The following is a 52,676-nucleotide window of genomic DNA, read 5'->3' on the forward strand; positions in this document are numbered from 1 at the left end:
TCAGTTCACCCACCCTCACGGGATCCTTCCGCCCGACCGTGTAGGTCGTTTCGGCCGTCTCCATCGACAGGCCGGCGAAAACCTCGCGTACCTCCGGTCTGTCGTTGATCGACAGCAGGAAACTGCCCCTCAACGTCCGTAGGCGATCGGCCAAGAGAGCGAACTGATCGCGGCCGAAAGCGTCCTTCCCGTAGTCCCCTTCTGAGCCGTAGTACGGCGGGTCGAGGTAGAAGAGCATGCCCGGCCTGTCGTACCGACGCAGGAACTCTGACCAGTCCAGCCGCTCGATGACGACGCCGGCAAGGCGCTCGTGGATCGCCTCCAGGATGGGAGCCAGCTTCGTGACGTTGAACCGCGCGCCTTGTGCCGGATCCACGCCGAAGGTGCGGCCGGCGACCTTCCCGCCGAAGGCAAGGCGCTGGAGGTAGAGGAAGCGCGCGGCGCGCTCCAGGTCTGTGAGCGTGTCCGGATCGGTCGCGGTCAGACGGTCGAACTCCCGACGGCTGGAGATTTGGAAGCGCAGCATCTCCATGAAGTGGGTGTAGTGGCGCTGGAGGATGCGGAAGAAGGTTGCGACGTCCCCGGAGCGGTCGTTGATCGCTTCGAAGCGAGGCTGACGCGAGCGGCGCAAGAAGACGCCCCCCATTCCGACGAAGGCCTCCGCATAGCCGTCATGAGGAATACGATCGATGCGCTCGATCAGGCGGCGGGACAGGTTGCGCTTGCCGCCGATGTAGCCGGCAGCTGGGGCGGCCGGGGCAACTGGCCGATGGTCCTGGTTCATCAATGAAGCCTTCAGACGTTTGGGCCACCTTCGTCCGGCTGCGAGAGCGGCAGCGGCGGGGCGGCGACATCTGTGGTGCGCGTCGTGCGGGGTCTGCCTGCAAGCTTAGGCCCCGTAGTCGGTTCATTCCGGCCCCCGCCACACTACGGCGGAGGTGCAGTTTGAAGGGCGAGAGCCGCCTACAGCAGCGCCCATGCGACCGCGGCCCAGAACGGCGCGACGATCAGGAGTCCGATGAGGATGCCGCGCGCGAGCGCGATCGGGCATTCGGGGTCACGCATGAGAGCCTCGTGCTTCTGGAGGGAAAGGGCGCTACTGGAGGCGCGGCCCGGCGGCTTTGAAAAGATGCTCGTTCGGGAGGCGATCGGCCGTGCCGCCTGTGTGCGCCAGGAAGCCAACGGCCCACCGGAAGTCGTCATCCGAAACGACCGCATCGACCGCGAGGGATCATCGAACGCGCAAGATGGTCAGCGCTGTCGCCATGACCGTCAGATCCATGTCGGTGTAGCCGAACATGCGGATACGCGCGCCGGCTGTCACAGACATGTGGACCACGTTCATGATGCCGTTTCGGCTCGGATTGGTCCCTGTCTCAGTCCCCTTCCAGAAGAACGAAGGGGAGTCCTCATTGACGATGTCGATGCCAATCCCGTGCGATGTGCTGGGCGAGCCATCGAACACACGATATTTCCCGATGCACTGGTAAAGCCCGTCCTCGGGCACAACGTAGTGCCCGTCCCCTGCGCTCCAGGCATTTCGGTTGTCGGCAACCACGGACATGGGGAGAGTGGCGAACTGACCGGTGGGCAGCAGCTGCGGCATCGCGCCAAAGAGCGGCCATGCGCCAATGAAGGCCGGCCAGTTCGCCACGCTCTGCGCGTCGAGCTGAGATTTGGTCGCCGGCTCATGTGGCAACGTCGCGCTGGGAAGGCGGAGTATCCGGGTGACCCCGCCGTAATCCTGATCCGAGAGAACGTCCATCAGGCCGTAACCGTCACTTCAAAGCTGTTGGTCGCCGGGGCCTGCGCGAAGATCAGCCGCACCGTGTTCGTGTCGATCGCCCGGCTCTCGACATGCACCTGGTCGTAGTTGCCGGACGTGCGTCGCACCGAGACCTGGACGCGTCGCGTCGCGAAGTTGTGCACGACGTCGTACTGCGTCGCAGCCCCGTCCCCGATGATGCCGGCTGCCGCCTTGCGGGCGTAGGTTGAGCCTTTGAGCGTGGCGGGAGTGACAGCAAGGTTGGTCGCGGTGCCTGCATCAACCTCGGCCTGGGTGGCGATCTCGATCAGGCCAGCCGTCGCATCCGTTGCCAGCGGGGCGGCCGTGCCGAAGGCGGCGAAGTTGACCGCGCCCGATCCGATCGTGAAGTTGACCGCCGTCTGGCGAAAGGTCGAGTTGGCGCTGGTGCCCTCTTCCACAGAGACCGTGGCCTGCTCCAGCTCGTCCGCCGTCGAGGCGTCGGCGGAACGCGTCAGGGGCGTCGCCGCGCCGTTCCAGACGTAGATGCCGTTCTCCGACGCGGTGGTCTGCGCCCGGACGAGCACGCGGTCGCCGACGGCGAGGCTGATGCCGTCGATCGAGGCGCCAGGGCTGGCGATCGAGATGTTGCCCTGGGTGGCGACGCGGACGGAATCCTTCCACGACAGGCCCTCCACCGCTGCGTCGAGCTGCGCCTTGGTGATCGGCTCCTGCGGGTCGATCGCGTTCGGCAGGTTCTGGATGCGGGCAACGCCCTTATGGTCGAGATGGGATAGCACGTCCATGGCGGACTCCTTCAGACGAGATGCGCCGAGCCGGCGGTTGGGAGGAGGAAGACGACAGTCAGCACGTCGTCCGACAGATGCCGGACGTCGGCGCGCATCTCGGCGCCCCCCGTCGACAGGATCGTGACGGACGGGCGAAAGCCGAGGTTGTGGGCGATGGTCCACACCGTTGTGGGGGTGGCCTGGACGTGATCGTAGAAGGTGACGCCGTCGCCCGTCGCGCCGGGACCACGCGGCCCTGGAACGCCCGCCACAAGCTGAACTGGAATTGGCGTGGCGCCGTTCGGGCTGATCGTGATGGACTTCGAGGTTGCCGGTGAGATGGAGATGGCGCTCATTGGCGCGGCCTCGTCGGCAACAGGACAACGGGCACCGTCACGATGACACCGACCGGATATTCCTCTCCGCCGCGCTCGATGACGAAGTTCGTGATGGCGGTTGACTGCGCTAGCCGGATCATCGCGTTCGTTTGTTCGGCCGTGAGCTGGAGATACAGCCGGTCTCTGTCGATCGTCGCCTCGGCAGTGGCCAAGGGCACCGGATCGCTGGCGAGCAACCGAAACTCGGCATGAACGAGGTCGCCCGGCTTGAGGTAACCTGGCGGGAAATCGAACGCCTGGGACCAAGGAAATCCGACCGCGATTGGATTGTTCGTCATGCGGCGTTCCTAGTCTCGATCGTGGTGAGCCAGCCCGCGCCCTCCGGCTCGATGTCGTGGACGACCGAGACGGCCTCCCAGGTGACGTTGTCGATGTCCGGACCGAACCCCTGCGGGCGAACGGGCGAGCCGGCGACGGCGTAGGGCTGGCCGGCGCTCTGGAAGAGGCCGCTCGCGGTTTCGGCGTCGAGGCGCTGGGCCGCGGCCGAGGACATGGCCTTGGCGAGCTGCTCGGAGCCGACGATGTGCGGCAGGGCGAACCGCGCCGCGCCCCGGCCGAGCGCCTTCAGCGTGTCGAACGGCCGGCCGGCGGCCGGGTCGAACCAGGGCGTCGTCACCTCCGCGAATCCGTATCGGGGCGTCAGGTCGACCTGGAAAAAGGTGTTCGGATCGAACGGGATCACGATGTCCTGGAGGCGCGAGCCGCCCGGCGTCTGGAACGATCCGCGCCGGCGGGCGGTCAGCGCGCCGGCCTGCGGCTTGATGATGGCCCCCAGCTCCTCGGCGATGTCGGTGACGAAGCCGATCGCCGACTGCTTCCACCGCAGAAGGTAGCCGCCGGCGAGCGGGATCTTCGCGATCTCGGGGTCGATCGAAGCATCGAGGCCGACCCGGCCGGCCATCGTGCGCAGAACGTCGCCATAGGTCTTGTGGCCCGTCTCCTCGTCGAAGTGCTCGCTGTCGACTCGTTTCAGGCTGTCGTTGAAGTCGGCCGCCTCGCAGACGAGCTGCGTCTCCTGGCCGGTCTCGGGCGAGCCGGCGTAGAGCACCTGCATGAACTTGTAGGTGCCGGTCATGACCGCGCCGGCCTCGTCCCAGCCGACATGGATCTGGAACACGGTCCCGGCCGGGGGCGCGGCGCGATAGGGTTGGGTGCGGCGCAGGCGGATGATCGCCCGGTCGATCTCCCCCTCCATCAGGTCGGTGATCTGGACGCCGACGAGGTCGCGGCCGAGCCGCTCGCCGATGTTGGTGTCGCCCGGACCGGTGATGCGCAGATAAGGCTTGCGGAAAGCCATGGGTCAGATCCAGGGCCGGACGGTCTCGGCCGCCTCGGCCGTTACGGTTTCGGGAACGATCATGCGGGTGCCGGCCGGGATCTCGGCCGGCATGGCGGCGAAGGATGGATTGGCCTCCAGGAGCGCCTCGACCGTCCCGCCCGTCTCGGCCCCATAGGCCGTGCGCGCGATGCGATCGAGGCGATCGCCTTTCGGTCCGACGACGGCGATGCGGCGGCCCATCAGAAGTCCCCCAGGTGGACGAGGTCGAGCTCCACGCTCACGATCCGGCCGACGCCGTCGAGCGGATGCGCCTTCACTTCCTCGACGAACAGGTTGCGGATCCCGACGCGGCCGATGCGCTTGGCGGCGTAGTTCGCGCCGAGGCGCATGTATTCGACGGGCTCCAGCGCCTCGTGGTGCCGGCGGAGCCAGTCCAGGGCGTCGAGGCCGCCGAAGACGTGCGGGGCCGTGCGCGCCTCGATCAGGTGACGCTTCTCGCCCCGGCCGGTGACCTGATAGTCCATGCCGTCCCAGGTCGGTGCGCCGGGGAAGCGCGCCTCGCTCTCGGTGGACAGGCGCTGCGGGTTGAGGCCGATGACGCGCAGCTGGGCGCGGCCGATCTGGGCGAGGACGTCCATGCTCATGCGGGCTGCACCATCGTATCGTGCATGGCGCCCGATTCCGCGAGACGGATGGCGCGATGCTGCTGCCGCATGGACCGCTCGGCGGCGAGCCGCGCGTCGAAGCCGCCGCGGATGTTCTGCGTCAGGTTGATGGTCGGCGCTCCACGGCCCCGACCGAGCGACGCCGTGGTTGGCATCGGTTCCTCGGTGGCTGTTGCCGGGCGCGGTGTCGGCTTCGGGAGGCGTCCCGCCGGCAGCTCACCGGTCGCAGCCGCGATGGCATCCTGGCCGGGCTTGATGCCGGTCCACTCGAAATGCATCGCGTCCTTAGTGCGCTTCCAGTCTCCGCCCCAAGAGAGCCCGTGCTTGGCGGCGATGTCGGAGACATTGGCCGGCATGTCGGTGACCAACTGCCGACCCATTGGGTTGCGGTTCCAGTTGATGTCGATCGCGTTGCCATAGGCATGCTGCGACAGGCCACCGCCGCCACGCTTGTTGCGATGGTTGTAGCCCCCCGATGTCTTGGGATCGATCGCGTAGCCGCCTGCTTCCAGCTCATTCACGAAGCCCTGGAAGCTCTCGGCAGCCGCGGCGTGAACCTGGAACTTCGCGCCCCCCGGCGCCTGGATGGTGACGAGATTGGATCCGGGCGGACCATGCTGCCCGCGCATGTAATTCGCGGACCCTCGCCGTACCTCACCAGCCACTCCGTCGCCGACGCTCTTGGCGCCAAACTGCTGGGCGAAGCCGCGTGCGTTGGCGAGCCGCGTGCCAGCGGAATCGTCGCCGAAGCGGACGTAATCCTTCAGGGCGCCAGAGGCCTCCTCAATCGTCGTTGCCGAGCGAAACCGGGCGGAGCGCCGGCGCTCGTAAGGATCGGTGCGCATCTCGTGCCCGACAAAGGCGGCCTGGACCTTCCGGTCCTGCCAGTTCATGCCGCGCTCGGCGGCGAAGCGCTTGAGGTTCTCCAGCCGGTTGCCCCGCCACTGAAGAAGCCCGCCGGCCCCTTCCTTGGCGTTCCAGGACGCCGGGTCGAAGCTCGACTCCTGCTGCATGTGGCCGAGAAGGGCCATCGCCTGCGCGTCGTTGAAGTCGGCCGAGAGCACGTCGTAGACCTCGCCCGCCGCGCCGCCGGGATTGCCCGTCACATTGACGCGGCCACGTGGCGAGCCGACGCCCGCAGCGGCACCAGCGCCCGGCGGGAGATTCGCCATGCCGTCCATCATCGGCGCACCGCCGGAATAGGCGCTGCGGAAGCCGCCGCCCGTGCCGCCGACGCCCCCGCCGCGCCCGCCGAGCGAGGCGTTCCAGAGCCGGGGCTGGCCGTCGCCGCTCCGGAACGAGATGGGGTTCAGGCCGCCGGTGCCGGCGTCGCCGAGCTTCTTCTCCAGATCGCGGATCGCTTGGGTCAGCGACTGGATCCGGGTCTCCAGCTCGGCCGTCGACTGGCCAGCCGCCTTGCCGGCCTCGGCCGCGCCGAGGTCGGTGCGAAGGCCCCCCATCAGCTCGTCGTAGCGATTCTGCTTCACCGACAGGCGGCTCTCGGCCATCCAGTTCCGGCTCCGGCCGGACGAGGCGATCGCCGCGCGCTCGCGCGCGATCTCGCCCGCGAGCTGCTCGGCCTCCGCCTTGCGCGCCTCGATGTCCTCGGCGCTTGGCTGGTCGCCGCGGTTGGTCGACTGCCACAGCCAGGCCAAGGGCGACTGCGCCTGGAGGACGCGTTTGATGCCCTCCCAGGCGCCACCCTCGTTGAACCCTTGGGCGATGTGCGCCGCCCCTCGCATGGCATTGGTCGACGCTCGACCGACGGCTGCGGAACCGGGGTTCAAAGCCTCGCCGATTTCGACGCCGGCGGCCTCACGCTCGGCTGCGCGGCGGTCCGCCTGACCGGACGGGGTCGCCTGCATGTACTGATAATCGCGCTCCCCCGTCCCGGCCGACTGTGTCCGTAAGGCGGTGCGCATCTCGTCCAGTTCGCCACGGTTCTGGATCAGAGCGCGAGCGGCGTTCATCGCCTGCTGATCGCCAAACAGCTGCCCCAGCTTAACGGGATCGCCGTTCGTCAGACGGCGCGCCTCATCCACGACTGCGAGAACCGGGTTCTCTCCCTTGCTCTGCGCCTCCTGAAGGATGCGCGGCAGGTTGCTCCGCTTGTCCTTGAAGTTGGAGATCGTCTCTGGACTGGTGATCGACGCGAGGAAGTTCGTGAGGTTGGTCGCGGCTTCGTCTTCCGTGCCCGTGTTCTTGCGCACTATCTGCATCATGGCGCTGGTGTCTGCGACGCCGGACAGCCCTTTGATGCCAAGCGCCTTCATCTGCGCGCCGATCTGCGGAAAGTTCCGAGCCTGGGCTTCGACTTCAAACGCCCCCAGCTTCCCGCCCTTCGCGATGATGTCGTATGCAGCGGCGAGATCGGCTCCCGTGAGGCCCATGCTCTCCATGACCGAGCGGCCGGCCTGGGCGATCACCTCGGGATTGGCTCCCGAGCCCACGGCCGTTCGCAACGTCGACGGCAGCGCCGCTCGCTGCTGCTCCAGCGACATGCCGCCGGCCGTGAAAACCTGCCGAGCCCCTTGGATGCCGGCCTGTTCGACACCGTAGGTTCGCCCGAGGGCCTTGTTCTCGTCGATGAGACCCTGGCGAACCTTCGGATCATATGTCTCCGCCGTCAGCGCAGCCTGCGCCGCTGCGCGGTCGACCGAGCGAAACCCCTGCTCCAGACGCGACAGGCCGGAGATGACCTGGTCGACGCTGGCGAAGGCGGCGATCGCCGTGAAGGCGCGGCCGGCCGTGCCCGCCAGGAGACCCGCCGCGGCGCTGGTCTCCTCCAGCGGGCGCTTCGCGCGTCCCGCCTCGCGGAGCTTGCGCTCCAGCTCTCCCACCTTCGTCGTGGTGGTCGCCAGCTCGCTCCGGAGCTTGTCGAACTTCTCGCGGTCCACCGCCTCGATCGCCCGGCCGACGTCGCGCACGGCGCGCTCGACGCCGTCGATCTTGGTGATGGCGAGGCCGAAGTTCTTGCCGAGGCGCTCGGCGCCGCCGTTGGTGCCGAGGCGATCGGCGGCGCGGGCGAGCTCCTCGATGTCCTTCTCGGTGCGCTCGGCGACCTTGCCGGCCTGCGCGAGGTCGCGGCCCAGCTCGTCGGCGCCGCGCGTCTGACCCAGCTTGTCGGCCGCGCGGCGCAGCTCCTCGACGTCGCGCTGGCCTTCCTGGAAGCCGACGCGCTCGAGGCGCATGCGAAGGGAGACGTCGAGCGGATCGGACACGTCAGGCCTCGGTCAGGAGGCCGGCCACCGCGCACCATTGCAGGAGGTCCGGCCAGGGGCGTTCCAGGAGCCAGGGCATCGGGGTGGACGAGGCCCTGGCGAGGCGCAGGATCAGGGTGCGCCATTCTCCGGGGTGGACGGCGAGCCGGGGTCCGCCGGCTTCAGGTAGCGGGGCAAAAAACCGTAGGCCACGTCGGTGACGCGGTCGCCGTCCTCTCCGGGCAGCGCGCGGACCACCTCGGTCGGCAGGCCCGTCATGGCGCCGTAGAAGACGTAATTGTCGATCCGCCCGCCCAGCGCCGTGATGATCGAGCCGACCTCCGACACGAGCAACGGACGCACGCGGATCTCGCGGACCTCTTCGCCTTCCAGGCGAAAGGGATAGCGGAGCTGGACGGTCTCGCCCGGCGGGCCGTCGAGGAAATCGAGGACGGCCACCATGGGCGGCAAGGCCGGGATCGTGGGCGGGGGCAAAGGCGCCGTCGGCTCGGCGGCCGGCGAATTGATCAGCGCCTCGGCCAGATCGGGCGGCGGCAGGGGGAAGTCGACGCCGGGCGTGACGGTGAGGCCGGGCGAGAGTTCGGGTGCGCTTTCCATGGTGGACCTTTCCAGAAAAAAGGGCGGCCGCCGGGAGAGACGGCCGCCCAGGCGCGGAGCCGGCGGGAGGAGGCCGGCGCCGATCAGCGGGCGAGGATGCGGTTCGCTTCCCCAGTGATGTCCTGGCCGTCGACCACGAGGATGTTGCGGCGGAAGTCGAAGCGGTGAATGACGCGGCCCTCGACCATATCGAGGTAGCGCCAGACCGAGCCGCCGGCGTAGCGCGTGACGCCCGGCCGCTTGCCGACGATGCGCGGGTTGGACACGCCATTCAGAAGGCCGGTGATCATCACCACGCGGCCGAAGTTCTGGTTCCGGTCGATGTCCTTGGTGCGCTCGTAATAAACGAAGTTCGTCCAGTCGCCCGCCTCGCGGCCGAAGCGCGACCGGACGTCCTCGTGGGAGCCGGTCAGCGCGATCTCGAAGGACAGCGCCGCGACCTCGGTCGGCAGGTCGAAGGCGAAGAAGCCGCCGGCGGTCACCAGCTGCTCGGTGTTCATCCGGAGATCCGGCAGGCCGCATTCGGCGATGCGGTGCGCCTGGTTGATCTCCTGGATGTACCAGTTGCCGCCGTGGATGATGCGATCGGTCATGGGGTCCTCGGGGTCGGCGGCGGCGTCAGGCGACGAAGCGCAGGTTGGGCGAGCCGAGGCTCTCGATCGCAGTGCGGATCTGGCCGGTCAGGACGTCGTAGGCCTCCGGCTGCGGCTCGGTGTAGAGGCCGAGGTCGATGAGGTCCGGGGTCTCCTCGAAGCGCAGCTTCAGCTTCAGCGCGCCCTTCCGGAGCGAGCCGTCCTGGTTGAGCTTGCGGTCGAAGATCACCTCCGAGCCCTGGATGATCGCGCCGACCGACTGCGGGGCGGCGAGCGCCTCGTCCAGCGTGCGGAACAGGAGCGTGACGAGGTGCGGCCCGAGATCCTCGGAATTGTAGGCCCGCAGCTGCCGGATGAAGCTCTTCTCGATCGCGCGCCGCGTGCGGATGCGCTTGATCGAGCGGTAGCCGACCGTCGTCGGATCGGTCGCGGTCGTGAAAGGCGCCCAGAGAAGGTTGTTCTCGATGAACGTGCCGACGCCCCGGAAGTTCAGGAAGTTGGCGTCCCCGTCGGTGCGGCCGTCGTGATAGGTCACGCGCTGCGACAGACCGCCGAGCGCGAGGCTCGCCCGGTTCCAGGCGGCCTTGTAGGGGTTGCCCACCGCCTTGTCGCGCTTCACCGTCATGGCGGCGACGATCGGCGAGGCCGGGCGCGTCACGTAGGACCCGTCCAGGAAGACCTGGGCCTTCGGATACATCGCGACGAGGTTGTAGACGGCGGCGAAGTCGGACGCGTAGGCGGCGGCCGCCTCGCGGTTCGTGTCCGGCGTGTCGACGATGCCGAGGCAGTCGATGATGATGTCGGACACGGCCGACATCGCGAGCGCCACCGGGTTCTTGGCGTTGCCGGGGCGCTGCGAGGTGAAGCCGGGCTCGATGATGATGCCCGGCTCGATACCGATGTCAGCCTTGGCGTTCAGAAGGCCCCAGACGCCGGTGCGCAGGGCCGCGTCGCCAGCGACCGCGCCGAGCTGCTCCTCCGGATCGGACTTGGTGGCCGCCCGCACGAAGGCGATGTCGGTGACGATCCCCTCCATGAGCATGGTGCGCACCGTGTCGTAGGCGATGCCGGGGCCGAGCTTGGCGAGCTGGACGGGGTCGTCCATCGACAGGCGGACGCACTGCCCGACCGGAAAGGCCGCCTCGTTGCCGGCGGCGATGTTGGGCAGCGGCAGCGACATGCCGATGGCCGTGGAGTCCCGGACGTCGAGCGCGACCGTCGTGTTGCGCAGGTCGGAGAAGACGCGGACGCCGACGTGGTCGGTGGTGTTGGACATGCAGGAAGGCTCCGCGGGCTGACACGTGTCATCGCCAACCTACGGTCGCGCATGCGGGAAGAGCGGGCTGACAGGTGTCAGCCCCGCGCGGGAAATTTCGAGGGGACGCGCCATCGTGCCCGCTGCGGCCGGGCGGGGCAATCCTTCAAAGGCGGTTGGAAGGCTCTTTGCGCGCCTGCCATTTCCGCTTGAGCCAGCCGTAGGGCTTGCCCAGCACGATCACGCCGGCCGCCATCGCGACGCCCATCAGCGGCCAGACGTGCCCGACGCAGGATCCGAGCGCCAGGTGGCTCGCGAGGTCCAGCGCCGAGGCGTCGTGCGCCGCGCAGCAGGCCGACCAGTCCAGGCCGAACAGGCGGTCCGGCCAGAGGGAGCAGTGGTCTACCGGGCCGGCCACGTCTCGAAGACCTCGTCCGCCTGCGCCTGGGAGATGTGGCCGAGAGCCACCATGGCCCCGATACCCTGCCGGGTCGACGGATGGTCGCGCTGTATCTGGCTGTAGAACCGATCGAGAGCGAACCAGAAGTCGGTCATCTGGGGATCGTCGGAGGCCGCGCGGATCTGCGCGACGGTGGCGCCGGTCGACAGCACCAGGTCGAGGAACTCGCCCTTGCCGAGGACCTCGGGAACGGGAGGGGTTAGGGCCGGCAGCGCAGCGATCTCCTCGGCCGTGAGATCGCGTAGGTTCGGGACGGCCGCGACCGTGCGCGCCTCGGCGTCGAGGGTCAGGGCGTAGCTGCCGTCCTCGATGCGGGCACGCGGATCGAACGCGACCGGCTCGATCGCGACCGGCCAGTACCCCACCCCTGCGAACTGAGCCGGCACCGGATCGAGCGCCTTCGGCAGATCGGCGAGAGCCGTCGTGGTAAGGTTCTCGATCTCAAATGGCAACGGTGCCGGCTGCGACGCCGCGAGGGTCTTCAGGTCGACTCGTGCGAACACTTTTCAGTCTCCTCTCATGTAGGCGAACCCGCTTGTGCCTGAGCCGCCGGAGGTCCCACTACCGGACCCCGTTGGGTCGCCTTGCCCACCGCGCCCATAGCCCTGCGACCGGTTTCCGGTGCCAGGATTCGCAGCACCGTTCCCTGAACCCTGCGGCCCCCCAGGCTGCCCTCCCTGAGCGCCCCCAGCATTGGGGCCGAACCCTCCTGGGAAAGACACGACCGTCCCGGTCACCTGTGCCGCCTGGACTGCCCCGCTCAGGGATCCGCTAGAGGTCTGACCATTCGGAAGAGAGGCAACTCCTCCCTGCCCGCCCGAGACGTTGTTGACGGTGCCGCCGTACCCGCCTCGAGCATCAGCAAGGAGCGTCTCCGCCCCGCTGGCATCGGTCATGAACAGCTTGGTCGTTCCCGCGACCATAATCTGTGGGTTTTGTCCGTAGACTCCCCCAGGAACCGGCTGACCGATCAAGACCCCGATCACACAGGGTCCAGTCACAACTCCAGTGAAGGTCGTGCAGGCTCCACCGCCACCGGGCCCACCGCCAGTGCCATAACCACCGCCGGCGCCCGGCCCTCCGGGGCCGTATAGCTCGGCGTAGAGGTTGATGCTCTGGCCTGCGGCGAGGACGATAAGACTGTCGGTGTTCTCGTTGGCAACGGCGAAGCCTGACTCCGCCTGCTTCACGAACTTCGCAAGAACTCCGCCTCCGCTCTCAGCCTTGGATACGAGGCCTCGGGAGCCGGTCTCTGACATGCCGCGCATGGGGCCTCATTTGAAGGTTATCTTGACTTCGCCACGAGCGCCGAGGCCGGGGCCATACGATGTGCCGACAGGATAGTCGTAGCCACCACCACCACCGCCGCCTGGGACGCTACCGGGACCGCCGCCCTGGCCTCCGTATGGGGGGCCGGGATTCCCCGGATACGATCCAGCACCCTGACCGCCACCACCACCGCCGCGTCCTCGACCGGAGTCGACCGACTGACCACTAGCGTTGAGCTTCGTTGCGTAGCCACCGTTGCCGCCGTAGACAGAGCTCTGGACACTGGAGGCACCACCACCACCCGCTCCTGCGCCGTCGAGTGTATTACCTCCACTCTGACCGGACCCGCCCCCGACGTCAGGGCCCGAGAGCCCACCGGCACCTCCAGACTCAGTGACCTCGTTCGCTGTCGACCAGAGCTGCTCGCCGTTTACCTGAGCTGTGGTGTGGGCGCCATTGGTCTGGCCGACACTGATGGAGATGGTCTTGTGCGAGGCCTTGAGGCGCAGTGTCTTGCGCAGAAGACGACCGCCAACTCCGCCTCGCCCTCCCTGGCTATTCCTCACACCATCGAATCCAGCCTGGACCATGTCCAGCTGGACCTCGCGTGCCCCAGCCGGGATGCGGATGCGACCCGACGCACCAACGAAGATCGTGAACGACTTGAACGACCCACCGCCACTGGCTCGGGGGGATGGGCCGAGGCCCCCGACCTTCGCCATGCCGCGCATCAGAAGTTCTCGAGGTCGCCCGTGAAGGCGATGCCGGCCGCAAGTGCGACGCCGATGCCGACCCAGATCTGCTCGTTCGGCTCGAACCCCAGAGGCTCGGCGAACGTCAGACCGAAGTCGGCCTTCGGGAAGCCCGTCGAGGTCGCGGTCACCGAATAGCTCGCATAGGTAATGGCATCGCAGAGATGGAGTGTGACGCCGTCGCTCGAACGGTAGAGCTGGAGCTGGGTTGCCGAGATGTTGGCGGCGCGTGCAATGGCGGTCAGGCGGCGGAGAAGACCGCCCTCGGAGCCAACAGTTCCCAAGAGGACGGCGTTGGCGTTGTCGGCATAGGTTGTCTTCGCTGCCGTGCAGACTGCCCGGAGGGTCTTCTTGTTCTGGGCGAAGGGCGCCTCGAAGGTCTTGGGCATGTCAGCGGACTCCGGAATAGGCGATGGCGCGGGCGATCAGCCGGGCTCGCGAGGGGAAGGCGGTTTCGATGGCGGTGACGCGGTCCGTGACCGCGCCGAGCGCGGCCGTGGACGCCTTGCCCCCGAGCGCGGTGTTGAGCGACGACACGGCCGCCTCCAGCTCCGCCTTGGTCGCCCGCAGCCCGAGGGCCGCGAGGATCTGGTCGATCACGTCCGGGTTGTCGTTGAAGGCGGCGGCCAGTTCCTGGACGGTGTCCAGCGCCGCCGGCGCCGAGCCGATCAGCGCGGCGAAGCGCGCCGCGATCTGCGTCTCCACCTCGGCGGCGGTGACCGTCGAGGCGAGAAGCCCGTCGATCAGGAGGAACGAGGCGGCGATCCGCTCCAGCTCGATCCGGCCGTTGTTCTGGAAATGCGGCAGGAACAGCCCGCCCGGCGAGCGTCGGTCGTGGCGCACGGAGGCAAGGATTGCCTCCGGCGCCGGCTGGGTCACGACTTCGGTCGCCATCGTCAGAGCTCCGTCGCGCGCTGGCGCAGTTGCCGGACGGCCGGGCGGAAGCGCGGCGTGCCGGTCAGGGTGATGCGGGTCCGCGCCTCGGGTGCGCCGTAGGGGCTTTCGAGGTGCTCGCGCTCGACCCAGCCGTCGCCGAGCGCCCGCGAGGACGCGGCCGCCTGGAGATCCCAAGCACCGGGCCCGCCGATCTCCAACGCCACCGTGGACGTCCCCGGCGTGTTGGTCTCCACCACCGTGCGCAGCTTCACGTTGCCGGCCGTCAGGTCGATCGCGTTCGCCTCCGAGACGTAGCTCGCGCTCGGCTTCAGCCGGCCCCAAATGACCTGGACCTCCGGCATGACGATCGGCGAAAGCGTCGCGGTGCCGGTCAGGATCATGTCGAGCTGGACCGTCTCCGTCAGGTACTCCTCGAAGCTGACGGCCGTGTTCGGCTCGAAGAAGATCGCCTCGCCGTTGGCGCGTGTCAGGCGGATGCGCACGCGGGTCTGGGTGGTCGGCGCGTCAACCAGGAGCGCGACGATCGCGTCCGAGATGCCGTCGGGATGGATCTGCGACAGGTCGTGGCTGCCGAGCGAGACGGTGCGGGTCAGCGACGTGTAGCGTGCCGCCATGATCTCGTGCGTCAGGTCCGTGTCGGGCTGCGCCTTCCACGTCACGCCGTTCGAGCCGTCGGCGAAGTCGCCGAGCGCCGGGTTGGCGCGGATCCACTCCTGCCGGCGGCGGTCGAAGCCGCGCGGGGCGTTCGGGTCGCTCTGGTCGCCGAGCTGCGCCACCGCCACCGAATGCTCGGCGTCGTCGGTCAGAAGCGCGATCCAGCGCCAGGAGTTCGCCGGCACGGTCGTCAGGATGCGGAAGTCGATCTCGGTCCAGTTGCCGGGCTTCACGACGTCCGGGTCGCCCAGCGTGAACGTGCCCGGCGTCGAGCCCTCGGCGTGGGTGATCGAGCCCGGCAGGCCTCCGTCCATGTCGCGCATCTCCAGGACGACATGGTTGGTCGGGTCGCCCCGCTTGGAGAACTCCACCCGCACGCCCGTGATCTGCCGCATCTCGTCGAGCACGAAGCTCTGCGCCACCGGGTCGATCGTCACCGCCACCGTGTGGGTGTGCGAGGACGTGTGGTAGTGGTTGATCGTCAGCGTGCCCTGGCCGACGAAGCTCGTCGCCCCGCGCGAGCCGCCCTTGCCGAAGACCTGGACGAGCTTGGTGCCGGCCGGAACGCTCGCCGGGATCGTGAACGACCCCGTCAGGATGCCCTGATCGTTCGCTTCCTTCGTGCCCGTCATCGACGCGGTCACGTCGATGCCGTCGAACAGGATGCGATCAAGGTCCTCGCCCGGACCCATCAGACGGCCGGTCACCTCCACCGTGATCTGCCGCAGGAACGGCAGATCGGTGGTCGAGCTCGTCACGCTGGTGGACGACGAGGACGAGGACGAGACGCTGGTGGTGCCGTATTCCGGCGTGCCGACGAGATCCGGCCGGTAGGAGAACTCCTGGGCGAAGCTCGACGAGGACGAGGAGCTGCTCGTCTCCTGCGTCTCGTTCCAGCGGTCCACCGCCGGGTTGAGCGACAGCGCCATCGGCAGCGGCGCGAAGTTGAGATAGGCGTTGATCTTCCGCGAGAGCGTGCGGAAGGGCTGCGAGATGACGGCTTCCTTCACGAAGGGCAGCGTGATCGGCGCCCGGCCGACATCGATGCGCCGCGCGAAGCCCTGGACGGGCAGCATCAGGAAGCCGCCGGCGACCGCCGCGTCCTGCGCGATGCCGAGATCTCGCTGGCGATCGTCGCGGAACGGATCGACGAACGAGCCGCGGCGCGACGCCGGATCGCGCTCCTGGATGTCGCGCTCCAGCGAAACGAGGCTGACGAGGTCGGAGAGGCTGCGGAAGTCGCGCAGGAAGGCGCGCACCTCGGCCTCCAGCACGCGGCGCTGGTCGACGTCCTCGACCACGGGCGGGATGCCCCAGAGGTTGCGGATGCGCACGAGCGGCGCCAGCGGCGCCGGGCACGGCGGCGGATAGGGATTGAGCTTGGAGCTGATCCCTTCGATGTAGTTGACCTCGCCGTCGAGGTTGATCGCGAGGATGTCGATCCTCGGCAGCTTGTAGCGGTAGCTGACGATGACCGGCTGCCCCTCGACCGCCGCCTCGAGCTTGATGGCCTGGCGCCTGATCTCCTGCGGCACCACCGTCGCCGTGTGGCGATAGACGACCGTCACGCTCGACCCCGGCGCGGGCTCGGCCCCGGCCGGCGCCCACGAGATGCCGTCGCCCTGCTTCACCCAGGACGTCGTCTCGGCGTAGTTCGTGCCGCCGGTGAAGGTGCGGGTGCCGGGGTTCCAGACGCCGCCGGCGTTCACCGCCATGATCGCGTAGACCGGCGTGTCCGGCAGCGCGTCGGTGCCGCCGGCGAGCTGGTGCGTCAGGGTGCGCACCACCTCCTTCGTCACCGTCACGGTCTGGACGCTGTCGATCGGCCCGTTGTTCAGCGCGACGACGCCGCCGGCCGGGTAGAAGTGGCCCTCGCCGTTGACCTGGACGAGTTCCGGGTTCTCGACGCGGCGGAAACGCTGGTCGGTCGAGCGGGCGACGCGGCGCCCCTCGGCCCGCAGCACGCCGGCCGAGATGATGAAGCTCTGCGCGCCCGTGACCGCGTCGAAGCCGGCGGGCGTGACCTGGAACCCTTCCGCGATATGGCTGCCATGGGTCTCGCGCAGGTGGCGCTCCACCAGCAGCTCGGCGATGTCGTTGGACGGCGGCGTGCGCTCGTTCGGGATCTGCCCGTCGATCAGCGTGTGGATCGGATAGAACGGATCGCCGGACCGGGCCCAGCTCGCCTCGTAGCGCAGGCGCGCCGACAGGACCTCGCCCTGGCTGGCGATGCTCGGCACGATGCCCTTCAGTTCGGGATCCTGCGACGCCTCGATCGTGCGGCCGACGACGGTGATGCCGATCGGCACGGTCCCGACCATCGGCACGCCGGTGAGCGTGGCGGCCGGCACCTCGTGCATGTAGCCGCCGGCCCAGACGCGGGCGGCGCCGACGCGCACGGTCCCGGCGTTCTGGTCGATGACGATCGTGCCGCCCTCGCGCAGCGAGATGGGCCCGAAGGAGTTGTCGCCGACGTCCGCCAGGCGCTCGAAGATGATCTCCTGCGCCTCGTTGTGCTCAGCCGACTCCACGAACTGGCGGCCGAGATAGAGGATCTGGGCGAAGCGCTTCTTGATGTACGCCGCGCCGGACCGGTCGGTGCCGTCCGCGTTCTTCCCGTCGCGCCGGCGGCTGAAGTAGTTCGCGAGCGCCATCAGAGCCTCTCGAAGAAGTTGCGCGCGTAGTGGCCGCCGTCCTGGAGGACATGGCGATCGTCCCAGCGGACGTGGAGAAGGTCGCCGAGCGACAGGACGGCGGCGGGCGGCACGATCACGGCGCCCGGTGCAACGGAAGGGTCGATCACCGGATTGATGAAGAGGCCGACCTCCCGGAGCGGCTCGCCGGCAAAGGCGCCAACCGGCAGCGACAGCCGCGAGCGCACGTAGCGGGTCGGCTCGGCCGAGATCGAGTAGCGCCCGCCGTCGTCGTCGTAGATCGCGCCGTTGAGGTCGGGCACCACGAAATCGACGATCGTCGGCCGGGCGTAGCCGAACGGGTCGAGGACATCCTCGACGTCCAGCAAGGGCGCCGGCGGGTTCGGCTGCGTCCACTGCCCGTCCCAGGCCGGGTTCCCGCGCGACAGGACGAACAGGAACGACGAGGCGCGAGCCAGGGCGGCGAGCGCCCTGCGACCGGAGAGAGGCATCAGATCAGCGCTCATGGAGATTCCTGTGCGGATGAGAAGGCTTGGGGGCCGGCGGCCGCGTCCTGCCAGCTGCCGTTCGCCGGAACCACGTCCGGCCATGTGTCTTCGGTGAAAGCGGCCACCGCGGAGCCGTCGTTGACCCGATAGGGGCCGGAGAAGGAGGTCGGCCCCGTCATCTCGCTCCAGGGCCGGTCGGCGATCTGGTCGGGCCAGGTGTCGGCGTCGAAGGCGCCGGTGAACGTGCCGTCGGTTTCGCCGACCGAGCCGCAGGCGGTGCGGGGGCGCTCGCCGAAGCGGGCCTCGTCGTAGCGCATGCCCTCGTCGTCGCGGCTGACCAGCGAGGCCCCTTCGAAGACGCCGCCGGAAGAGGCGTGCGGATCGAGATCCACCACGGATCCGCCGTCGCGCCCGAAGGACAGGTAGGGACCGCCCTCCCAGCGCGGCGCGCCGGAATAGTCGTCCATCCACCCGCCGTCGTCATAGCGGTGCTCGTCCATCCGGACCGGACGGTGGTCGTAGTCGGGGCTGTAGAGCCGGAACAGCTCGTCCCAGCTCGACTTGGACAGGTTGGTGATGCCGACGAGCTGGCGGATCTGCTGGAGATCCTGCGGCGGATCCGGATAGGCGACCTGGAAGCGATACCAGTGATGGCGCCCGTCGGCCGGCGCGACCGTGCCCGAGCTGTTCACCCAGCCGATGCCGATCTCGATCGCGGTCTCCGTGCCGCGCTTCTTCAGCCAGTACTTCCCCTCGCGCAGGGCCTTCGCCATGTCGCGGACGTAGGGGACGATGGCCTCCAGCCCCTTGTTCTCCAGCACGTAGGGAAGCCAGTCCGCCGGCGTGTCGGTGCGGCCGATCGCCGTGATGCGCTGGAGCTGCGGCGCGAGACGACCGTAGCTGTCGTCGGCCGTCTCCAGGCCCAGCTCGAGCGGGGACGGGTTCTCCAGGAGCGTCACGGCACGCGCCCCGCCGGCTGGATGTCGAGGGCGCCGAGAGCCGGTGCCTCGTTGAAGGCGGTGATGACGTCGGTCCAGCCGACGAGGGTCACCTTCTGGACGCCGGCGACCTGGAGCTTCGATGCGATCCAGCTATCCGTGAGATCGAAGCCGAGGCGCTGCTCGGCCGCGAAGGCCTCGGCGAGCCGAGCGGGCAGCGTCGCGATCTGGGCGTCGATCGCGGTCGGATAGAGCCAGAGGCGCGCGGTCACCGGCGTGACGCGCAGCGCGGCCGCCACGGCCTGGACACGCACGGAGCGCGGCCGGACCTTGGGATCGTCCGTCGCTGCCGTCACCTTCGCCAGCAGTTCCGGCGAGGCGATGCCGCCGTTCTCGCTGGAGAGGATCGCCAGCGTCACGACGCGCGTCGTCGGGTCCTCGGTCGAGGCGGACACGGCGACGTCGCGCACGCGCGCGTCGGCGTTGCGGGCGAGCTTGATGAAGTAGTCGTCGGGCCCGGCGACGGAGATGCCCTTGCGGGCGATGATGATGCGCTCCTGGAGCGCCTCGTCCTGTTCGCCGGGAAAGCGCGTCAGGCCCTCGTCCTCGGCGTGGAGGTCGAGATCGGCGCCGAAGGCGTAGCGCACCAGGACGGCCGCGCGGGCCTTGGCGTTGGCGAGCGCCGTGAAATGGAGATCGCCCCAGGCCGCACGCCCGGCCGCGATGACGATCGGGTCCGACTCGAGCATCTCGACGTCGTAGGGGACGTCCGCCGTGCGCAGCGCGGAGACGATGTCCTCCAGGCGCAGCGCCTTGGCACTGGCGAAGGACAGGGGCTCGGTCAGGAGCGGCGCCGGCAGGCCTTCGGTCAGGAACGAGCGGCTCACGCGACGGCCCTCGACAGGCGCTCGCGGTCGGCCAGCGGATAGATGGTGTTGGCGTTCTCGGCGATCGCGTAGTTCCCGAACCGGCCCTCGGGGTAGTAGGTCCCGCCGTGCGCCAGGCCGAGACCGCCGGTGCGCTTCAGGTGGACGAGCTGGAGATCGGAGATGCGGTATTCCGGCTCCCACTTGTGGGCGCTCGTCACCAGCTCGTCGTAGATCTCCATCACGAGGCTCGGCGTGATGTCCTCGGCCAGGAACCGCCGCAGGCTCGATCCGAAGTCGAGGAGCATCAGCCGCCGGTTGACCTTCGTCGTCCAGATGACCCCGAGCGACTGCCGGACGTGATCGAACCCGACGAGCACCTTGCCCGTCTGGCGGTCGATCCCGGTCCGGTAGCGCACGATGGCGGCCATGCTTCAAAGGGCTTTCAAACGAGGTTTCAGGAGGCGGCTTCGGGCGCGGCCGGCGGCTCGGTGCGGGTGAACATGGCGTGCAGTTCATCGCCCTTCGGCTTGATCGTGCCGGACAGAAGCTCGTCGAGCGCCTCGTGCTCGGTGAGGAACACGGTGCGGCTCTCCGGATCGACGAGGCGGCCGGCGACGCGCGGGCCGGCGAGTGCGGTCACGTCGTACTCGCGGCGCGCGGTCGGATCCGCGACGGGCGCGGCCACGGCCGCAGGCGCGTCGCCGCCGCCGCTGGAGACGACGGGCAGCGTGGTCTCGGTCCGGACCTCGTCGGCCTCGGGGGCCGTGCCGGTGCGTCGGGTGTTGCTCATGCTGGTCTCCTAGCCGGGGGGATCGGTGCGGGCGCCGCCGCGCGCGACGCCGCCATGGGTGTGGGTCGAACCGATGTTCTTCTCGTTGTGGGTGAGCGCCGAGCCGGCGAGCGCGATCGCTTCGGCCGCCTGCTCGATCTTGTCCTCGGTCAGCTCGATCGAGGCGCCGCCGACGGCGAGCTTCAGCGACCCGTCGCGGAAGGTGATGGACGCCTTGCCGCCGAAGGCGATCACGGCCGCCTCGCCGTCCTTCGACGGGGGCGCGTTGTCGTCGTCGAAGGTCGACCAGTCGGCGAGGCTCGCCGTGCCGACCGTGCCGGAGGGCGAGCGCAGGCGCATCTGCTCGCCGTCCTTCGGCTTGGCATGCATCATGAACGTGCCGGCGCCGGGCTGCTGCCAGTTCACCTTGGGGCTCTTGATCACGCGCCCGTCGGCCGAGCGGCCGATGTCGAGGCGCAGCGTGCGCGCCTCCATGTCCTGGCTGCCGGCGATGACCTTGCCCGGCACGTCGGCGAGCGACACCCGGCGGTTGAGCCGCTCGACATGCCGCATCTGCCGGCGGAGGCGCGTGGCGACGGGATCCAGCATCACGGCCCCCCGTCCTGGAAGTTCTTGATCAGCGCCCGGACCTCGGTCGGGATCGGATCGTCGGAGAACTGGATGTCGGCGGCGCCGCCCGAAACCGTGACCGCCGGCGCCTCGCCCCCGAACAGCGGCCGGCCGCGCCGCGGCAGAACCTGCGTCCAGGTCACGGCGTAGTAGGCGACCCCTTCGGCGAAGGACTTGGCGGTGAAGAGCGGCGTCACCGTCGGCGCCGGCTCGCCGAGCGGTCGGTCGAGGCCGGGAACGCCCCAGCTCGAGACGTCCTCGTCCTCCAGGATCTCCAGGATGGCCGAGCCGATCGCGTGCGCCACGGCCTCGCGCGGCGTCGCGCGCTTCGTGTCGAGATCCGCGTAGTCGCCGGCGACGATGTAGGCGGTCCACTCGATCGGCTGGTCGAAGCTGCCGGCGACGCGCCGATCGGCGCGGGCCCGGCTCCAGCCGACCGCGACGCCCGGCGCCTTCACCACGGCCTTGGCGACGACGTCGTTGATGTCGAGCTTGCCGGGATGGCGCACCACCGTGACGCCCTTCAGCAGGCGGCCCAGCTCGGCGACGATCGCCGCGTGGACGGCGTCGAAGGAACTCGCCGCGAGGAGCTGCTCCAGGCTGCGCGCGGCGATCATCGGCCGGCCTCCTCGCGAAGGCTCCGGAGGAAGTCGGTCACGACGTCGCCGAGCTCGGCCAGGTTGTCGGCGGAGAGCCCGACGAAGGGACGCGCCGGCACCGTGACCTTCTGGGCGAAGAACGTCTCGCCGCCGGGTCCGGTGAACCGCAGGGCCTTCGCCGTCGTCGGCTCGATCGTCGCGCCCTCCTGGTGGACATGGGCGTATTCCCAGGAGGCGCCCCATTCGGCCTCGTCGGCCGAGGCGCGATAGGCGACGGAGTCGAGAAGGTTGCGGCCCGTCTGCTGGAGGATCGGCGTGCCGGCGCGGTTCGCCTTCCAGGGCGTGCCGTCGGGCGCGGTCTTCTCGTCCGTGATGCGGCGACGCGTCTGCGACTCCCCGACGGCGCCGACGATGTCCATCAGCTCCGCGCCGTCGAAGTCCAGCACCGGGCCGAGCCGCACCAGGAGGCGGTCGACCTCGGCCGTGTCGATCGTGATCGAGACGCCGGCGTCCATCATAAGCCCCTCATGCGGTCGCGGTTGAAGACGCGCGCCGGCGCGTCGATCAGAACCTCGCCGGGCGAGGCCTCGGACGGCGTGGCCGCACCGCTGCCGGCGTCGCCGCCGGTGAAGCTCAAGGCGCCCTTGCCGGCGGCGATCGCCTCCAGGCGGCGAATGGCGGACTTGTAGCGCTCGGTGATCGCCTCGGAGGTGCGGGTGAAGGCGAGCGAGATCCGGTAGAGCGCGACGTCCATCGCGTAGAGGCGGAGCGTCGCGAAGCTCTCGGGATCGACGCGCTCCAGCTCGGCCGCCGAATAGCGCGCCTTCAGGATGGCGCGGACCTCGGCCGTTGCGTCCTCGATCGCGCGCTCCACGCGCGCGTCGTCGCGCAGGCCCGTTTGCTCGTGGGCCGCGAGCGTGATCAGCTCGGCCGGATGGCGGGCTTCGAGATCGGCAAGGGTGGCGAACTGGATCAAGGGACCGGACCTGTGGCGAAAGGGGCGGCTGGCCGGAGCCTGTAGCGAGCCGATCGCTGGAAAGCCGCCTCACCGCTGCAGCCGCCCGTCTACTTCGCGCCTGTCGGTGAGCGCGCTCGGGGTATTCGATGGCCGGACGCGACGCGGTAAAGCGCACAAACCGCGCCGCGTCCGGCTCGCCGGGACCCAAGTCGGTCCTCAAGAGTGCCCCGGCGATGGGGAACGGGACCGATCGGCCCCGCAGATCTCGTCAGCCGGGCTGGACCTCGTACCCGTCCTCGAAGGCCTCCTCGCGCACGGCCTTGGAGCGCAGCTTCAGGCGGAACTCGGCGCGCGTCAGGGGGATCGGCGCGTCGACCTCGTAGAGCACGCGATTGCGCATGGTGCGCGTCGCTGCGGTGAACAGCCGCTCCTCGCCGTCGTGCTCGGCGCGCAGGTGCGCCGGGATCTCCAGCCCGGAGGCGAGGACGCGGCTCTCGGCCCGGCCGGGGACCTCCACCCCGAACGGGGCGCTGCGGGAGGCGGCGCCGAGCACCGGGCGCCCGAGGACGTCGAGCGGCACGGTGGTCGGCACGATCTCGCCCGAGCGCGGTGCGCCGGTGGCGTCGCGGCTGGTGCGGACTTCCTCGGCCGTGCCGGTCATCGTCGACGTCGTGCCGGTCTCTACCACCGTCTCGGCGGGCGGCGCCGGCTCGCGCGGAGGGATGTTCGGCTCGGTGGTCGGCGGCTTCGGGGTGGTTTCGCTGGTCATCGGGCGGGTCCTGTTGCGGGTCCGGGGGGCCATGGGCGGGCTATTCGGCCACGACGTCCTGGAGGAGGAAGCCGGCGCCCGGAGCGACGATCAGCTCTTTCAGCTTCTCGCCCTCGCGGATCACGCGGCCGCCTTCGAGGCCGACGTTCTCGTCCTCGTAGCGGCCGGCGAACTTCGTGCCGTAGGTGGCGGTGAAGCCGTGCGTCACCGACCCGCGCGCCGGCGCCGGGTTGATGAACTGGAACACCATGTCGTTGCCCCAGATGCGGCGGATGTCCGGCGCCTGGCCGAAGCGCGCCGTGTCGAGATAGGCCTCGCCGATCAGCACCTTCTTCAGGTCGAACAGCGCGGCGAACTGCTCGCGCGTGATCATCCCCTCGTCGGTCAGCCCGCCCTTCACGGCGCGGATGAGCTTCGGATGCGACCGGATCTTGTCCCAGGTCTTGAAGCTCATCGTGACCTGGTTGGGCCGGTGGACAAGGAGCGAGCCCATCGCCGTCTTGATCGTGTCGATCGGATCGGAGCTGGCGAAGTCGGAGAACTGGTCGGAGCCCGCCAGCGCGAGGCGAAGGCCTGCGGGATAGAGCCCTGGGTTCTGCACCAGCGCGGCGACGCGGCGCTCGCGGTTGATCAGATTGTAGTGCGTGAGCAGCGCGACCGCGTCGCCCTCCGGATCCGCGTTGCCGAGGTTCTGCGAGCGCATGCGCTCGGCCTCCTCGATGTCGGAGATCGGGATCGGCGCCTCGAGGCCGAAGTTCTCGACGGCGCTGGTGCGCTCCTCGGACGAGAACTCAACACGGTTGACGCGGCCCGTGCGCCCGACCCGGTTGTCCGGGGCCCGGAAGCCCTCGGCGAGCGGGAACTCGGTCCACTTGAAGCTCTCGCCGTAGACCGGCATGCGCGGCAGGACGTCGTCGGCGATGAACGTGGCGGCGTCGTTGCGATAGCCGATGGCGATCGCGGTCAGGGAGGGAACGACGACGAAGGGGCGGCGAGCCATGGGGTGCGACCTTCAGGAGAGCGGGAGGACGGCGCCGGCGGATCAGGCCGGCGTCGAGAGGAGCGAGAGCGCGACCTGGACGGGCACGATGTCGCCGGCGGCCAAGGCCGGCGCGTGCGCGATGCCGACAATCCGGACGATCTGGCCGGCGACGGGCACGGCCTTCACCGCGCGCCCCTGGGCGTCCGAGGTCAGCGGGTCGAAGGCGGCGAAGGCCCCGCCGGCGCGCACCTCGGTGAGGCCGGCGACGGTGGCGTCGTGGAAGTCACCGGCGTCGGCGCCGACGCGCTCGCCGACGCCGACGATCTTGTCGGTCGCGGCGGCGGCGGTGCGGATCTTGGCGCCGGTGCCGGTGCCGGCGACGATGAGGTAGCCGCCGATCGCAGCGGCTGCCTCGAAGGAACGGATGTCGCGGTTGAGGGCGTAGCTCATGCGGCGGCCTTCTTCTTCGTCGCCATCACCTGGGCGACCGCTGCCTGGATCGTGAGGGTGTTGCCGGCGGCCGCGGCGGCCGAGACCAGCTTCTGCGCGTCGGCCGCCAGCGCGACCGGATCGACGTCCGCATCGCCGCCGCCCGCGCCGGGATCGACCGTGCGATCGTCGAGGCCGGAGTCCTTGAGGCCCTTCGGCGTCGCGTCGAGCAGCGCCTTCACCTGGTCGAGACCGGCGTCGGTCGCGCAAAGGCTCGCGAACTGCTCGCGCTGGGCCGGGACGATCTTCTTGTCCTTCAAAGCCCCTTCCAGGAGCGCGTCCACGGCGCCCTTCCGGATCGACGCCTTGAGGCCGTCCAGCTCGGTCTTCGTGGCGTCGAGGGTGGCGAGCGTCGCGTCGTGAACCGCCTTCTCGACCTTCTCCGACTGGAGAGTGGTAATCGCCGACAGGCAGGCCGCTTCGCTCGCTTCGGCCTGGAGGCCGAGCGCCGTCGCGATGGCTTTCGTCATGGAAGGCTCCGGGGATGCGCCGGACGCATCGGCGAGCGCCGGCATGTTGGAAAGGGCGGGCGCCGTCACCAGCGCCACCGAATGCAGCCAGGTCGCCCGGCCGTTCTCGTGGTGGAAGGTCGGCGAGACGTAGCGGTGCGAGCGGGCCGCGAGCACGGCCTTGCCGGCGTCGAGCCAGTCGACTCGGCCGTAGAGGCCGTCGTCGCGGGCCTGAAGCTCCTCGATCCAGCCGACGGCCGCCACCGTGTGGCCCTGGCTCGCCAGCCGCGCGATGCCGTGGTCGAGGTCGATCGCGAGCTTCACGTCGTCGGCCTGGAACCGAGCGGCCAGCGCCTCGGGATCGAAATCGTAGACGGGGCCCGGCCGGGTCGTGACCTTGCCGCGCGGGGTGAGCTTGACCCAGGCCTCGGCCGGGTCGGCGGCAAGCGCCACCACGACGTCGCCGGCGGCGATGTGATCGGGAAGCTGGGAGGTGGAGGACCGGGTGTTCATTGGGCGAACCTAGCCGCCCCGATCAGGAAAGCGCGGGCTGACACCTGTCAGCCCGGATCACCGAATTGCCCGTGCCGCCACGGTAGCTGCAAATCCGCCCGAAGGAAACGAGACAGGCTCGCCGTCAAAGGGGTTTCCAAGCCCGTGGGCGCGCTTCGGCGCCTTCTCAGTGACACTCGGCCGTTGAGGGCGGCGGCGCGCGTCCTGGGGCGTTTATGGCGATCGTCGCCGAGACGGCTTGAAACCCGGCTCGCTCGGTCGCATTCTATGGGCGACGGCGGCGCGCAACAGGGGCTGGGTCTCAAGACCCCGGAGGTTCTTCCCTTCCTCCCCGCCGTCCCTTCCACCTCTCGATTAGGCGCGCGATCTCCTCCGGCTTGAATCCGGCTTCCAGGAGCATGGCCTCGCCCAGGCCCTCGTCCAGGATCGCGTCCGCCACGCGCTGCGCGTCGCGCTGGTGGAGCGAGCGGATCCGCATCAGCCCCGTCGACGAGCGCACCACGATCGCGCGCCACCAGGTCTTGTCGAACCGGGCGAAGACGGTGCGCACGTTCTCCTCGCGCTTCGGCGAGAGATCCGGCAGCACCGGCGCCTCCGACAGGATCTGCGGCAGCTGGGCGAAGTCGTCGAGCGTCATGCCGTGCTTTGCCATGCGGTCCTGGATGGTGGCCGAGTCGACCGCGACGATCGGCGAGGCCGCCTTCAGGTCCGTTTCGAGTTTCGGCGAGACGCCGGCCGGCAGCCAGACCTTCTCCTCGAGCTTGGGCACGATCGCGGCGAACGGGTCCTTCCAGGCCTCCTCGACGACCGGCCGGGCGTCGGCCGGGTCGGCCTCGTCCAGCCGGGCCGCGAGATTGTCGATCAGCGTGCGGGCGCGCGCCCGGCCGGGGCTCGTGTGCCAGCCCGGATCGATCCCCGCCGGCACCACCGTGATCTCGCCGGTGCGCCGGTTGCGGAAGTCGCGCGGCGGTCCGACGTCGGGCGGCTCGGAGACGTAGCGGATCTCGCCCTCCTTCGGTTCGCGGGCGAGCAGCCGCTCCGCCTCGCGGCCGGAGATCTGTCGGACCGAGCAGAGGCAGCCCCAGCCGTTCGGCGGGAAGTGCGCGCGCCACCACGGATGGTCGACCGGCAGGATGACGCCCACCCAGGCGAGATGCTCCGGGCGCGGGTCGGCCGAGGAGGAGCGGACGTAGAGGAGGAACGGCAGGCCGCGCTTGGCGCGCTCGATCCTCTGCCACTGGCCGGCGGCGCGCGCCGCGCGCATGTTCGACCAGTAGATCGTCTGAAGCCGCCGCGGCGAAGAGAAGTCGACGATCGCATCCGGGTCGATGCCGGCGGGGTCGGCGACGAGGCGCGGCTCCCACCAGCCGATCCGCTTCAGCTCCGGCTCGAGATCCTTCACGAAGTTCTCGAAGGTGCGGCCTTCCGCGATTCCCCGCGAGACGGCGGTGCGCAGCGCGGTGCGCAGCTCCAGGTCGGTCGCCTTCGCCACCGTCCAGGAATAGGCGTGTTCCTCGCCCCAGACGTCGAGCCAGGAGAAGCCCGGCCGGTCGCTCTTGCCGTCGAAGTAGCCGGTGACCTCGGCCGGCGCCGAGAAGCCGCGGCGAACCTCGCTCATGCGTCCTCGACGTCGCCGATGCCGCGCGCCGTCGCCGTCAGCTCGGCCAGGCGCTCGCGCAGGGCGCGCGTGTCGGGGCCTTCGGCGGAGAGCATCTCAAGCACCTGGTCGTAGGTTTTCGCCTTCGCCATGATCGAGCGGAGCGGCGAGAGGATTGGGTCGGTGACGTCCTCCCACTCGGCCAGCGCCTCTGCCGCCAGCGCCTCGACGTCGCGCACGCCGCTGGCGCCGGGTGCGGCCGCGAGCGTCGCAAGGCACCCGCCGCACCGGCATCCCGCAACGTGCCCGGCCGGCGCCGACGCGGCGATCGGCGCCTTGCCCGTGTCGTCGTTCGCCGGATCCGGCGTCTTCTCGCCCGGCTTCGGCGGCTTGGTCCTGTCGTCCTTCGCGGTCGGCGCGCCGAGCAGTTCCTCGTCGTCCTGGGGTTCGCTCAAACCGACGCGCTCGCGCATCTCGCGCTGGGAGACCTTCAGGCCGAGCGGCACCAGGACCGAGACGGCTCCGGTCAGCGCCTTGATGTCCTCCGGCTCGGCGACCGCGTATTCGGCGCGGGGATAGACCTCCTGCGGCCCGAAGTTCATCACCACGAAGGGAATGATCAGATCGCGCGTGACGGTCTGGCCCTGCTGCTTGCCGTCCGCCTTCAGGATGTCCATCCGGACGTCGTCGTGGACCTTGGCCTGGGCGAGAGAGCCGCCGTCGTCCGACGTCATGGTCTGGCCGCAGACGAGCTTGGAGACCTGTTTGTCGACGTAGTCGATCAGCTCGCCGAAGACGGCTGCGCCGTGCTGGCCCTCGACCTTCTGGAACTCCAGCTCCATCCCGATCGGGATGATCGCGGCGGCGTCGTTGGCGATCATGCGCACGGCCTGGAGCAGCGTGCGCTTGTCGCCTTCGCTCGCGGCCGAATGGTATTTGCCGACGCGCAGCGGCACGCCGTAGATCTCGGCGAAGCTCGCCCAGTCCTTCAGCGCGAAGCTCTGGATCAGGAAAGCCCAGGCGGCCGGGCGCGCCATGCCGCGCCGGATCGGAAGGCCCATCTTGGACCGTGGCATGTGGGTGATGAACTTCGCCGCCGGCAGCGCCAGGCCGTTGCGCGGGTCGGCCATGTCGGCGAGCCGGAGCTCCGTCTGGGTTGCCTCGTCGAACTGGAAGAAGCGCTGGTCCCGCCACTTGTATTCGACCGGCTTCAGGACCCGGTTCTGGTACTCCCAGATCATCTCGACGGCCGAATAGCCCTTGCCGATCGCATCGGGCAGCGAGCCTGCCATCTCGTCGAAGGCAGCGCCGTCGACCAGCTCGTTGACCGCGTCGACGATCTTCTTCGGCACCTTGTCGTCGTGCTCGATCGAGACGGGGATCCCCTCGATGGCGAGGCGGCGGGTCTGGAGCTGCGAGGCGTAGTGGAGATACCGCTCCTCCATCTCCTCGGCGAGCGTGAGATAGGCCCGGCTGTAGCCATTCGCGGACTCGCGCAGGATCCCGGCCAGGCGCTCGGGCCCGAGACCGGACGCCACGGCCTCGCCGATCACCCGGCGCGGCCCGCTCGTCTGCGGAAAGGCGAACTCCGACCCGAGCGAGGCGACCTCGGGCGTGCGGCCCCAGCGGTCCTGGAAGCGGATGATCTCGGCCGGCTTCACCATAGCTCGCGCCTCCCGGTGTTCATGACGTCGGCGCCCAGGTCGAAGCCGAGCCCGCCGGCGGGATTGTCGAGCGCCGAGACGGGCGTGTAGCCGTATTCGATCCGGTCCGCCTTGGCGGCCTGATGGGCGAGGCAGAGCGCGACGGCGGCATCGCCGTGCCGCTGCCCGCCGTCCGCGCCTTTGGTCCGGGCGTCGTTCGGCACCATCGCGATGCCGCGCACCATCTGGATCTGGCGAAGATCCGCCTTCACGTCCGCGTCGCGCGGGATCTGCATCGTGCGATCCTCGATCGACGCCTTCATCGGCGGCATGTTCTCGAGATACCACTTCTGCGACAGCATGACGGCCTCGACCGCCAGCGCTCCGTAGCGCTGGACGGCATACTCGGCGAGGAACTGGCCGTTGCCGCGGGCGTCGTGCCGCCCGGCGCCGAAGCGCGGCAGCCGGTCGACGATCCAGAACAGGATGAACTCCTGCTCGCGGAACGGCACGTTGCGCAGCTCCAGGACGAAGGGCGTGCGTAAGGTCAGGTCGCGCCCCTGCGCCAGCGGCCAGAACACGGACAGGTCGCCCGATCGGCCGAAGTCGAAGCCGTAGGAGTGGAAGAGGCCGGGATCGAGCCGGCCGAGGATCGGCAGGACGTGGGCGACCAGCCAGTCGCGCACGTAGGATCGCCGGACCTCGTCCTCCTGGAGCTCGAAGCCCTCGGCGCATTTCAGCCGCAGGACAGGCGCGTCGGGCGTCATGATCGCCTCGATCATCGCCGAGGTGAGATAGACGCCGGAGCCCTGGGCCGGAATGCAGTCCAGCTCCTCGGCCGCGCCGTCGCCGTAGAAGGCACGGATCCGCGTGCGGAACTCGGCTTCCTTCTCCGGGGTCCACGTGTCGCCCTTCACCAGGCAGATGCGCTGGAACAGCCCTTGCTCCAGCGCGTCGTCGAAGGTGACGCGCACCACGAGGCCCGGCCGGCGCCCCTCGCGGATCTCCTTGATCAGGAGGTTGAACGGGTTGTCCTCGCCCTTGTGGGTCGAGATGACGAGCACCTTTCCGCCCCAGATCAGGAGCGCGAAGGCGGCCTTCAGCAGCTCCTCGGCGTCGTCGTGGAAGGCGAACTCGTCCAGGATCACGTAGCCCTGGCGGCCGCGCAGCGAGCGCGGCTTCGACGACAGGGCGACGATCTCGAAGCCGCTGGCGAAGGAGATGCGGAACGCCTGGATGGCCCGGTCGGCGCCCTTGTCTCCCTCCTCGGTGAACAGGAACTCCTGGACGCTGGAGGACGCCGGCGCGAAGGACCGCGCCCACATGGCGCAGGTGTCGATGAACTCACGCGCCATGTCGAGGTTGTAGCCGAGATACAGGACATCCATGCCGCCGGCGTTCTTGCGTGCGCCAGCCGTCAGCACGGCGTCCGCACCGATGCCCCAGGTCGCCCCGACGCGGCGGCTCTTGTCAGTCACCACGAGCTGGCTCGAGGCGGTCGCATCCAGAAGGGCCTGCTGATACGGCAGGAGAACGTGCGGCAGCTTCTCGGCGCCCTGGAGGACGTCCGGCAGCTCCGCCAGCATCAGGCGGCGATGGTTGGCCCACTCGGCCTCGGTGACGGGCGCCGTCATTGCCTGACGCCCAGGATGCCGCCCTTGATCGCCTCGATCGTGTCGGCGGAAAGGCCACGCTCGGCGCCGACCTTCTTGACGGTCTCCTCGACCTTGGCGGCGAGATCCGCCTCGACCTTGCGCCGGCGATCGGTGGAGACGTTCTGCGCCGCGACGGCCGCGCGGATCGCCTCGGCCATTTCCTTGGCCTGCTTCGGCGTGACCGCGTCGGCCTCGCTCTCCTGGAGCATCTCGAAGACGAGCGTCTTGATCATCTCGGCGACGGCAATCGTCAGGTCGTCGGTCTGACCCGGCTCCAGGCGCTCGGTCAAGACGGCCGCGATGTCGCGGGTCGACTCGATGCGCCGCGCGATCGAGGCGAGCTTCATGGAATGGCGGTTGAAGGCGGACGAGGAGATCGGCGCGATGCCGCGATCGGCGAGCCGGCCGTTGAACTGGTCCAGGATCTTGTTCTGCGGCATGGCGCGCTCGCGCAGCGCGCCCATCGCCCAGACGATGTCGGGCTCGGCCTCCTCGGGCAGAAGCTCGATCGAGTTGAGCCGGCCGCGGCCCTCGCGCGACATGACCGGTTACACCGCGGCGCGCGACGGTCGGCGGATGCCGGGGATCGTGACCTCGCGGGCGACGTGACGCGCGCCACGCTCGGTGATCTCCGCGACATAGAACTCGCCCGCCTTGTGCAGCTTCACCGCGCCCAGCTCCGCCATCATGTCCAGCTCGGCGCGCACGAAGTTCCGGTCCTTGCGGTAGCCGAAGGATTTCAGAAACTCGAAGAGCATCGTCTCGTTGAGCATGTCGTCGGGCTGGGCCGACAGGGCGCGGAGCATGACGAGACGGGCGTCCTCGCGCTGGTGCTGAATGAAGTCGTCGCTCATGACCTATTGGCCCGTTCCATCAGGAAATTGTCGATCCGCTCCACGCTTGCGGCCAGTGGGCGGATGCTGACGGCCAGCTCGCGCAGGTCGCCCTTCATGTCGCCCATCGCCAGTTCGATGCCGTGGAACTGCTCCTTGGTCGGCAGATGCCGGATGTCGTCCTCGACCTTCTGGAGCCGGGTCTCCATCTTCGCGAAGGACGCGCTGTCGGAGCGCTCGTCGCTGACCAGCGCATCCTTGATCGTCTTCAGCTCGGCGGTGAGCTTGTCCTGTTCGGACTTCGCAGCGGCGCCCCTGGCGATCTTCAGAGACCAGTAGATCGTCCAGGAGGTCGAGATAAGAAGCAGGATCGCGGCGGCCCAGGTACGAAGCAGTTCATGCCATTCGATCGTCGTCATGCCTGGGATCCTGCTGCAGTGAAGAAGCCGTAACGCCGTTGCTTACGAAATGGGTGCGCGCAGGACGCGGCTGCTGACGACGTTCGTCTCGTCGGCCGGAGCGGCCGGGTCGAAGATGAGCCCCTCGAGGCGGCTCTCGATCATCTCGCCGAGCCGGTGGCTGTCCACGCCGAAATGCTTGAGGGCGCCAGGGACGGACCGTTGCGCATAGCCGGCGGCCGTCGCGATCGCCTCGCTCTTCAGGTCGACCGGTATCCCGCCGCGCGCCCTGTCGCCCACCTTCTCGATCGCGAAGGCGACGGCATGCGCGAGGCCCTGCTCGACCGCCTGGCGCCGATCGGCGTCGATCCGCAGCCCCAGCCAGGACGAAACCCTGTTGAGGACCCAGAGACCGAGCAAGCTGGCGACGCCGAGGATGGTCGGCGCCAGGAAGTCGAGTAGCGGTCCCACCCAGGGCCCGAAGTCGTAGACGGTCACCGGCGCGACCGCACCGGCATCCTGGGCGTGGGCGGCGCCAGCGAGCAGGACCGCGACGAGGAGCAACGCCAGGGCCAGCTGGCCGATGGCGAAGACGGCGATGGTGATGCGCGACCGCGGATCGGCCGCGCGCAGGAAGGCGAACAGGTGCATGGAAGATCAGGCCTCGTTGGTGGAAAGGGGTGCCTGCGCGGCGAGCCGCACGGTTTGGGTGTGACTGGCGTCCGTGAGGGGCCAGCGCGCGCCGAGGCACCGCCCCTTGTCGAGCGGCGACACGATGAGCGCATTGTCCTGGTTCCCGCCCAGGACGCTGAAGGTCGTGGCGTCCTCGCCGACATAGAGGCCGACATGGCCGGCCGTGCCGTGCCGCTTGCCGCGCCAGAAGACGAGCACGGCGCCGAGCCGGGCCGTCGTCGGCTTGCCGAAGTCGAGCCAGTTGCGGGCGAGGTAGGGGTTGGCGACCTGGGGTTCGTCGGGCAGCGTCAGCGCGATCGCCGTCTGCACGGCATCGCCGCACCAGGGCAGCTTGGACGGGTCGCCGAGAGTCTTCCCGTCGGAGCGCAACCATTCCATCAGACGGGACCGGTCGCGGACCTCGTGGAGGCCTTTGCGGCGCTCCAACTCGGCGAGCCAGACGGGGCGCACCGGCGCCCTGACGGGGCCGGTATCGCGACCCGTCTGCGGATCGTGGCGAAGCTCAGTGACGGTCGATGACGTCACGGTGCCCGTGGCCTGGAGCCCGTGCTGGCGCTGGAAGGTGACTAGGGCGGCGCGCGTCTCGGCGCCGAACAGGCCGTCGACGCGCACAGCCAGGCCGTGGGCGTTCAGGCGCTGCTGAAGCCAGCGGTGGAAATCGGCGGACATGGGGGCAACCGGATCGAGGAATGACCCGTTCGGTCTACGTCCATCCGTCCGGAAAATGCGGGCTGACAGGTGTCAGCCCCTCGCGCCTAGAACAGCTCGCCCTGGTCGTCGTCGTGACGGTCGCGAAGACGTGCTTTCATGCGCCACGCCGTCCGCTCGTGCAAGCCGGCGACCCGCGCGGCGTCCCGGGCGCTGGCGCCGGCCTCGATCGCGTCGATCATCTTGCGCCGGGCGCGCCGGATGCTGCCGGCGGGTCCCTGGGGGATCAGGATGCGCAGCCGCCCGACTTCCTTCCCGTCCGCGTTGCTCTGGAGGAAATGCCGGCAGATCGCCTCGGCCGCCTCCAGGCCGACGGCGTCGACCAGCCAGTGACCGGGCGTCGCCGTCTTCGGGATCCAGACCTGCCGGCCGCCTTTCGCGTCGGCGACCGCCAGCGCCGCCGCCTCGCCGGCGACCTCCGCGATCTCGGCCAGGATGCCCGGTAAGTATGTCACGCGGCACCGCCTTGCGGCCCTACAGGAGCCTCGATACGGTCTGCGTTTAGAACGCTCGAGAGGATCCTATGCGCATCGTTGCATTGCACATGGCACTGCTTGGTCTGGTACCCTCTCTTGCGATCGCCGAGGATGTCATCACGATCCACCCATTCGAGCTGACAACGAGGGGCGACGAGCTGGACGGTCGACTGGTGGCGACACACTGTACGCTCGTCGCGTTCAAACAGGGCGCCGGTATCTGCCTCGCTCCAAATGGATACGGCGAAATCAACAACGGCGCCGAAATCGATTTGAACTTTGCAACGCTTCCCAACGCAGTCGGCGGCTTCAACAACGACCTCGAGCGCGCGGCTGCTGAATGCAGCGGCAACGATGTAAGCAAGGCGTGCCGTATCAATCTTCAAGGACATGCGCGGCACGGCCGCACATTCCCAGCGATCGACGTGACGCTGATCAATTTTCCCTCGGTGAACTGAGAAGATCTCGCCCATATCAGGCGAGCCTCTCCAAGAGCGGCGCCGGCGCCATGGGCACGAACCGTCGCACATCGTCCGGTTTCCAGAGCCCGTCGCGCGTGCCCGGCGCGATCCAGCGCCGCTCGGTGTAGCCGTCACCCCACCGCACGCCTTCGCCCGGCAACGTCCAGATGAACCAGGAATAGGCCGTCGCCGTGCTGGCCTCCGGATCCCAGCGCCCTTCCACCATCGGCAGGCGGTCGCAGAAGATCGCCTCGACGGTCGGCGGGTGCGGCCGGAACAGCCGCTCATAGCGACCGCCGCCCTCGGCGAAGTTGGCGCGCAGCAAGAGCGCAACACCGCGCCGGGCACGCTTCAGCGCCAGAAGGGCAAACTGCTCGGCCACCTTGAACGGCGGGTTGGTGATGATCCAGTCCGGCGCCGGCCGGTACGCTCCCCAATCCGGCGACAGGAAGTCCGCGACCTCGTGCTGCCAGCCGTAGTCGAAGACGTCGGAGGGGGCGACGTTGTCGAGCCCGAACTCGTCGGCGAGGACATGCGCCATGTGCCCGCCGCCGCAGGCCGGCTCGCTGATCGTGATCCCCGGCGCGGCACCGTTGGCGCAGCCGTCCAGCGAGCGGATCAGCTCGGCGCCGGCGCGCGTGCCCCAGGGCGGCGTTGGGAAATAGTCGAGCACCTTCGGCGGCGATCGCCGCACGTTCATGACGGCCGTGAAGCCGCGCGCCCTCATGCGAACTCGACGCCTCGGAAGATGGTCGTGACGACGAGGCCGGGCTCGATCGGGTCTTCGTAGACGAAGCGCACCGTCCACGTGCGGTCCTTCCGACGCCACAGGCGGCACTTCGACGTGAGCCGCCGACCGTTCCGGATCTGACCGGGATACATGGGGTCCAGCTCAGCCGCGAGCTGCTCCATCGTCTCCATCGGCAAGGTAGCCGTGACCGTCTTCGCCTTCCTGCGCTTCGCCATCACGCCACCGCCTTCTTCCGCGTGTCGCGGATCCGCTTGCCCAGCGCGTTCATGACCGTCTGCCATTCCTTGTCGGACGGCTTGTTGGTGAGGACCGAGCGGGCGAGGATGCGGCCGACCTCGGTCCAGAATGTTGCCCGGCCGTTGGGGAAGAGGATCGCCCACTGCGCGCAGGCGATGCGGTAGCCGAAGCGGCCGTGCGCCTCGGTGCCGGTTTCACTCCAGTCGACGCCGGCCTCGCGCGCGAGCCAGGCCTTCAGCCCCTCGACCGCCTTCCGCCCGTCGGCGGCGGCCCGCAGGAACTCCGTCCGCTGGATCCCGGTCTGCCGCTCCACGAAGGCGAGGAGCGCGGAATCCTGGCGGTCGAACACGAGGCCGAGGTTCCAGGCCGAGATCCAGAGGGCCTGGAGCTTCTTGGCGTAGGGGCCAGACAGGGCCGCCTTGCCGTCCTTTCGGGGAGCCTTCAAAGCCGGTTTGAAGCCCTGCCGCTGGAACTCGGCGAGCACGAGCTCCTGCTCCCCCTCGGTCATGGCCCCGGCCGAAGCCTTGCCGGTGACGCGCGTCAGCACCGCGCGATAGGTGTCCTCGTCCAGGCCGAGCTGCCTCTTGGCGACGTGGATCTTCTTGAGCGCGGTCATAGGTCCAGCGCCTCCATCTCCGGGTCGAAGCGACCGACCGGAGCCGGCTCGGCTTCGACGTCCGCTGCCCCTTCCACGATCGACTGGACGTTGCCGAGCTGCTGGTCGAGGAGCAGCACCGCAGCCGCCAGCACACGAAGGTTCGCGCTGTCCGTCACCGCTCGTTCATGGCCGGACATGACCATGCGGGCGATCGTCACCGCGTCGCGGGACGTGAAGGAATGGATAGGCGACGCCGTCTGCTGCCCCTCCATCACGGTGAAGACGTGGGCCGTGCCGGTCGGGTCCATGCCGACGAGGCGCTTGCCCGTGCCGGGCTTGGCGAGCCCGATCTCGAAGAGGATGTTGATCTCGCGCTCGGTCACTGGTTCCCCTCCTGAATGGGAGAAGGGCCGACGTTCGCTACGGGAAAGCCATCATGGGTCGCCCCATCCAGGATGCGACCGGCTCCAGCCTTCCCGATGCGGTAGTAGGTCGACCCGTCGCTGTGCTGTTCGTAGCGATGCCCAAGAAAGTCCCCGAGCCACGCGGCGTCGGTAAAGTTCAGGGGACGAGGCGGTGCCCAGCGCTGGCCGTCGCGATAGATCATCACAGCATCGCTCCTGGCGCTTCGGTCGAAGAGCTGATCCGACTCGATCAGCGCGCCCCATTGCTTGAACAGAAAGGCGACGCCGGTCTTGGCGCACTGGTCGCGGATCGAGCGAACCCAACTCGGATGCATCGGCCGAGCCCCGTGTCCGCTTTCGCCGCCGGCGACGATCCAATCCAACCGGTTGCGCACGCCGCCTTGATCGAAGTCGTAGCCGGTCAGTGCATCGACCTCGTAGCGATCGGCCGGCTTGATATCCCGGAAGTCGATCGGCCCGAGCAGGGGCTCGGCGCTGACCCAGCGGATCGCCGTTGGCGTGGCCAGGAGCTGCGGGACGCGCTCGTCGGCGCGGCGCTGGTCCTCGGCCGAGACGCCGAGCCAGACGTTCGGCAAGGGCCAGATTTCGCGGCGCCGATACAGCACGATCGGGCTGTCCGGTGTCGGGCCATGGAGAAGCGAGGAGATCCGGCTCGGATCATACGGCCACGGGGGCGACTTCGTTTCGTCTCCTCCGGTGGCCTCGTCCACGAGCTGCATCGCTGCGTACCCGATCCGCTCGGTCGCATGGCCGTCACCGAACCGGTTGCCGGAAAGGTAGGCGCGCATGCGGTCCGCGCGCTTCGTCAGCACCTGGAAGACATGCTGCGGCGCCAGCGCCATGACGGCGAAGACACGGTCGATCCACTCGTCCGGCACGCCCTCGGCAAAGAGATCTCCGTGCGCGCAGACGAAGATCATGCGCGGTCGGCGCCAGCGGAGCGGCTGGTCGAGCCAGCCTTCGTTGAAGCGAACCTCGCCGGTCCACACGGGACCGCCCTTCGTGTCCCGCGTCAGGCCGATGCGGGACGGATGGTTGGAAAGCCGCGTCCCTGCCAGCAGCATGGCGTAGCAGTTGGTGCATCCGGGCGATACGACCGAGCAGCCGGTGATCGGGTTCCAGGTCGCGTCTGTCCATTCGATCTTGGTGTTGTCGGCCATGATCAGACGAGCCCCTTATCTTCGGCCAGCCTCTGCGGCAGCGTGACGTCGGCATGGGTGGAGGAGCCTCGGCGCATCGCGATCTCGATCGCCGAGAGCGGTAGCCAGACGGCGGCGGCGCGGTTCCCGTCGGCCGAAACGAGGACCGCCTTGTCGGTCTGGTGATGGACGTGCAGTTCCAGGTCGATGAGGTCGGACTTCACGACGCACCGCCCTTCTTGGCGCGTCGATTCAGCCGCTCTAGCTCGGCGATAAGCAGCGCGCACGCACGCACGAGATCGCGATATCGGTCCTTCGGTTTCCAGAAGCTGGGGCTCCACGGCCACCAGAACGGGGGCGCGCGCATACGGTCGCGGACCTCGTCGCTCTCCCCGCCATGGATGGCGTAGGCTGCGCCGGCGCGCGCAATCTCCCCGAGAACATGCTGATCGTCATGCTCGGCCGTGTAGCCTTCCGCCACTCGCTGGCGGATGCGCTCGTCGAGCACGTCCACCATGGCGCGGGACATGACGACGTCGCCGTGCCAGCCCATGACCTTCGACCGGAGATGGAAGCCGATCTGCGCGGCGGCGTTGGAATGCTCGTCGGTCAGGCCGTACGTCGTCAGATGCTCGCCGCCGGCGTCGTCCTCGTCCCCGACGCGGCGGGCGAGGATGATGATTTGGTCATAGCCGTAGGCAACGCAGATCTCCTGGGCGGCCGAGACCGGGATCGGCAGGCGGACGTAAGGGGTACGCTCCATCACGCATCTCCCTTCAGCATCGGCAGCGCGCCGATCTCGCGATAGTGGGTCGGCTCGAAGCTCGCCAGGATGATGCCGAACGAAACCCAACCCGCCTGCGTCTTGCTCCACCACACGACCTCGATGTCGCGCGGATGCGGCTTGTCGTTCTCGTCGACCCGCTCGAAGTTTTCGAGCGCGAGGATCTTGCGACCGTCCCGCGCATCATCATCGAGCGGAAGCCACTGGTCAGCGTGGTCCCGGCCGAGGGCATAGCCTTTGAGCCAGCCGAGATACTCCTCGGGCGTCTCGGACAGAAACTGCTCGCGGTGCCGGGGGTGATACCAGCGATCCTCGTCGGCCTCGTGGTACGCGCCGAGGGCGAGCAACTGCTCTTGGATGGAGGGCTTTGCCATAGCTGCGCTCTCACTGCCGGGTGTGATGATCGGAATGGGTCGGCTCGATGATCGTCGGTGCCGCCGACCCGTCGGCGGCCGGGACCGTCGAGATCGCGTGCACCACGGAGGTGCCGAACGCTCCGATCCGCTGTTCCACGGCCGTTGCAGGGACGTCGCCCCCGAAGAGCCAGACAAGCTCCAGGCCCGTTGCCGTGGCAGCGACCGAGCGCGTGATCTCGGCGGCCGACCGGATGGACATGCCACCGGCGATCGCCGCCTCGATCGTCGCGATCTGTGCGAACTGAAGCTCGGTCAGGCGGGCAAAGAACGCCCGCTGCTCCTCCTGGAGCGGCATGGTGTCCGCCATGCTGGAGAGCCGGCAGGCCATATCCTTCATGCGGCCGACCCACTGGTCGGCCGCCGCCTTCTCCTCGGCCGGGCTCACTGGCGCACCTCGGAGCCCGAGGCGACCAGGAGGCGGACCTTCTGAAGCTCGCCGACCATCTCCTCGAAGCCGCGACCGAGCGAGCCGTCCGGATCGACGTTCGGCTCCCGGTGCTTCTCGATCAGGGTGCGCTGGCGCTCGGCCAGGGACCGGTCGAACTCGCGCAGCCGGTCGCGCAGTTCGTAGATCAGGATCGCGGCCTGGACGGCGCCGGCGTTGGTGATGAAGGTCTCCGCCTCCGGCCGCTCCTCAAGCGCCTGCGCCTCGGCGACCATATCCCGGACCTGATCCGCGATGCGGGTCAGATCGCCCTGGCTGTTGATCACGACCACGCCTTCGGCGACGCCCTGGAACTGCTTTTGCATCTGTTCCAGGCGGGAGGAGAGCGAGGCCGTGACGTCCTGGTGGAACGTCTTCTGCGCAGTGGTCTGCTTGGACTTACCCATGGTCGGTCTCCTTCGTGATCTTCGAGTGGGGGCATCCCGAGCGGCAGGCGTGGTACATGCGCACGCGGTCGCCGCTGGTCGGGGCAAAGGGCTTGGCCTGCCAGTCGAGGCAGGTGTTTCGGCTCATCGTGCCCTGCATCGGGCAGACGACGGTTTCGGCCATCAGGGCGCCGCGCACGCGCGCCTCGATGTTGGCGTGGACGCCGGCATAGGTGTTGGACAGCACTTGGCTGATGGTGGAGGCCGAGTAGCGGACGTCTTTGGCGACCGCCGTCTGCCCGCGCTCGTTGCAGGCCTGGGCGAGCGACAGGACCCAGGCCGGCGCCGGCGACCAGGCGCTCTCCGCCTTCGACACGAAATCGACCGGGGTCTTCGCTGCGCGCGTCACGACCGCGCCTCCTCGGCCGCCATCGGGCCGACGATGGCGCCCCGGTTCCGGTCGAAGATCATCCGCGCCTCGATCACCGCCGGCGGCTTGGGGCCCGTGTTCATGTCGGGCTTCAGCCGATAGGTCTTCGGGCTGGCCTTGCCCACCAGGAGGTAGCCGGCCGCCTCAAGCCGATCGGCGTATCGCTGCGCCGTGCTGCGCGCGATCGGCACCACTTCCGTCGAGGCGAAGAGCGCGAGATCCACGACAGTGATCCCGTGGCGGGCCATGGGCGAGCGCATGACGTTCCAGATCTGCGCCTGGGCACGGCCGAGATGCGAGGGCGTGCCGTCCGCCTTCAGGCTCGGCGCCGTCACCGGCCGCTTCAGGAGACGATAGGTCGGCGTTGTCATGTTGCGGTGCTGGCGCATCTCGCCGGTCGGCTCCGCGATGCCGGCCTTCACCAGCCGCTTCACGTAGTCGGTGATCGTGCCGCGCGCCTTGGTGCGCGACTGGAGGTCGATCTCGTGGACCGTCCAGGTGCCGGCCTCGTCGAGCTGGCGGATGACCTGCCAGTAGTGCTCGTTGCCGCGCAGGATCGGCTTGCCGGGCGGGCGCTGGAATTCGAGCATGATGCCCATCACCGCCCCCGGACCGGCGCCCGGCCGGTGAAGACGCCGCCTCGATAGGCCTCGGGCGTCAGCTCGCCCTCGTGGCCGGTGTTGCGCACCCAGGTCTTCACGTCGTTCGACAGGGTGTTGGCGACGCGGCGCGTGCGGCCCTCGGTCTGGCGGCAGATCTGCTCCAGGAGGTCGGTCGAGATCTCGACCTCAGGAACCAGGATCTGCGCGAGGACGGCCGCGTCGTCGACGTCGCAGGGACTGGCGAACTCCCAGGCGAAGACGCGGTTGTGGAAGCGCTCGATCGCCTCGAGCTTCTGCGGGAGCTTCTCCTCGCCCACCAGGATGATGGTCGAGCCGGTCATCGTCTGGATGTCGCGGACGTATTCGATGAAGCCCTTGTCGACGAGCTTGTCGGCCTCGTCGATGATCAGGCACTGGTCGGAGCGCGAGCCGAGGAGCCGGCCGATCTGCGACATCATCGCGGGGATCGTGCCCTTGGGCTTCGCCTCGCCCAGCTCGAAGAGGATGGCCTCGCAGAACGTCTTGCGCGACCAGTAGGACATGATCTCGATGTAGAGGCAGTCCTCAACGTTGCGGGCATAGGTCGAGGCGACGGACTTGCCGTAGCCGGACGGCCCGGCCATCACGCCGAACGGGGTGGACGAGCCGGCCGGGCGCGTCTTCACGGTCTCGATCAGCGTCAGCATGGCCGACACGTTCTTGAGCGGTGCGGTACTCACGGGATTGACGATCGGGGTCTGCATGGTCATCTTCTGCCTCGCTTGTCTTTGAGAGGCTCCGGTTCGCGCCGGGGCCTTTTTTCTTGGGGGCCGGAGCCCCGGATCAGAGCCTGGACAGACCCTTGAACTTGTCGTGCACCTTCCGCTGGCCGCGATATTCCGGGCCGGCCTGATAGCCGCCGAGCCAGCGCGCATCCTCGGTCGAGACCTCGGCGCCGGCGGCGATCGCCGCCTCGATGTCGAGCGCGCGGCGGAACCGCAGCTGCGGGGTTTCGGTGGTGCGCAGCGGCTTCACGTTCGAGGGCCGGGCCATCTCGGCCGCGAGGCGCTCGTGGCGCTTGGCCGCCTCCGGGCTGATCGTCGGCTGCTGGCGGCGCTCCTGGACCGTCGCCGCGTCGAGGGCGGCGGAGATGCCGCTGGTCGAATGGACCTCCTCGCGCGGCGGCAGGACCACCACGTTCGGCGCCGCCTGGGCCGCGCGCAGGGCGGCCTTCCGTTTGGCGTTGCGGATGGTGCGGTCGATGCCGGACGGTCCCTTCTGGAGCCGGCGCACGTCCGCCCGGATCTCGCGGGTGCGCTCCGTCACCATCGCCTCGTATTCGGCCTTCCTGGCCTTCACGAAGTCGGCGCGGTTGACGTCCAGCAGCTCGGCGCAGCCGCATGTGTCGAGGAAGGTCCCGTCCTTCGCCGAAAAGGCGTAGATCTTGCCCATGTCCTGCGGGTCGAGCCGGACGAACACGTCGGTGCCGGCGAGGATCGAGCCGGAGAGGTAGTGGAAGCCGTCGACGCGGATGCCCTGCTTGGTCATCCGGCGCAGGCCGTCCTTGCCGGCCACCGGCATCAGGAGGACGTCGAGCGCGCGCTCGTCGACGCGGCGGATGGACTGGACGCGCTCGGCCGCGACGGCATTGGGCGTCCGCCTGCCCAAGCCCGCGTGCTCGCGCTCCTGGTAGACGTACTCGATCCAGTCATCGATCTTCGCCTGAAGCTCGGCGGCCGACAGTTCGACCTGGAAGGTTTCGCGCTCGTCGGCGCCCATCCGGTCGGCGAAGCTCTTTCGTCCTTCGATCGCCTTCCTGTCGGCGACCGAATGGCCGACATAGCCCGGCAGCTGCGGGCAGACCTCGTGCTGGAACGTCTTGATCGCGCGCTCGACTTGGCCCTTCTGCTCGGGGCTGTAGGCGTCGCAGACGTCCGGCTCGATATTGAGATCGACGAACAGGCGCTGGGTCGCCTTCGCCACGAAATCCGACCCGTTGTCGGTCTTCACGCCCCTCGGCACGCCCCAGCGGAGAATGGCCTTGCGCAGGAGGAGACCGACATCGAGGGCGCTCGGCGTCGGGGACATGGTGATGACGGCGCGGCGGGTGGCGATGTCGACGCACTTGTAGATCGACCAGCGGCCGTCCGTGCAGAGGGCATCCAGGGGCGAGGCGTCGATCATCCAGAGATCGTTCGGCTCGGTGATGTGGCGATACGTGCCGGTGCCCGACAGCTTCATGGTCGAGCGGTAGGCGTCAGGGTTCGTGATCTTGGTGAGAGCGACCTTTTCCGACGTCTTCAAACGCGCGATGAAGTGCTGGAAGGTCCGCACCGGCGGCATCGGCTTCATCTCGCCGGAGACGCTCACCAGCTCGTCGCCGAACTCGTCCTCGCAGTAGCCGCGGATCGTCGCGGCCGACAGGTGCGGGTTCACCGCGAGCCAAGCCAACACGAAGGCTTCCACGAGGCCGCTGTTCGCGGTGCCAAGCAGATCTTTGCCCTTGCGGTTTGCCGACTTGTCCACGGCCAGCCGGTTCCGGTCGGCTTTCGCCTCATCCCGCCAACGGGCGAGCGTGCGGACGGAGATCGCCTTCACCCGGTCGCGGACCCACTGGTCGACGGTCAGGTCACCCCGGTTGTAGCGTTTGACGAAGAGGTCGCGCGTCGCACCTTTGTTCAAGCGGGTGCCGATCGCGAACACGTCGAAGGCGCGCAGGATCGCGAGCCGCGCGTCGCGCTCCAGACGTGCCGCGTCGGTCAGGTTTGCTGCCGGCGCCGGCGCCGCCGCTTCGTCGTTCGCTGCGGCCGGCATGGCGGGTGACCCGACGCGGATATGGGTCTTGCGATAGGCGAGCTGGGCCAGGGTCGGCAGCAGCTGGATATGATACTCCATGCCGCCGCCGCGTCCGGCGCGCTTGCGCGAGCGGAAGTCGTCGGCGTTCCAGCCTTCGCGCTCGGCTAGATCGTTCACGCCGCGCTTGGTCGCCGGAATGTGCGGAAGGCGGGCGTCCGCGATCTCTTGGGCGGTCAGCCACTCTTTCATCGTGCCCCCCGGACCTTGGCCTTGAGGGCGGACGCACGCAGCTCGATGTCACGCTGGTGCTCTTCGATCTCAAACAGCTCGATCATGTCGGCGTAGCGATCGGAAACGACGGCGTGCCCGAACTGGCCGGGGATGAAGGCGAGAAGCCTCAACTCCTGCGTCACCGCGATGAGGGCGATGAAGGCGTCCAGCGGAATGCGCTGCTCGTCACTCGCCTCGCTCGCCCACTTGTCGATTTGGTTCTTCGTGATGTGGCGGCCGAGATACTCGCCCATGGCACGCGCGACGTCGTTTCTGTCGCGGCCGGCGTCCTTCGAATCACGGAGAGCCTGTCCGATCAGGCGCGCGATCTGGTTGCCGAGATCACCGCTTCCCGCCACCTCGGAGCTGTAGCCGATGCGGACGGCCTGGGCCTCCCAGGCGAGCAGATCCTTTGTATGGGGGTCGCGGCGCCGGGACATCAGGCGGCCTTCGCCGTGCCAGTGCCGTTACGGCGCGCCATGTAGACCTCGATCTCGTCGATGAGGAGGTCGAAGAGGCGCTCGCGGTCCGCGGGCTTCCAGGTTGCCATCTTTTCGTAGGTTCGCTCGTAGGCGGCGAGCTTCTGCGGCTCCGCGCGTTCGCCGAGCAGCACCAGCGCTTCGGTGACGGTCGAGGCCTTCGCCGGATCGGACGTCAGCATGGCGACGATCGCCGCCTGCTTGGTCTCGTTCTGATCGGCCAGGATCAGCAGCTCGTTTTGCTTGTTGGCGACGGGATGGAGGGCGATCCGATCGGCCGCGTCGGGCGAGATGGAGGCGATTTGGAGGGCAAGATAGATCGAGCGCTGCGACAGCCCGAGAGCGGCCTTGGCGGCGTCGGTGAAATTGTTTGCAAAGTTTGCAATCAATTCGTCGGCGCCGGCCTTCGCCTCGGCCGCCGACTTGCGACCGCGCTTTTTCGGAGTGTGGACGGTCTCGTAGACCTCGCGCCACGCGGCGATGTAGCGGGCGCGGTCGAGCACTGTCAGCTCGCGCCGCAGAAGGTCGGCCTTGATCTCGGCCAGCCGCACGCTCGCCTCGGCCGCGTAGGCCTCTGCCGGCTCGACATGCGCCTTGATCTCGGTACGGCCGAGCAGGGAGATGGCCGCCATGCGGAGCGCGCCGGAGACCAACTTGAAGCCGCTCCCGCGCTCGACGACACGGATCGGCTCCCGATGGCCATCCGTCTCGATCTCCTCTGCGAGGAGCTTGACCCAGGCGGGATCAAGGGCGCGCAGGCGGTTGCCGGCATCGATGTCAGCGATCGGGATCAGACGCTGTGCGGACATGCGGTATGACTTTCCAGTGAGGTGAAGAGGTCGGGTTTGGTGGCCGCTTGCGACGGCTTCAGCGCCAGCCGGGCGGTGGTGACCATGCGAGCCCTGGCGGTCTCGCGGGTTCGGCGCAGGTGATGGGCGGGAGCCCGAGGATCGACGGCCAGTTCCGGTTCCGGCATCGCAAGCACCGCCGCCGGGTGGACGCGGGCGAATTGCGTGCAGCGGGAGAGGAACTCGTCGACCGTGGGGCTCACTGACCGCGCCTCCGCTCCCGCAGGACGCGGATCCAGGCGTCCTGCATCCGCTGGATCACTTCGGGCGTGAGCCCCGTGGCGGTCGCCAGCTGCTCACGGCTTGCACCGCCCTCGGTGGCGAGGCCGACCACCGCGACGTGCGCGTCAAGGTCGGCGTCCGGCGTTCCCTTGACGCGGGCAGCGTAGGCGGCGTCAAAGAGGAAGCCGGCCGTCGTGGACACGGGGGTGTCCGCATCCTTCGCCAGCTTCTCGAGCTTGGCGTAGACCTTCTCCGAAACCTTCAGATTGATTTGCCGCATGGGCTGCGCTGCATGGGCCATCAGGCTCTCCTCGTGCAGGCGATCGCGATCAGCGAGAGACCGATCGCGAGCCCGATAGGGGCGGCCGGGGCGCTGGCAGCGAACATGGTTAATTTTTCCAGGACGCTCATGCCGAAGCCCTGTCCGCCGGTGCGGCTTGGCTGCGCTTTTGCCGGGACTCCGAAGCAGCCTTCGCGATAGGTTCGCGGCGGGTCAGACGAGGACGGAGGTACAGTCCCGGAAAGAGGACGGTCAGCGGCACGCCGAGGAACTTGGAGAGCGCCTGCGCGCCCTTTCGAGAGCCACCCGTGAGCGCCATGCGGCATGAGCTTTCAGCAATGCCGGCCTTGGTGGCGATCTCGGTGAGCGTAGATCCCCGACGCTGCACCTCCGCCTTGATCCGGAAGCGGTCCCACGCCTCCTTTTCCGATCCGCTCATCCTGTCTCCTCGAACCGGCCCGCATGCCGGATTTTTTCGGGGTTGGCATTACGTTTGTAACGCAGAATGTAAACGTGTTTTTACGGTAGTCAACGCGATTTCGCGGTTCCCACTTCCGTATTCTCACGGAATTTCCCGGTTGGGGGCCTTCTGCACGTGTTTTCAAGGGGTTGGCTGATGGCCGATCGACCGAAGAAAAGTGGGAAGACCGTTCCCACTTCCATGAATTCACAGGCAGTCGAACTCGGTCAGCGCATTGGCGTCGCGGTCGAGCGTATCGGCAGCTTGGTTGCGGCCGGGCGGATCGCTGGTGTCACCGACGAGGCGGTCGCGCGATGGCGGGATGGGCTGTCACGGGCGCCGTTCGACGGGATCGTGCGCCTCTGCGAAGCCAGTGGATTGTCCATCACATGGATGGCAACCGGCATTGGACCCCGTGACTCTCAGGTTGAAACGAGTCACACCCTTCCTAGAACGGAACAGGAACAAAAGGGGTTGCCGATGCTTCAGGTTCTCGACACTGCAACGATCAGCGAACGCAGCATCGTCATGGTTCCGCGCCTTGATGTGCAGGCATCTGCGGGCGCCGGCCGATTGGCCACTGACGAGCGCGAGGTTGGCATGCTGGGGTTTCAGGAGGCATATCTCCGCTACCTCGGCATCAACCCAAGGTTCGCGCAGGTGATCCAGGTATCGGGCCTCTCGATGTACCCGACTCTAAACCACGAGGATCTCGTGCTGGTCGACACATCCATCGACGAGGTCAGGGACGAAGCGCTCTACGCGGTGGTTTACGGGGGACTGGTGCTGGTGAAGCGCATCCGCCTGGCTCGCGACGGGTCCGTCACCTTGTCCAGCGACAACAAGGCGGAAGGCTATCCGGACGAGGTCATCAAGCCGTCGGATCTCGGCGATCTTCACATCGCCGGCCGTGTCTGCGGTCGCGTCTCGAGGATGTGACGGCATGCCGCGCAATGGCACCTACCACTTGGCCGAGATCAAGGCCGATAAGGTCTGCATCGCCTGCGATTGCGGACTTTCGCGCCGCTACGATCGGCTTGAATTGCTCGAGCGGGCCGGTGACAGAAGCATGCCGGCGCTCCTGCTCGAACTGGCGCGCCGTAACGGCTGCAAATCGACTGAATGGCCGCTGACGAACGACCGGTGCAGAGTCTACTACGGCACCCCAGGACGCCGCGTCGACGCCTCGTTTTTCAGCGGGTGAAGGCAGCCAGGTCGAACGGCCGGTTTGCCATCCGTTCTTGCGCGGCAATCTCGCTCCTGATCGACCCGCCGGGGCTTCAAAAGCCCGTCAAACCAGGGCTGACACCGCCAGTTCCCGGCCAATCCCACTTGATCCCGCCTCCTGCCACCCGTTCTTGCGCGTTACACGAGATCGGGAGCGCCAGCACGGCCGGGAGGTAGACCGAAGATCCCCAAGCGAGGATCTCGAACACCCCGAGTGCCGAGATGACCTGCCAGCGCGGCTTCACGACACGACCGGGAGCCAGACCCAGAGGGCGACGAGCGTCGCCAGCAGCACGGGCGGGGTCAGGACGAGGCCGACCCGCATGTACTGCCCCCACGTTATCCGCTGCCCCTTGCCCGCGAGGACGTGAAGCCAAAGAAGGGTTGCGAGCGAGCCGATCGGCGTGAGCTTCGGCCCGAGGTCGTTGCCCACGACGTTGGCATAGACCATGAGTTCGCGGGTCAGGGGCGCGACGTCCGCCCGATCGATGGCAAGCGCCCCGACGAGGGTCGCGGGCATGTTGTTCATGATGGAGGCGAGCGCCGCCACGACGAACCCCGTCCCAACGGTGGCAATGAGCGTGCCCCGATCGGCGAGCCAACGCAGGACGTTTGCGGCGATGTCGGTCAGCCCGGCGTTCCCGAGGCCGTAGACGACGAGGTACATGCCGATCGAGAACAGGACGATCTGCCACGGCGCGCCGCGCAGGACCTTCGGCAGGTCGACCACCGCGCCGCGCCCGCCGGAGAACCACCGTCCGGCGATCGCCACGAGGACGAGGGCTGCCGCACCGGTGACGAACGCGATCGGGACCCCCAGCGGCCCCGTCACGAAGTAGGCGACGAGCAGGAGCCCGAGGAGCGGGAACGCGGCGCGGAAGACGGCCGAGTCGCGGATCGCGCTGGCGGGGGCTTCGAGCCGGCCGACGTGGTAGGTCGCCGGGATGTCCTTCCGGAAGTACGCCCACAGGACGAGGAGCGTCGCCGCTAGCGAGACGAGGTTCACCGGCACCATGACCGCGGAGTAACGGCCGAAGGACACATCGAAGAAGTTCGCGGTGACGATGTTCACGAGGTTCGACACCACGAGCGGCAGGCTGGTCGTGTCGGCGACGAACCCGCAGGCGACGATGAAGGCGAGCGCCCCGGCGGGCGGGAAGTCGAGGCGCAGGAGGATGGCGAGCACGATCGGGGTGAGGAGGAGCGCCGCCCCGTCGTTGGCGAAGACGGCGGCGATCGCGGCGCCCAGAACGACGACAAGCGGGAACAGCCGCCGTCCGTTGCCCCCGCCCCAGCGGGCGACGTGGAGTGCGGCCCAGGCGAAGAACCCGGCCTCGTCGAGGACGAGCGAGATGACGATCAGCGCGACGAAGGTGAACGTCGCGTCCCACACGATCTCCCAGACCGTCCCGACGTCGCCCCAGCCGACGACGCCGGTCGCCAGCGCGACGGCGGCGCCGGCGAGCGCCGACCATCCGATGCCGAGACCCCGGGGCTGCCAGATGACGAGGACGAGGGTGGCGACGAAGATCGCGAGGGCGAGCATGGCGGTCCGGGGACAAGAGGATCAGAGGGTGCGCTGGTTGACGCGCTTGGACAGTTCCTCGGCGCTTTCGACGCGCTCGGAATAGCGGTCCGTCAAGGTGTCGGAGCGACCGCGCACCAGATGCGTGAACTTCACCAGTTCCTCGCAGACGTCGACGACGCGGCTGTAGAGGTCGGACGGCTTCATGCGTCCCGCCTCGTCGAACTCGAGGAACGCCTTCGGGACCGACGACTGGTTCGGGATCGTCACCATGCGCATCCAGCGGCCGAGGATGCGCATCTGGTTCACGGCGTTGAAGGACTGCGAGCCGCCCGACACCTCCATGACGGCCAGCGTCTTGCCCTGCGTCGGACGCTTGGCGCCGAGGGCGAGGGGTATCCAGTCGATCTGCGCCTTCATGATCCCGGTCATCGCGCCGTGGCGTTCCGGGCTGACCCAGACCATGCCTTCGGACCAGTCGGCGAGGTCGCGCAGCTCCTTCACCTTCGGGTGGTCGGGTTCCGCCCCGTCGGGGAGCGGAAGGCCGCGGGGGTCGAAGGTGCGCACCTCGCAGCCGAACCAGCGAAGCAGGCGGCCGGCCTCCTCGGACAGGAGGCGGGAGTAGGACCGCTCGCGGATCGAGCCGTAGAGGACAAGGATGCGCGGCGAGTGCGCCGGGGCGCCGGGGCCGGCGAGCGCGTTCCCGTCGATCGGGCGAAGCTGGTCGAGGTCGACGGCGGGCAGGTCGAGGGCGGCGAGGTCTGTCACGATGCCGATCCGGACGCGCCCACGACTTCGCCGTCCTCCTTCGTGAAAGTGACGACAGGGTTGGCGAGGAGCGGCAGCACCTTCTCCGACGGGCGGCAGAGCGCAGCGCCCCTGTCCGTCACGACGATCGGGCGGTTGATCAGGATCGGGTGCGTCATCATGGCATTGAGGAGGGCATCGTCGGACAGGGATACGTCCCCGAGCCCGAGTTCGGCGTAGGGCGTGCCCTTCTCGCGCAGTAGGTCGCGCGGGCGGACGCCCATGGCATCGATCAGTTCGACCAGCCGCTCGCGGCTCGGCGGGTCCTTCAGGTACTCGATCACCTGCGGGTCCTCGCCGGACTGGCGGATCATCTCCAGCGTGTTGCGCGACGTGCCGCAGGCGGGGTTGTGGTAGATCGTGACGGTCATGATGGTCCTCAGGCGACGTCGGGCGTGCGGCACGAGGCGCCCTCGAGCTGACCGATCTCGCGCACCTTGATGGCGAGCCGCGTCCGCTCCAGGCTCTCGACGGGCAACGCCGTGAAGGCGGAGATGCGGTTCTTCATGTAGCGGAAGGCCTGCGTGAAGGCGGCGCGCTTCCACATGTCGCCGCGGTCCTCGTGGCTCGGGTCCTCGATGCCCCAGTGGGCGGTCATCGGCTGGCCCGGCCAGACGGGGCACGCCTCGCCCGCCGCCTGGTCGCAGACGGTGAAGACGAAGTCCATGACGGGCGCGTCGGGCGTCGCGAACTCGTCCCACGGCTTCGAACGCATGCCTTCGGTCGGGTAGCCGAACTCGCGCAGCACCTCCAGCGCCATCGGGTTCACCTCGCCCTTCGGCCGGCTTCCGGCCGAGAAGGCGTTGAAGCGGCCCGCGCCGTCCTTGCGCAGAATGCTCTCGGCAAGGATCGAGCGGGCGGAGTTGCCCGTGCAGAGGAACAGGACGTTGAAGGGCTGGACACTCATCGGCAGGTCTCCGGGGCGCAGGTGGGAGCGAAGGCGTCGCCGAGGTTCCCGCAGATCTCCGGGTTCCCCGAGCAGCAGTCCTCGGTCAGGAAGGCGAGGAGCTGGCGCATGTCGTCGTAGCTCGCCGCGTAGAGGATGCGGCGCCCGTCGCGCCACGAGCGCAGGAGCTTGGCGCGCTCCAACGTCGCGAGGTGAAAGCTCATCCGCGTCGGTGGAATGGACAAGGCCTCGGCAATCTCCCCCGACGCCATGCCGTTCGGGCCGGCCCGGACGAGCATTCGGAAGGCCGCGAGGCGGTCAGCGTGAGCGAGGGCGGAAAGGGCGGCAACGGCTGAGTCGTCGTTCATCCCTCCGATATTGCAAACATCCTTGTAGTATTCAAGGGGCTTGCGGGGACTGTCCCCGCGAACACGGGTTGCAGTCGAAATGCGCGGCCCCCGGTTCGGCTTCGGGGGCGTGTGCCGGGTGCCGACGGTTCGCCCCCAACCGCCGGAACTTCCTGTCCCGCACTCGTCCGACGTCAATTCGGGCCCGTGGGCCACGCCGTCACGGTGAAGGCCCCATGACCGGAGCGACGAGAACCAGAAGGCAGAAGACCCACGCCGCCACGACGAATGCCTGTCGCGTACGCCGGCGCGTCTCGTTGTAGAGCTTCACCGCCTCGATCACCGGGGAAACGGCCAGGGCCCTGTATTCCGCCCGGGTGAGGCTCTGGTGAAGGCGCGAATGCCATCGGCGCAGGTGACGGAGGTCGGACACCAGCGAGCGCGTCGACACCAGCTCGTTCAGCCGAAGGCCGGACCACGTCACGAACAGGACGACCGCACAGAAGATCAAGGTGGAAAGCGTTCCGGCCTGCGAGGCGGCGGAGGTGGCGATCCGCACCCCGAGCCCCGCCGCCAGCACCCCGAGCCCGCCGACGAACGCCTGGGACATGCGGTTCGTGCGCCCGACGATCCTGTCGACGTCCTCCGCCACGCCCTTGCGCACCTCGGTCATCGTCTTCATGAGGTCGGCGGACTTCGAGGTCACGAACGTGCGGTACTCGGTCCTGGCACCCGAAAGTGCCTCGTCCAGGTGCGGGGAGATCGCCTCCCACCAGTCATCCTCCCGTCCGTCCGGCACCAAGGGCTCGAGACGCCTGACGAACATCTGGTGGCGCGCCTCCGCATCGCGGGACGGCACCAGGAGCCATTGTGCAGCCTCCCGCAGGGCCTCGAGACGGGAGGGAGGGCAGTCACCCGGCGGGGCCGCCCTGAAGGCCCGCTTCCTCAAGCCGTGCAGGACGACGCGCAGCGAGCCATCCTCCGCCGTCTCCACCTCCGAGGCGAGCGCCAGCATCAGCCTGCCTGCGGCGGCGCGCATGAATGCCGCCGGGAAGCCGTCCGCGGGCAACGGCCCCGGCGGTGTCCACCGGAACAGGTCGCCCGGCATCCGCCCTCCCGAGAGATCGCGGACGAGGCCCCGCCTGACGTCCGCGACGGCGTCCGGCCCTTCCCCGGCAGCCTCGCGGACATGCACCGCCGCGACGGTCCCGTCCCAGGGCACGACGGCCTTCGCGCCGGCGCGGAACGGGCCGAAGTCGCCCAGGACGTGAATCGTGTCGGATTGGCCCACCCGGGCGTCGTCCCAGGCCTTGAGGGCGGCGCCCGGCGCGAGGAACCAGGCGGCCGACCCGCCGACCGGCTTCGTCACCAGGATGTTGAGGTCGCGGGGCACCTCGCCGGCGAACAGGTCCCGCTCGGCGACCGGCTCGAACTCGCCGTCACGCACCTCGATCGACCAGCCGTTGGCGGAGGCGAAGTCGTGCGCCGCGCGCAGCGCCTCGGTTTCGCCGGGTTTGGCGGTCCCGGCATAGCGCCAGCCATCGGCGTCCTCGAGTGCCCCGTCCCCGGCCGGGTGCAGCTCAGCCAGTAACCTTAGGGAGGGCGTCGGTCTCGTCATCTTGCACCAGCTTGGCGGTCCTGAGCGTGATCGTGGCCGACCCGTCCTCGTCGCGCTCGACCTTCACGATACCATTCTTCTCGTGTTCCTCGCGAAACCAAAGGGCGAACCCCTCCTTGGCGACGAGGCGCTTGTACTCCCGCTTCGGGAGCTGCTTCCGGTCGAACTCGAACGACTCCGAGGAGATGGCGCGGTTCGCGAGCTCGCGACCGAAGGTCTTCAGGACGGCCTCCTTGGCCGGCCCGTCCAGTCCGCCCGCCAGCGCACCCCAGAGTTCCTCCGGCGTGTCGCTGTCGAAGCCCTCCAGCCGCTCGAATGTCTCGCGCAGTCGCCGGGTCGGTGCCTTCGCCAGCTCGAGGGGCATCGCGTCCCTGTGCCTGTCGATGGTCGCCCTCGCGGCCTCGAAGAGCTTCTGGGTGAGGTCGGCCCTCTCGAACGTCCGCCGCACGTCCAGGAAGTTCTCGAAGTGCTGGGTCGCGTCCCGGTACCTCGACGACGACCTGTCGATCACCACGACACGGTGGCGGCGACGCGCGGCGTCCGCGTGGCCCGGCTCCGCCAAGCGGATCACGACCGACTTCTGCATGGCCTTCCGGT

Annotated in this window: 68 protein-coding genes (2 of these 68 cut by a window edge); 3 read left to right on the plus strand and 65 right to left on the minus strand. The window is 68.7% G+C overall.

Annotated features, from left to right (window positions below):
* The 39 genes from O5O54_RS07350 to O5O54_RS07540 all read right to left on the minus strand — a co-directional run.
* Positions 1 to 784: the 5' portion of a DNA adenine methylase gene (locus O5O54_RS07350; RefSeq protein ID WP_279480217.1), read on the minus strand. The gene continues 29 nt to the left of window position 1, outside the view; 784 of the gene's 813 nt are visible here — the first part of the coding sequence; its start codon is at positions 782 to 784; the stop codon falls past the left edge of the window.
* A 447-nt stretch (positions 785 to 1,231) separates the two neighbouring features.
* A complete protein-coding gene (locus O5O54_RS07355) occupies positions 1,232 to 1,765 on the minus strand; it encodes a hypothetical protein (protein ID WP_279480219.1) in 534 nt (177 codons plus the stop codon).
* Complete coding sequence (locus O5O54_RS07360) at positions 1,765 to 2,550, minus strand: hypothetical protein (RefSeq protein WP_279480221.1); 786 nt, start codon at positions 2,548 to 2,550, stop codon at positions 1,765 to 1,767. The genes O5O54_RS07355 and O5O54_RS07360 overlap by 1 nt, the downstream gene beginning before the upstream one ends.
* A gap of 11 nt (positions 2,551 to 2,561) precedes the next feature.
* Entirely contained in the window at positions 2,562 to 2,888 is a 327-nt protein-coding gene (locus O5O54_RS07365) for a hypothetical protein (protein ID WP_279480222.1), read from the minus strand.
* Entirely contained in the window at positions 2,885 to 3,208 is a 324-nt protein-coding gene (locus O5O54_RS07370) for a hypothetical protein (protein WP_279480224.1), read from the minus strand. Before O5O54_RS07370 ends, O5O54_RS07365 begins: the two co-directional genes overlap by 4 nt.
* The gene (locus O5O54_RS07375; RefSeq protein WP_279480226.1) at positions 3,205 to 4,227 is read right to left on the minus strand and encodes a hypothetical protein; all 1,023 of its coding nucleotides are present in this window, start codon (positions 4,225 to 4,227) and stop codon (positions 3,205 to 3,207) included. The genes O5O54_RS07370 and O5O54_RS07375 overlap by 4 nt, the downstream gene beginning before the upstream one ends.
* Positions 4,228 to 4,230: 3 nt before the next feature.
* A complete protein-coding gene (locus O5O54_RS07380) occupies positions 4,231 to 4,449 on the minus strand; it encodes a tail protein X (protein ID WP_279480228.1) in 219 nt (72 codons plus the stop codon).
* Positions 4,449 to 4,853 (minus strand): hypothetical protein, encoded by a 405-nt coding sequence (locus tag O5O54_RS07385; protein WP_279480230.1) that lies wholly within the window; start codon positions 4,851 to 4,853, stop codon positions 4,449 to 4,451. Before O5O54_RS07385 ends, O5O54_RS07380 begins: the two co-directional genes overlap by 1 nt.
* Positions 4,850 to 8,095, minus strand: a complete 3,246-nt coding sequence (locus tag O5O54_RS07390; RefSeq protein ID WP_279480232.1) for a phage tail tape measure protein — start codon at positions 8,093 to 8,095, stop codon at positions 4,850 to 4,852. The genes O5O54_RS07385 and O5O54_RS07390 overlap by 4 nt, the downstream gene beginning before the upstream one ends.
* Before the next feature lie 111 nt (positions 8,096 to 8,206).
* Complete coding sequence (locus O5O54_RS07395) at positions 8,207 to 8,692, minus strand: hypothetical protein (RefSeq protein WP_279480234.1); 486 nt, start codon at positions 8,690 to 8,692, stop codon at positions 8,207 to 8,209.
* 83 nt (positions 8,693 to 8,775) lie between these two features.
* On the minus strand, positions 8,776 to 9,285 hold the full coding sequence (locus tag O5O54_RS07400) for a phage major tail tube protein (RefSeq protein ID WP_279480236.1): 510 nt from the start codon (positions 9,283 to 9,285) through the stop codon (positions 8,776 to 8,778).
* Between the two features lie 25 nt (positions 9,286 to 9,310).
* Positions 9,311 to 10,561 carry a phage tail sheath family protein gene (locus tag O5O54_RS07405; RefSeq protein WP_279480239.1) on the minus strand — a complete coding sequence of 417 codons (1,251 nt, stop codon included), beginning with the start codon at positions 10,559 to 10,561 and terminating at the stop codon, positions 9,311 to 9,313.
* Between the two features lie 145 nt (positions 10,562 to 10,706).
* Positions 10,707 to 10,958, minus strand: coding sequence for a hypothetical protein (locus O5O54_RS07410; RefSeq protein ID WP_279480241.1), 252 nt, complete (start codon positions 10,956 to 10,958; stop codon positions 10,707 to 10,709).
* Positions 10,943 to 11,503, minus strand: coding sequence for a hypothetical protein (locus tag O5O54_RS07415; RefSeq protein WP_279480245.1), 561 nt, complete (start codon positions 11,501 to 11,503; stop codon positions 10,943 to 10,945). The genes O5O54_RS07410 and O5O54_RS07415 overlap by 16 nt, the downstream gene beginning before the upstream one ends.
* A gap of 1,496 nt (positions 11,504 to 12,999) precedes the next feature.
* The gene (locus tag O5O54_RS07420; RefSeq protein ID WP_279480246.1) at positions 13,000 to 13,410 is read right to left on the minus strand and encodes a hypothetical protein; all 411 of its coding nucleotides are present in this window, start codon (positions 13,408 to 13,410) and stop codon (positions 13,000 to 13,002) included.
* 1 nt (position 13,411) lies between these two features.
* Complete coding sequence (locus tag O5O54_RS07425; protein WP_279480248.1) at positions 13,412 to 13,915, minus strand: hypothetical protein; 504 nt, start codon at positions 13,913 to 13,915, stop codon at positions 13,412 to 13,414.
* Between the two features lie 2 nt (positions 13,916 to 13,917).
* On the minus strand, positions 13,918 to 17,226 hold the full coding sequence (locus tag O5O54_RS07430) for a DUF4815 domain-containing protein (RefSeq protein ID WP_279480250.1): 3,309 nt from the start codon (positions 17,224 to 17,226) through the stop codon (positions 13,918 to 13,920).
* Positions 17,226 to 17,732 (minus strand): hypothetical protein, encoded by a 507-nt coding sequence (locus O5O54_RS07435; RefSeq protein ID WP_279480251.1) that lies wholly within the window; start codon positions 17,730 to 17,732, stop codon positions 17,226 to 17,228. The genes O5O54_RS07430 and O5O54_RS07435 overlap by 1 nt, the downstream gene beginning before the upstream one ends.
* Complete coding sequence (locus O5O54_RS07440) at positions 17,729 to 18,673, minus strand: hypothetical protein (protein ID WP_279480253.1); 945 nt, start codon at positions 18,671 to 18,673, stop codon at positions 17,729 to 17,731. Before O5O54_RS07440 ends, O5O54_RS07435 begins: the two co-directional genes overlap by 4 nt.
* A complete protein-coding gene (locus O5O54_RS07445) occupies positions 18,670 to 19,539 on the minus strand; it encodes a baseplate J/gp47 family protein (protein WP_279480255.1) in 870 nt (289 codons plus the stop codon). The genes O5O54_RS07440 and O5O54_RS07445 overlap by 4 nt, the downstream gene beginning before the upstream one ends.
* A complete protein-coding gene (locus O5O54_RS07450) occupies positions 19,536 to 19,949 on the minus strand; it encodes an integrase (protein WP_279480257.1) in 414 nt (137 codons plus the stop codon). Before O5O54_RS07450 ends, O5O54_RS07445 begins: the two co-directional genes overlap by 4 nt.
* Positions 19,950 to 19,975: 26 nt before the next feature.
* Complete coding sequence (locus O5O54_RS07455; RefSeq protein WP_279480259.1) at positions 19,976 to 20,311, minus strand: hypothetical protein; 336 nt, start codon at positions 20,309 to 20,311, stop codon at positions 19,976 to 19,978.
* 9 nt (positions 20,312 to 20,320) lie between these two features.
* Positions 20,321 to 20,899, minus strand: a complete 579-nt coding sequence (locus tag O5O54_RS07460; protein ID WP_279480409.1) for a phage baseplate protein — start codon at positions 20,897 to 20,899, stop codon at positions 20,321 to 20,323.
* Entirely contained in the window at positions 20,899 to 21,537 is a 639-nt protein-coding gene (locus tag O5O54_RS07465; RefSeq protein ID WP_279480261.1) for a hypothetical protein, read from the minus strand. The genes O5O54_RS07460 and O5O54_RS07465 overlap by 1 nt, the downstream gene beginning before the upstream one ends.
* Positions 21,534 to 22,037, minus strand: a complete 504-nt coding sequence (locus O5O54_RS07470; protein WP_279480263.1) for a phage virion morphogenesis protein — start codon at positions 22,035 to 22,037, stop codon at positions 21,534 to 21,536. Before O5O54_RS07470 ends, O5O54_RS07465 begins: the two co-directional genes overlap by 4 nt.
* Complete coding sequence (locus tag O5O54_RS07475; protein ID WP_279480266.1) at positions 22,034 to 22,495, minus strand: gp436 family protein; 462 nt, start codon at positions 22,493 to 22,495, stop codon at positions 22,034 to 22,036. The genes O5O54_RS07470 and O5O54_RS07475 overlap by 4 nt, the downstream gene beginning before the upstream one ends.
* A gap of 250 nt (positions 22,496 to 22,745) precedes the next feature.
* Positions 22,746 to 23,246 (minus strand): hypothetical protein, encoded by a 501-nt coding sequence (locus O5O54_RS07480; RefSeq protein WP_279480268.1) that lies wholly within the window; start codon positions 23,244 to 23,246, stop codon positions 22,746 to 22,748.
* 40 nt (positions 23,247 to 23,286) lie between these two features.
* Positions 23,287 to 24,246: a capsid protein gene (locus O5O54_RS07485; RefSeq protein ID WP_279480269.1), complete on the minus strand. Its 960-nt coding sequence runs from the start codon at positions 24,244 to 24,246 to the stop codon at positions 23,287 to 23,289.
* A gap of 42 nt (positions 24,247 to 24,288) precedes the next feature.
* Positions 24,289 to 24,678: a hypothetical protein gene (locus tag O5O54_RS07490; RefSeq protein WP_279480270.1), complete on the minus strand. Its 390-nt coding sequence runs from the start codon at positions 24,676 to 24,678 to the stop codon at positions 24,289 to 24,291.
* On the minus strand, positions 24,675 to 25,679 hold the full coding sequence (locus O5O54_RS07495; RefSeq protein ID WP_279480271.1) for a phage protease: 1,005 nt from the start codon (positions 25,677 to 25,679) through the stop codon (positions 24,675 to 24,677). The genes O5O54_RS07490 and O5O54_RS07495 overlap by 4 nt, the downstream gene beginning before the upstream one ends.
* A 301-nt stretch (positions 25,680 to 25,980) precedes the next feature.
* On the minus strand, positions 25,981 to 27,297 hold the full coding sequence (locus O5O54_RS07500) for a phage minor head protein (RefSeq protein WP_279480272.1): 1,317 nt from the start codon (positions 27,295 to 27,297) through the stop codon (positions 25,981 to 25,983).
* Entirely contained in the window at positions 27,294 to 28,940 is a 1,647-nt protein-coding gene (locus O5O54_RS07505; RefSeq protein ID WP_279480273.1) for a DUF935 domain-containing protein, read from the minus strand. Before O5O54_RS07505 ends, O5O54_RS07500 begins: the two co-directional genes overlap by 4 nt.
* Positions 28,934 to 30,553, minus strand: coding sequence for a terminase large subunit domain-containing protein (locus tag O5O54_RS07510; RefSeq protein ID WP_279480275.1), 1,620 nt, complete (start codon positions 30,551 to 30,553; stop codon positions 28,934 to 28,936). The genes O5O54_RS07505 and O5O54_RS07510 overlap by 7 nt, the downstream gene beginning before the upstream one ends.
* Positions 30,550 to 31,116 carry a DUF3486 family protein gene (locus O5O54_RS07515; protein ID WP_279480277.1) on the minus strand — a complete coding sequence of 189 codons (567 nt, stop codon included), beginning with the start codon at positions 31,114 to 31,116 and terminating at the stop codon, positions 30,550 to 30,552. Before O5O54_RS07515 ends, O5O54_RS07510 begins: the two co-directional genes overlap by 4 nt.
* Positions 31,117 to 31,122: 6 nt before the next feature.
* Positions 31,123 to 31,428 (minus strand): hypothetical protein, encoded by a 306-nt coding sequence (locus O5O54_RS07520; RefSeq protein WP_279480279.1) that lies wholly within the window; start codon positions 31,426 to 31,428, stop codon positions 31,123 to 31,125.
* Positions 31,425 to 31,826, minus strand: coding sequence for a DUF2730 family protein (locus O5O54_RS07525; RefSeq protein ID WP_279480280.1), 402 nt, complete (start codon positions 31,824 to 31,826; stop codon positions 31,425 to 31,427). Before O5O54_RS07525 ends, O5O54_RS07520 begins: the two co-directional genes overlap by 4 nt.
* A gap of 42 nt (positions 31,827 to 31,868) precedes the next feature.
* A complete protein-coding gene (locus tag O5O54_RS07530; protein WP_279480283.1) occupies positions 31,869 to 32,456 on the minus strand; it encodes a hypothetical protein in 588 nt (195 codons plus the stop codon).
* 6 nt (positions 32,457 to 32,462) lie between these two features.
* Positions 32,463 to 33,167 (minus strand): peptidoglycan-binding protein, encoded by a 705-nt coding sequence (locus O5O54_RS07535; protein ID WP_279480285.1) that lies wholly within the window; start codon positions 33,165 to 33,167, stop codon positions 32,463 to 32,465.
* 86 nt (positions 33,168 to 33,253) lie between these two features.
* The gene (locus O5O54_RS07540) at positions 33,254 to 33,661 is read right to left on the minus strand and encodes a hypothetical protein (RefSeq protein ID WP_279480287.1); all 408 of its coding nucleotides are present in this window, start codon (positions 33,659 to 33,661) and stop codon (positions 33,254 to 33,256) included.
* A 68-nt stretch (positions 33,662 to 33,729) separates the two neighbouring features.
* Between O5O54_RS07540 and O5O54_RS07545 the strand changes: the two genes are divergently transcribed.
* Positions 33,730 to 34,140: a hypothetical protein gene (locus O5O54_RS07545; protein ID WP_279480289.1), complete on the plus strand. Its 411-nt coding sequence runs from the start codon at positions 33,730 to 33,732 to the stop codon at positions 34,138 to 34,140.
* Positions 34,141 to 34,156: 16 nt separating this feature from the next.
* Here O5O54_RS07545 and O5O54_RS07550 read toward each other — a convergent pair whose 3' ends face one another.
* The 19 genes from O5O54_RS07550 to O5O54_RS07640 form a co-directional block, all read right to left on the minus strand.
* Positions 34,157 to 34,870: an SAM-dependent DNA methyltransferase gene (locus tag O5O54_RS07550; RefSeq protein WP_279480291.1), complete on the minus strand. Its 714-nt coding sequence runs from the start codon at positions 34,868 to 34,870 to the stop codon at positions 34,157 to 34,159.
* Entirely contained in the window at positions 34,867 to 35,109 is a 243-nt protein-coding gene (locus O5O54_RS07555) for a hypothetical protein (protein WP_279480293.1), read from the minus strand. Before O5O54_RS07555 ends, O5O54_RS07550 begins: the two co-directional genes overlap by 4 nt.
* A complete protein-coding gene (locus O5O54_RS07560; RefSeq protein ID WP_279480294.1) occupies positions 35,109 to 35,747 on the minus strand; it encodes a regulatory protein GemA in 639 nt (212 codons plus the stop codon). The genes O5O54_RS07555 and O5O54_RS07560 overlap by 1 nt, the downstream gene beginning before the upstream one ends.
* Complete coding sequence (locus O5O54_RS07565) at positions 35,744 to 36,112, minus strand: hypothetical protein (RefSeq protein WP_279480295.1); 369 nt, start codon at positions 36,110 to 36,112, stop codon at positions 35,744 to 35,746. The genes O5O54_RS07560 and O5O54_RS07565 overlap by 4 nt, the downstream gene beginning before the upstream one ends.
* Positions 36,109 to 37,314, minus strand: a complete 1,206-nt coding sequence (locus O5O54_RS07570; RefSeq protein ID WP_279480297.1) for a phage Gp37/Gp68 family protein — start codon at positions 37,312 to 37,314, stop codon at positions 36,109 to 36,111. The genes O5O54_RS07565 and O5O54_RS07570 overlap by 4 nt, the downstream gene beginning before the upstream one ends.
* Before the next feature lie 2 nt (positions 37,315 to 37,316).
* Positions 37,317 to 37,517, minus strand: coding sequence for a hypothetical protein (locus O5O54_RS07575; RefSeq protein ID WP_279480299.1), 201 nt, complete (start codon positions 37,515 to 37,517; stop codon positions 37,317 to 37,319).
* Complete coding sequence (locus O5O54_RS07580; protein WP_279480301.1) at positions 37,514 to 38,056, minus strand: hypothetical protein; 543 nt, start codon at positions 38,054 to 38,056, stop codon at positions 37,514 to 37,516. Before O5O54_RS07580 ends, O5O54_RS07575 begins: the two co-directional genes overlap by 4 nt.
* The gene (locus O5O54_RS07585) at positions 38,056 to 38,424 is read right to left on the minus strand and encodes a hypothetical protein (RefSeq protein WP_279480303.1); all 369 of its coding nucleotides are present in this window, start codon (positions 38,422 to 38,424) and stop codon (positions 38,056 to 38,058) included. The genes O5O54_RS07580 and O5O54_RS07585 overlap by 1 nt, the downstream gene beginning before the upstream one ends.
* A 37-nt stretch (positions 38,425 to 38,461) precedes the next feature.
* Positions 38,462 to 38,878: a hypothetical protein gene (locus O5O54_RS07590; protein ID WP_279480304.1), complete on the minus strand. Its 417-nt coding sequence runs from the start codon at positions 38,876 to 38,878 to the stop codon at positions 38,462 to 38,464.
* Positions 38,875 to 39,324: a hypothetical protein gene (locus tag O5O54_RS07595; RefSeq protein ID WP_279480305.1), complete on the minus strand. Its 450-nt coding sequence runs from the start codon at positions 39,322 to 39,324 to the stop codon at positions 38,875 to 38,877. Before O5O54_RS07595 ends, O5O54_RS07590 begins: the two co-directional genes overlap by 4 nt.
* On the minus strand, positions 39,317 to 39,712 hold the full coding sequence (locus O5O54_RS07600) for a transcriptional regulator (RefSeq protein ID WP_279480306.1): 396 nt from the start codon (positions 39,710 to 39,712) through the stop codon (positions 39,317 to 39,319). The genes O5O54_RS07595 and O5O54_RS07600 overlap by 8 nt, the downstream gene beginning before the upstream one ends.
* The gene (locus O5O54_RS07605; RefSeq protein WP_279480307.1) at positions 39,709 to 40,323 is read right to left on the minus strand and encodes a hypothetical protein; all 615 of its coding nucleotides are present in this window, start codon (positions 40,321 to 40,323) and stop codon (positions 39,709 to 39,711) included. Before O5O54_RS07605 ends, O5O54_RS07600 begins: the two co-directional genes overlap by 4 nt.
* A gap of 8 nt (positions 40,324 to 40,331) precedes the next feature.
* Positions 40,332 to 41,084 (minus strand): ATP-binding protein, encoded by a 753-nt coding sequence (locus O5O54_RS07610; RefSeq protein ID WP_279480308.1) that lies wholly within the window; start codon positions 41,082 to 41,084, stop codon positions 40,332 to 40,334.
* Positions 41,085 to 41,157: 73 nt separating this feature from the next.
* A complete protein-coding gene (locus O5O54_RS07615; RefSeq protein WP_279480311.1) occupies positions 41,158 to 43,359 on the minus strand; it encodes a DDE-type integrase/transposase/recombinase in 2,202 nt (733 codons plus the stop codon).
* Positions 43,356 to 43,820 (minus strand): hypothetical protein, encoded by a 465-nt coding sequence (locus O5O54_RS07620; protein WP_279480314.1) that lies wholly within the window; start codon positions 43,818 to 43,820, stop codon positions 43,356 to 43,358. The genes O5O54_RS07615 and O5O54_RS07620 overlap by 4 nt, the downstream gene beginning before the upstream one ends.
* Positions 43,820 to 44,668 (minus strand): ParB N-terminal domain-containing protein, encoded by an 849-nt coding sequence (locus tag O5O54_RS07625; RefSeq protein WP_279480316.1) that lies wholly within the window; start codon positions 44,666 to 44,668, stop codon positions 43,820 to 43,822. The genes O5O54_RS07620 and O5O54_RS07625 overlap by 1 nt, the downstream gene beginning before the upstream one ends.
* Entirely contained in the window at positions 44,650 to 44,910 is a 261-nt protein-coding gene (locus O5O54_RS07630; RefSeq protein WP_279480318.1) for a hypothetical protein, read from the minus strand. Before O5O54_RS07630 ends, O5O54_RS07625 begins: the two co-directional genes overlap by 19 nt.
* On the minus strand, positions 44,907 to 45,230 hold the full coding sequence (locus tag O5O54_RS07635) for a hypothetical protein (protein WP_279480321.1): 324 nt from the start codon (positions 45,228 to 45,230) through the stop codon (positions 44,907 to 44,909). The genes O5O54_RS07630 and O5O54_RS07635 overlap by 4 nt, the downstream gene beginning before the upstream one ends.
* 106 nt (positions 45,231 to 45,336) lie before the next feature.
* Positions 45,337 to 45,648: a helix-turn-helix domain-containing protein gene (locus O5O54_RS07640; protein ID WP_279480322.1), complete on the minus strand. Its 312-nt coding sequence runs from the start codon at positions 45,646 to 45,648 to the stop codon at positions 45,337 to 45,339.
* 177 nt (positions 45,649 to 45,825) lie between these two features.
* On the opposite strand from O5O54_RS07640, the gene O5O54_RS07645 reads away from it, so the two are divergent.
* Together O5O54_RS07645 and O5O54_RS07650 are read left to right on the plus strand one after the other, a co-directional pair.
* Complete coding sequence (locus tag O5O54_RS07645; protein ID WP_279480324.1) at positions 45,826 to 46,608, plus strand: LexA family transcriptional regulator; 783 nt, start codon at positions 45,826 to 45,828, stop codon at positions 46,606 to 46,608.
* Positions 46,609 to 46,612: 4 nt separating this feature from the next.
* On the plus strand, positions 46,613 to 46,873 hold the full coding sequence (locus tag O5O54_RS07650; protein ID WP_279480325.1) for a hypothetical protein: 261 nt from the start codon (positions 46,613 to 46,615) through the stop codon (positions 46,871 to 46,873).
* Between the two features lie 264 nt (positions 46,874 to 47,137).
* Here O5O54_RS07650 and O5O54_RS07655 read toward each other — a convergent pair whose 3' ends face one another.
* The 7 genes from O5O54_RS07655 to O5O54_RS07685 form a co-directional block, all read right to left on the minus strand.
* Positions 47,138 to 48,442, minus strand: coding sequence for an arsenic transporter (locus O5O54_RS07655; RefSeq protein ID WP_279480328.1), 1,305 nt, complete (start codon positions 48,440 to 48,442; stop codon positions 47,138 to 47,140).
* Positions 48,443 to 48,463: 21 nt separating this feature from the next.
* The gene (gene arsH, locus O5O54_RS07660; protein ID WP_279480330.1) at positions 48,464 to 49,189 is read right to left on the minus strand and encodes an arsenical resistance protein ArsH; all 726 of its coding nucleotides are present in this window, start codon (positions 49,187 to 49,189) and stop codon (positions 48,464 to 48,466) included.
* A complete protein-coding gene (gene arsC / locus O5O54_RS07665) occupies positions 49,186 to 49,599 on the minus strand; it encodes an arsenate reductase (glutaredoxin) (protein WP_279480332.1) in 414 nt (137 codons plus the stop codon). The genes arsH and arsC overlap by 4 nt, the downstream gene beginning before the upstream one ends.
* Before the next feature lie 8 nt (positions 49,600 to 49,607).
* Positions 49,608 to 50,135 carry an arsenate reductase ArsC gene (locus O5O54_RS07670; protein WP_279480335.1) on the minus strand — a complete coding sequence of 176 codons (528 nt, stop codon included), beginning with the start codon at positions 50,133 to 50,135 and terminating at the stop codon, positions 49,608 to 49,610.
* Positions 50,132 to 50,482, minus strand: a complete 351-nt coding sequence (locus O5O54_RS07675) for a metalloregulator ArsR/SmtB family transcription factor (RefSeq protein WP_279480337.1) — start codon at positions 50,480 to 50,482, stop codon at positions 50,132 to 50,134. The genes O5O54_RS07670 and O5O54_RS07675 overlap by 4 nt, the downstream gene beginning before the upstream one ends.
* 199 nt (positions 50,483 to 50,681) lie before the next feature.
* The gene (locus O5O54_RS07680; RefSeq protein WP_279480339.1) at positions 50,682 to 52,079 is read right to left on the minus strand and encodes a hypothetical protein; all 1,398 of its coding nucleotides are present in this window, start codon (positions 52,077 to 52,079) and stop codon (positions 50,682 to 50,684) included.
* Positions 52,042 to 52,676, minus strand: the 3' portion of a protein-coding gene (locus O5O54_RS07685; protein ID WP_279480340.1) for a nucleoid-associated protein. It continues 472 nt past the right edge of the window; only the last 635 of its 1,107 coding nucleotides appear in the window; its start codon lies beyond the right edge, outside the window; its stop codon occupies positions 52,042 to 52,044. The genes O5O54_RS07680 and O5O54_RS07685 overlap by 38 nt, the downstream gene beginning before the upstream one ends.

Source organism: Aureimonas sp. SK2 (assembly GCF_029813115.1).
Classification (GTDB): Bacteria; Pseudomonadota; Alphaproteobacteria; order Rhizobiales; family Rhizobiaceae; genus Aureimonas.

What these genes read in the sequence shown, in the direction of transcription:
- O5O54_RS07355 (WP_279480219.1), bottom strand. Translation starts at nt 1,765, where the DNA reads ATGGACGTTCTCTCGGATCAGGATTACGGCGGGGTCACCCGGATACTC.
- O5O54_RS07360 (WP_279480221.1), bottom strand. Translation starts at nt 2,550, where the DNA reads ATGGACGTGCTATCCCATCTCGACCATAAGGGCGTTGCCCGCATCCAG.
- O5O54_RS07365 (WP_279480222.1), bottom strand. Translation starts at nt 2,888, where the DNA reads ATGAGCGCCATCTCCATCTCACCGGCAACCTCGAAGTCCATCACGATC.
- O5O54_RS07370 (WP_279480224.1), bottom strand. Translation starts at nt 3,208, where the DNA reads ATGACGAACAATCCAATCGCGGTCGGATTTCCTTGGTCCCAGGCGTTC.
- O5O54_RS07375 (WP_279480226.1), bottom strand. Translation starts at nt 4,227, where the DNA reads ATGGCTTTCCGCAAGCCTTATCTGCGCATCACCGGTCCGGGCGACACC.
- O5O54_RS07380 (WP_279480228.1), bottom strand. Translation starts at nt 4,449, where the DNA reads ATGGGCCGCCGCATCGCCGTCGTCGGACCGAAAGGCGATCGCCTCGAT.
- O5O54_RS07385 (WP_279480230.1), bottom strand. Translation starts at nt 4,853, where the DNA reads ATGAGCATGGACGTCCTCGCCCAGATCGGCCGCGCCCAGCTGCGCGTC.
- O5O54_RS07395 (WP_279480234.1), bottom strand. Translation starts at nt 8,692, where the DNA reads ATGGAAAGCGCACCCGAACTCTCGCCCGGCCTCACCGTCACGCCCGGC.
- O5O54_RS07400 (WP_279480236.1), bottom strand. Translation starts at nt 9,285, where the DNA reads ATGACCGATCGCATCATCCACGGCGGCAACTGGTACATCCAGGAGATC.
- O5O54_RS07405 (WP_279480239.1), bottom strand. Translation starts at nt 10,561, where the DNA reads ATGTCCAACACCACCGACCACGTCGGCGTCCGCGTCTTCTCCGACCTG.
- O5O54_RS07420 (WP_279480246.1), bottom strand. Translation starts at nt 13,410, where the DNA reads ATGCCCAAGACCTTCGAGGCGCCCTTCGCCCAGAACAAGAAGACCCTC.
- O5O54_RS07425 (WP_279480248.1), bottom strand. Translation starts at nt 13,915, where the DNA reads ATGGCGACCGAAGTCGTGACCCAGCCGGCGCCGGAGGCAATCCTTGCC.
- O5O54_RS07430 (WP_279480250.1), bottom strand. Translation starts at nt 17,226, where the DNA reads ATGGCGCTCGCGAACTACTTCAGCCGCCGGCGCGACGGGAAGAACGCG.
- O5O54_RS07435 (WP_279480251.1), bottom strand. Translation starts at nt 17,732, where the DNA reads ATGAGCGCTGATCTGATGCCTCTCTCCGGTCGCAGGGCGCTCGCCGCC.
- O5O54_RS07450 (WP_279480257.1), bottom strand. Translation starts at nt 19,949, where the DNA reads ATGGCCGCCATCGTGCGCTACCGGACCGGGATCGACCGCCAGACGGGC.
- O5O54_RS07455 (WP_279480259.1), bottom strand. Translation starts at nt 20,311, where the DNA reads ATGAGCAACACCCGACGCACCGGCACGGCCCCCGAGGCCGACGAGGTC.
- O5O54_RS07460 (WP_279480409.1), bottom strand. Translation starts at nt 20,899, where the DNA reads ATGCTGGATCCCGTCGCCACGCGCCTCCGCCGGCAGATGCGGCATGTC.
- O5O54_RS07465 (WP_279480261.1), bottom strand. Translation starts at nt 21,537, where the DNA reads ATGATCGCCGCGCGCAGCCTGGAGCAGCTCCTCGCGGCGAGTTCCTTC.
- O5O54_RS07470 (WP_279480263.1), bottom strand. Translation starts at nt 22,037, where the DNA reads ATGATGGACGCCGGCGTCTCGATCACGATCGACACGGCCGAGGTCGAC.
- O5O54_RS07480 (WP_279480268.1), bottom strand. Translation starts at nt 23,246, where the DNA reads ATGACCAGCGAAACCACCCCGAAGCCGCCGACCACCGAGCCGAACATC.
- O5O54_RS07485 (WP_279480269.1), bottom strand. Translation starts at nt 24,246, where the DNA reads ATGGCTCGCCGCCCCTTCGTCGTCGTTCCCTCCCTGACCGCGATCGCC.
- O5O54_RS07490 (WP_279480270.1), bottom strand. Translation starts at nt 24,678, where the DNA reads ATGAGCTACGCCCTCAACCGCGACATCCGTTCCTTCGAGGCAGCCGCT.
- O5O54_RS07495 (WP_279480271.1), bottom strand. Translation starts at nt 25,679, where the DNA reads ATGAACACCCGGTCCTCCACCTCCCAGCTTCCCGATCACATCGCCGCC.
- O5O54_RS07500 (WP_279480272.1), bottom strand. Translation starts at nt 27,297, where the DNA reads ATGAGCGAGGTTCGCCGCGGCTTCTCGGCGCCGGCCGAGGTCACCGGC.
- O5O54_RS07505 (WP_279480273.1), bottom strand. Translation starts at nt 28,940, where the DNA reads ATGGTGAAGCCGGCCGAGATCATCCGCTTCCAGGACCGCTGGGGCCGC.
- O5O54_RS07510 (WP_279480275.1), bottom strand. Translation starts at nt 30,553, where the DNA reads ATGACGGCGCCCGTCACCGAGGCCGAGTGGGCCAACCATCGCCGCCTG.
- O5O54_RS07515 (WP_279480277.1), bottom strand. Translation starts at nt 31,116, where the DNA reads ATGTCGCGCGAGGGCCGCGGCCGGCTCAACTCGATCGAGCTTCTGCCC.
- O5O54_RS07520 (WP_279480279.1), bottom strand. Translation starts at nt 31,428, where the DNA reads ATGAGCGACGACTTCATTCAGCACCAGCGCGAGGACGCCCGTCTCGTC.
- O5O54_RS07525 (WP_279480280.1), bottom strand. Translation starts at nt 31,826, where the DNA reads ATGACGACGATCGAATGGCATGAACTGCTTCGTACCTGGGCCGCCGCG.
- O5O54_RS07530 (WP_279480283.1), bottom strand. Translation starts at nt 32,456, where the DNA reads ATGCACCTGTTCGCCTTCCTGCGCGCGGCCGATCCGCGGTCGCGCATC.
- O5O54_RS07535 (WP_279480285.1), bottom strand. Translation starts at nt 33,167, where the DNA reads ATGTCCGCCGATTTCCACCGCTGGCTTCAGCAGCGCCTGAACGCCCAC.
- O5O54_RS07545 (WP_279480289.1), top strand. Translation starts at nt 33,730, where the DNA reads ATGCGCATCGTTGCATTGCACATGGCACTGCTTGGTCTGGTACCCTCT.
- O5O54_RS07550 (WP_279480291.1), bottom strand. Translation starts at nt 34,870, where the DNA reads ATGAGGGCGCGCGGCTTCACGGCCGTCATGAACGTGCGGCGATCGCCG.
- O5O54_RS07555 (WP_279480293.1), bottom strand. Translation starts at nt 35,109, where the DNA reads ATGGCGAAGCGCAGGAAGGCGAAGACGGTCACGGCTACCTTGCCGATG.
- O5O54_RS07560 (WP_279480294.1), bottom strand. Translation starts at nt 35,747, where the DNA reads ATGACCGCGCTCAAGAAGATCCACGTCGCCAAGAGGCAGCTCGGCCTG.
- O5O54_RS07570 (WP_279480297.1), bottom strand. Translation starts at nt 37,314, where the DNA reads ATGGCCGACAACACCAAGATCGAATGGACAGACGCGACCTGGAACCCG.
- O5O54_RS07580 (WP_279480301.1), bottom strand. Translation starts at nt 38,056, where the DNA reads ATGGAGCGTACCCCTTACGTCCGCCTGCCGATCCCGGTCTCGGCCGCC.
- O5O54_RS07595 (WP_279480305.1), bottom strand. Translation starts at nt 39,324, where the DNA reads ATGGGTAAGTCCAAGCAGACCACTGCGCAGAAGACGTTCCACCAGGAC.
- O5O54_RS07605 (WP_279480307.1), bottom strand. Translation starts at nt 40,323, where the DNA reads ATGCTCGAATTCCAGCGCCCGCCCGGCAAGCCGATCCTGCGCGGCAAC.
- O5O54_RS07610 (WP_279480308.1), bottom strand. Translation starts at nt 41,084, where the DNA reads ATGACCATGCAGACCCCGATCGTCAATCCCGTGAGTACCGCACCGCTC.
- O5O54_RS07615 (WP_279480311.1), bottom strand. Translation starts at nt 43,359, where the DNA reads ATGAAAGAGTGGCTGACCGCCCAAGAGATCGCGGACGCCCGCCTTCCG.
- O5O54_RS07620 (WP_279480314.1), bottom strand. Translation starts at nt 43,820, where the DNA reads ATGTCCCGGCGCCGCGACCCCCATACAAAGGATCTGCTCGCCTGGGAG.
- O5O54_RS07625 (WP_279480316.1), bottom strand. Translation starts at nt 44,668, where the DNA reads ATGTCCGCACAGCGTCTGATCCCGATCGCTGACATCGATGCCGGCAAC.
- O5O54_RS07635 (WP_279480321.1), bottom strand. Translation starts at nt 45,230, where the DNA reads ATGGCCCATGCAGCGCAGCCCATGCGGCAAATCAATCTGAAGGTTTCG.
- O5O54_RS07640 (WP_279480322.1), bottom strand. Translation starts at nt 45,648, where the DNA reads ATGAGCGGATCGGAAAAGGAGGCGTGGGACCGCTTCCGGATCAAGGCG.
- O5O54_RS07645 (WP_279480324.1), top strand. Translation starts at nt 45,826, where the DNA reads ATGGCCGATCGACCGAAGAAAAGTGGGAAGACCGTTCCCACTTCCATG.
- O5O54_RS07650 (WP_279480325.1), top strand. Translation starts at nt 46,613, where the DNA reads ATGCCGCGCAATGGCACCTACCACTTGGCCGAGATCAAGGCCGATAAG.
- O5O54_RS07655 (WP_279480328.1), bottom strand. Translation starts at nt 48,442, where the DNA reads ATGCTCGCCCTCGCGATCTTCGTCGCCACCCTCGTCCTCGTCATCTGG.
- arsC (WP_279480332.1), bottom strand. Translation starts at nt 49,599, where the DNA reads ATGACCGTCACGATCTACCACAACCCCGCCTGCGGCACGTCGCGCAAC.
- O5O54_RS07670 (WP_279480335.1), bottom strand. Translation starts at nt 50,135, where the DNA reads ATGAGTGTCCAGCCCTTCAACGTCCTGTTCCTCTGCACGGGCAACTCC.
- O5O54_RS07675 (WP_279480337.1), bottom strand. Translation starts at nt 50,482, where the DNA reads ATGAACGACGACTCAGCCGTTGCCGCCCTTTCCGCCCTCGCTCACGCT.
- O5O54_RS07680 (WP_279480339.1), bottom strand. Translation starts at nt 52,079, where the DNA reads ATGACGAGACCGACGCCCTCCCTAAGGTTACTGGCTGAGCTGCACCCG.